Source organism: Sporosarcina saromensis, assembly GCF_033253735.1.
Classification (GTDB): domain Bacteria; phylum Bacillota; class Bacilli; order Bacillales_A; family Planococcaceae; genus Sporosarcina; species Sporosarcina saromensis.
On sequence record NZ_JAUBDI010000006.1, the window covers coordinates 1 to 57,671 of the forward strand.

Annotated in this window: 55 protein-coding genes (1 of these 55 running past the window's edge); 29 read left to right on the forward strand and 26 right to left on the reverse strand. The window is 42.5% G+C overall.

What is annotated here, in order from left to right; all coding sequences use genetic code 11:
• Window positions 1-169: 169 nt before the first annotated feature.
• Both QT711_RS08075 and QT711_RS08080 read right to left on the reverse strand, forming a co-directional pair.
• A complete protein-coding gene (locus QT711_RS08075; RefSeq protein ID WP_317943296.1) occupies window positions 170-844 on the reverse strand; it encodes a YjjG family noncanonical pyrimidine nucleotidase in 675 nt (224 codons plus the stop codon).
• Window positions 845-877: 33 nt separating this feature from the next.
• Window positions 878-1,660: a PAS domain-containing protein gene (locus QT711_RS08080; protein WP_317943298.1), complete on the reverse strand. Its 783-nt coding sequence runs from the start codon at window positions 1,658-1,660 to the stop codon at window positions 878-880.
• Window positions 1,661-1,982: 322 nt separating this feature from the next.
• On the opposite strand from QT711_RS08080, the gene QT711_RS08085 reads away from it, so the two are divergent.
• The gene (locus tag QT711_RS08085) at window positions 1,983-2,321 is read left to right on the forward strand and encodes a DUF378 domain-containing protein (protein WP_317943300.1); all 339 of its coding nucleotides are present in this window, start codon (window positions 1,983-1,985) and stop codon (window positions 2,319-2,321) included.
• Window positions 2,322-2,392: 71 nt separating this feature from the next.
• Here QT711_RS08085 and QT711_RS08090 read toward each other — a convergent pair whose 3' ends face one another.
• On the reverse strand, window positions 2,393-2,743 hold the full coding sequence (locus tag QT711_RS08090) for a carboxymuconolactone decarboxylase family protein (protein ID WP_317943302.1): 351 nt from the start codon (window positions 2,741-2,743) through the stop codon (window positions 2,393-2,395).
• 171 nt (window positions 2,744-2,914) lie between these two features.
• Window positions 2,915-3,523 carry a hypothetical protein gene (locus tag QT711_RS08095; RefSeq protein ID WP_317943304.1) on the reverse strand — a complete coding sequence of 203 codons (609 nt, stop codon included), beginning with the start codon at window positions 3,521-3,523 and terminating at the stop codon, window positions 2,915-2,917.
• Between the two features lie 393 nt (window positions 3,524-3,916).
• Here QT711_RS08095 and QT711_RS08100 point away from each other — a divergent pair, with 393 nt between their 5' ends.
• Window positions 3,917-6,043, forward strand: coding sequence for a methyl-accepting chemotaxis protein (locus tag QT711_RS08100; RefSeq protein ID WP_317943305.1), 2,127 nt, complete (start codon window positions 3,917-3,919; stop codon window positions 6,041-6,043).
• Window positions 6,044-6,097: 54 nt separating this feature from the next.
• Here the strand turns inward: QT711_RS08100 and QT711_RS08105 are convergent, their stop codons facing one another.
• Complete coding sequence (locus tag QT711_RS08105; RefSeq protein WP_317943307.1) at window positions 6,098-6,592, reverse strand: DUF1648 domain-containing protein; 495 nt, start codon at window positions 6,590-6,592, stop codon at window positions 6,098-6,100.
• A gap of 138 nt (window positions 6,593-6,730) precedes the next feature.
• Here QT711_RS08105 and QT711_RS08110 point away from each other — a divergent pair, with 138 nt between their 5' ends.
• From QT711_RS08110 to QT711_RS08125, 4 genes are all read left to right on the forward strand, one after another.
• Window positions 6,731-7,672 (forward strand): Gfo/Idh/MocA family protein, encoded by a 942-nt coding sequence (locus QT711_RS08110; RefSeq protein WP_317943308.1) that lies wholly within the window; start codon window positions 6,731-6,733, stop codon window positions 7,670-7,672.
• Window positions 7,673-7,861: 189 nt separating this feature from the next.
• Window positions 7,862-8,611 carry a methionine ABC transporter ATP-binding protein gene (locus QT711_RS08115; RefSeq protein ID WP_317943310.1) on the forward strand — a complete coding sequence of 250 codons (750 nt, stop codon included), beginning with the start codon at window positions 7,862-7,864 and terminating at the stop codon, window positions 8,609-8,611.
• Window positions 8,604-9,266: a methionine ABC transporter permease gene (locus tag QT711_RS08120; protein WP_317943312.1), complete on the forward strand. Its 663-nt coding sequence runs from the start codon at window positions 8,604-8,606 to the stop codon at window positions 9,264-9,266. The genes QT711_RS08115 and QT711_RS08120 overlap by 8 nt, the downstream gene beginning before the upstream one ends.
• 14 nt (window positions 9,267-9,280) lie before the next feature.
• On the forward strand, window positions 9,281-10,108 hold the full coding sequence (locus QT711_RS08125) for a MetQ/NlpA family ABC transporter substrate-binding protein (RefSeq protein ID WP_317943314.1): 828 nt from the start codon (window positions 9,281-9,283) through the stop codon (window positions 10,106-10,108).
• 502 nt (window positions 10,109-10,610) lie between these two features.
• Here the strand turns inward: QT711_RS08125 and QT711_RS08130 are convergent.
• A complete protein-coding gene (locus tag QT711_RS08130) occupies window positions 10,611-11,804 on the reverse strand; it encodes a coenzyme F420-0:L-glutamate ligase (protein ID WP_317943316.1) in 1,194 nt (397 codons plus the stop codon).
• A gap of 108 nt (window positions 11,805-11,912) precedes the next feature.
• Here QT711_RS08130 and QT711_RS08135 point away from each other — a divergent pair, with 108 nt between their 5' ends.
• Window positions 11,913-12,794 (forward strand): LysR family transcriptional regulator, encoded by an 882-nt coding sequence (locus QT711_RS08135; protein WP_317943318.1) that lies wholly within the window; start codon window positions 11,913-11,915, stop codon window positions 12,792-12,794.
• A 29-nt stretch (window positions 12,795-12,823) separates the two neighbouring features.
• Window positions 12,824-13,369 (forward strand): GNAT family N-acetyltransferase, encoded by a 546-nt coding sequence (locus QT711_RS08140; RefSeq protein ID WP_317943320.1) that lies wholly within the window; start codon window positions 12,824-12,826, stop codon window positions 13,367-13,369.
• A 71-nt stretch (window positions 13,370-13,440) separates the two neighbouring features.
• Here the strand turns inward: QT711_RS08140 and QT711_RS08145 are convergent, their stop codons facing one another.
• The 3 genes from QT711_RS08145 to QT711_RS08155 all read right to left on the reverse strand — a co-directional run bounded on the left by QT711_RS08145 (window position 13,441) and on the right by QT711_RS08155 (window position 17,421).
• Window positions 13,441-13,812: a cytochrome-c oxidase gene (locus tag QT711_RS08145; RefSeq protein WP_317943322.1), complete on the reverse strand. Its 372-nt coding sequence runs from the start codon at window positions 13,810-13,812 to the stop codon at window positions 13,441-13,443.
• A 136-nt stretch (window positions 13,813-13,948) separates the two neighbouring features.
• A complete protein-coding gene (locus QT711_RS08150; RefSeq protein WP_317943323.1) occupies window positions 13,949-15,622 on the reverse strand; it encodes a ribonuclease J in 1,674 nt (557 codons plus the stop codon).
• 128 nt (window positions 15,623-15,750) lie between these two features.
• A complete protein-coding gene (locus QT711_RS08155) occupies window positions 15,751-17,421 on the reverse strand; it encodes an ABC1 kinase family protein (protein ID WP_398295807.1) in 1,671 nt (556 codons plus the stop codon).
• A gap of 160 nt (window positions 17,422-17,581) precedes the next feature.
• On the opposite strand from QT711_RS08155, the gene QT711_RS08160 reads away from it, so the two are divergent.
• Both QT711_RS08160 and QT711_RS08165 read left to right on the forward strand, forming a co-directional pair.
• Complete coding sequence (locus QT711_RS08160) at window positions 17,582-17,896, forward strand: hypothetical protein (RefSeq protein WP_317943326.1); 315 nt, start codon at window positions 17,582-17,584, stop codon at window positions 17,894-17,896.
• A 19-nt stretch (window positions 17,897-17,915) separates the two neighbouring features.
• Window positions 17,916-18,392, forward strand: a complete 477-nt coding sequence (locus QT711_RS08165; protein ID WP_317943327.1) for a hypothetical protein — start codon at window positions 17,916-17,918, stop codon at window positions 18,390-18,392.
• Window positions 18,393-18,441: 49 nt separating this feature from the next.
• Here QT711_RS08165 and QT711_RS08170 read toward each other — a convergent pair whose 3' ends face one another.
• Together QT711_RS08170 and guaC are read right to left on the reverse strand one after the other, a co-directional pair.
• A complete protein-coding gene (locus QT711_RS08170) occupies window positions 18,442-20,367 on the reverse strand; it encodes a DUF2207 domain-containing protein (RefSeq protein ID WP_317943329.1) in 1,926 nt (641 codons plus the stop codon).
• A 125-nt stretch (window positions 20,368-20,492) separates the two neighbouring features.
• Entirely contained in the window at window positions 20,493-21,476 is a 984-nt protein-coding gene (gene guaC, locus QT711_RS08175; RefSeq protein WP_317943331.1) for a GMP reductase, read from the reverse strand.
• Window positions 21,477-21,684: 208 nt separating this feature from the next.
• Here guaC and QT711_RS08180 point away from each other — a divergent pair, with 208 nt between their 5' ends.
• Window positions 21,685-23,262: a sensor domain-containing diguanylate cyclase gene (locus QT711_RS08180; RefSeq protein WP_317943332.1), complete on the forward strand. Its 1,578-nt coding sequence runs from the start codon at window positions 21,685-21,687 to the stop codon at window positions 23,260-23,262.
• A 53-nt stretch (window positions 23,263-23,315) separates the two neighbouring features.
• Window positions 23,316-23,492 (forward strand): hypothetical protein, encoded by a 177-nt coding sequence (locus QT711_RS08185; RefSeq protein WP_317943334.1) that lies wholly within the window; start codon window positions 23,316-23,318, stop codon window positions 23,490-23,492.
• A 64-nt stretch (window positions 23,493-23,556) separates the two neighbouring features.
• Here the strand turns inward: QT711_RS08185 and QT711_RS08190 are convergent, their stop codons facing one another.
• The gene (locus tag QT711_RS08190; RefSeq protein ID WP_317943336.1) at window positions 23,557-24,516 is read right to left on the reverse strand and encodes a hypothetical protein; all 960 of its coding nucleotides are present in this window, start codon (window positions 24,514-24,516) and stop codon (window positions 23,557-23,559) included.
• Window positions 24,517-24,989: 473 nt separating this feature from the next.
• On the opposite strand from QT711_RS08190, the gene QT711_RS08195 reads away from it, so the two are divergent.
• The 3 genes from QT711_RS08195 (at window position 24,990) to QT711_RS08205 (ending at window position 28,136) form a co-directional block, all read left to right on the forward strand.
• The gene (locus QT711_RS08195) at window positions 24,990-25,547 is read left to right on the forward strand and encodes a GNAT family N-acetyltransferase (RefSeq protein ID WP_317943338.1); all 558 of its coding nucleotides are present in this window, start codon (window positions 24,990-24,992) and stop codon (window positions 25,545-25,547) included.
• 221 nt (window positions 25,548-25,768) lie between these two features.
• On the forward strand, window positions 25,769-26,524 hold the full coding sequence (locus tag QT711_RS08200; protein WP_317943541.1) for an ABC transporter ATP-binding protein: 756 nt from the start codon (window positions 25,769-25,771) through the stop codon (window positions 26,522-26,524).
• Window positions 26,517-28,136: a hypothetical protein gene (locus QT711_RS08205; RefSeq protein ID WP_317943340.1), complete on the forward strand. Its 1,620-nt coding sequence runs from the start codon at window positions 26,517-26,519 to the stop codon at window positions 28,134-28,136. The genes QT711_RS08200 and QT711_RS08205 overlap by 8 nt, the downstream gene beginning before the upstream one ends.
• A gap of 265 nt (window positions 28,137-28,401) precedes the next feature.
• On the opposite strand, the gene QT711_RS08210 is transcribed toward QT711_RS08205, so the two are convergent.
• Genes QT711_RS08210 through QT711_RS08225 form a run of 4 tightly spaced genes read right to left on the reverse strand, consistent with a single transcriptional unit; the run spans window position 28,402 to window position 31,867 of the window.
• Window positions 28,402-29,280 carry a metal ABC transporter permease gene (locus QT711_RS08210; protein WP_317943342.1) on the reverse strand — a complete coding sequence of 293 codons (879 nt, stop codon included), beginning with the start codon at window positions 29,278-29,280 and terminating at the stop codon, window positions 28,402-28,404.
• Complete coding sequence (locus QT711_RS08215; RefSeq protein WP_317943344.1) at window positions 29,277-30,194, reverse strand: metal ABC transporter permease; 918 nt, start codon at window positions 30,192-30,194, stop codon at window positions 29,277-29,279. Before QT711_RS08215 ends, QT711_RS08210 begins: the two co-directional genes overlap by 4 nt.
• Before the next feature lie 3 nt (window positions 30,195-30,197).
• A complete protein-coding gene (locus QT711_RS08220; protein WP_317943346.1) occupies window positions 30,198-30,926 on the reverse strand; it encodes a metal ABC transporter ATP-binding protein in 729 nt (242 codons plus the stop codon).
• Window positions 30,926-31,867, reverse strand: coding sequence for a metal ABC transporter solute-binding protein, Zn/Mn family (locus QT711_RS08225; protein ID WP_317943348.1), 942 nt, complete (start codon window positions 31,865-31,867; stop codon window positions 30,926-30,928). The genes QT711_RS08220 and QT711_RS08225 overlap by 1 nt, the downstream gene beginning before the upstream one ends.
• Before the next feature lie 725 nt (window positions 31,868-32,592).
• Between QT711_RS08225 and QT711_RS08230 the strand changes: the two genes are divergently transcribed.
• The 5 genes from QT711_RS08230 (at window position 32,593) to QT711_RS08250 (ending at window position 38,557) form a co-directional block, all read left to right on the forward strand.
• The gene (locus QT711_RS08230) at window positions 32,593-35,694 is read left to right on the forward strand and encodes a DEAD/DEAH box helicase (protein WP_398295853.1); all 3,102 of its coding nucleotides are present in this window, start codon (window positions 32,593-32,595) and stop codon (window positions 35,692-35,694) included.
• 11 nt (window positions 35,695-35,705) lie between these two features.
• Window positions 35,706-36,170, forward strand: a complete 465-nt coding sequence (locus tag QT711_RS08235; protein ID WP_317943352.1) for a hypothetical protein — start codon at window positions 35,706-35,708, stop codon at window positions 36,168-36,170.
• 22 nt (window positions 36,171-36,192) lie between these two features.
• On the forward strand, window positions 36,193-36,594 hold the full coding sequence (locus tag QT711_RS08240; protein ID WP_317943353.1) for a hypothetical protein: 402 nt from the start codon (window positions 36,193-36,195) through the stop codon (window positions 36,592-36,594).
• Window positions 36,595-36,931: 337 nt separating this feature from the next.
• Window positions 36,932-37,351: a MarR family winged helix-turn-helix transcriptional regulator gene (locus QT711_RS08245; protein ID WP_317943355.1), complete on the forward strand. Its 420-nt coding sequence runs from the start codon at window positions 36,932-36,934 to the stop codon at window positions 37,349-37,351.
• 12 nt (window positions 37,352-37,363) lie between these two features.
• Entirely contained in the window at window positions 37,364-38,557 is a 1,194-nt protein-coding gene (locus tag QT711_RS08250) for an MFS transporter (protein WP_317943357.1), read from the forward strand.
• Between the two features lie 37 nt (window positions 38,558-38,594).
• Here QT711_RS08250 and QT711_RS08255 read toward each other — a convergent pair whose 3' ends face one another.
• Both QT711_RS08255 and QT711_RS08260 read right to left on the reverse strand, forming a co-directional pair.
• Window positions 38,595-38,822: a hypothetical protein gene (locus tag QT711_RS08255; RefSeq protein ID WP_317943358.1), complete on the reverse strand. Its 228-nt coding sequence runs from the start codon at window positions 38,820-38,822 to the stop codon at window positions 38,595-38,597.
• Window positions 38,823-38,852: 30 nt separating this feature from the next.
• Window positions 38,853-39,224, reverse strand: a complete 372-nt coding sequence (locus QT711_RS08260; protein ID WP_317943359.1) for a VOC family protein — start codon at window positions 39,222-39,224, stop codon at window positions 38,853-38,855.
• 158 nt (window positions 39,225-39,382) lie between these two features.
• Here QT711_RS08260 and QT711_RS08265 point away from each other — a divergent pair, with 158 nt between their 5' ends.
• The 3 genes from QT711_RS08265 to QT711_RS08275 all read left to right on the forward strand — a co-directional run bounded on the left by QT711_RS08265 (window position 39,383) and on the right by QT711_RS08275 (window position 43,636).
• A complete protein-coding gene (locus QT711_RS08265) occupies window positions 39,383-42,442 on the forward strand; it encodes an efflux RND transporter permease subunit (RefSeq protein WP_317943361.1) in 3,060 nt (1,019 codons plus the stop codon).
• 131 nt (window positions 42,443-42,573) lie between these two features.
• On the forward strand, window positions 42,574-42,915 hold the full coding sequence (locus QT711_RS08270) for a thioredoxin family protein (protein ID WP_317943362.1): 342 nt from the start codon (window positions 42,574-42,576) through the stop codon (window positions 42,913-42,915).
• 112 nt (window positions 42,916-43,027) lie between these two features.
• The gene (locus tag QT711_RS08275) at window positions 43,028-43,636 is read left to right on the forward strand and encodes a class I SAM-dependent methyltransferase (protein ID WP_317943364.1); all 609 of its coding nucleotides are present in this window, start codon (window positions 43,028-43,030) and stop codon (window positions 43,634-43,636) included.
• 261 nt (window positions 43,637-43,897) lie between these two features.
• Here the strand turns inward: QT711_RS08275 and QT711_RS08280 are convergent, their stop codons facing one another.
• Together QT711_RS08280 and QT711_RS08285 are read right to left on the reverse strand one after the other, a co-directional pair.
• Window positions 43,898-45,835 carry a translation factor GTPase family protein gene (locus QT711_RS08280; RefSeq protein WP_317943366.1) on the reverse strand — a complete coding sequence of 646 codons (1,938 nt, stop codon included), beginning with the start codon at window positions 45,833-45,835 and terminating at the stop codon, window positions 43,898-43,900.
• Between the two features lie 13 nt (window positions 45,836-45,848).
• On the reverse strand, window positions 45,849-47,159 hold the full coding sequence (locus QT711_RS08285; RefSeq protein ID WP_317943368.1) for a uracil/xanthine transporter: 1,311 nt from the start codon (window positions 47,157-47,159) through the stop codon (window positions 45,849-45,851).
• Between the two features lie 504 nt (window positions 47,160-47,663).
• Between QT711_RS08285 and QT711_RS08290 the strand changes: the two genes are divergently transcribed.
• On the forward strand, window positions 47,664-48,887 hold the full coding sequence (locus tag QT711_RS08290) for an MFS transporter (protein WP_317943543.1): 1,224 nt from the start codon (window positions 47,664-47,666) through the stop codon (window positions 48,885-48,887).
• A gap of 93 nt (window positions 48,888-48,980) precedes the next feature.
• Here QT711_RS08290 and QT711_RS08295 read toward each other — a convergent pair whose 3' ends face one another.
• Entirely contained in the window at window positions 48,981-49,211 is a 231-nt protein-coding gene (locus tag QT711_RS08295) for a hypothetical protein (protein ID WP_317943370.1), read from the reverse strand.
• 78 nt (window positions 49,212-49,289) lie between these two features.
• Window positions 49,290-49,919 carry a CBS domain-containing protein gene (locus tag QT711_RS08300; RefSeq protein ID WP_317943371.1) on the reverse strand — a complete coding sequence of 210 codons (630 nt, stop codon included), beginning with the start codon at window positions 49,917-49,919 and terminating at the stop codon, window positions 49,290-49,292.
• Between the two features lie 178 nt (window positions 49,920-50,097).
• Between QT711_RS08300 and QT711_RS08305 the strand changes: the two genes are divergently transcribed.
• Together QT711_RS08305 and QT711_RS08310 are read left to right on the forward strand one after the other, a co-directional pair.
• Complete coding sequence (locus QT711_RS08305; RefSeq protein WP_317943373.1) at window positions 50,098-50,736, forward strand: LytTR family DNA-binding domain-containing protein; 639 nt, start codon at window positions 50,098-50,100, stop codon at window positions 50,734-50,736.
• A gap of 136 nt (window positions 50,737-50,872) precedes the next feature.
• A complete protein-coding gene (locus QT711_RS08310) occupies window positions 50,873-52,384 on the forward strand; it encodes a succinate CoA transferase (RefSeq protein WP_317943375.1) in 1,512 nt (503 codons plus the stop codon).
• An 89-nt stretch (window positions 52,385-52,473) separates the two neighbouring features.
• Here QT711_RS08310 and mgtE read toward each other — a convergent pair whose 3' ends face one another.
• Window positions 52,474-53,832, reverse strand: a complete 1,359-nt coding sequence (gene mgtE, locus QT711_RS08315) for a magnesium transporter (protein WP_317943376.1) — start codon at window positions 53,830-53,832, stop codon at window positions 52,474-52,476.
• A gap of 210 nt (window positions 53,833-54,042) precedes the next feature.
• On the opposite strand from mgtE, the gene QT711_RS08320 reads away from it, so the two are divergent.
• From QT711_RS08320 to QT711_RS08330, 3 genes are all read left to right on the forward strand, one after another.
• Window positions 54,043-54,858 (forward strand): transporter substrate-binding domain-containing protein, encoded by an 816-nt coding sequence (locus tag QT711_RS08320; RefSeq protein WP_317943377.1) that lies wholly within the window; start codon window positions 54,043-54,045, stop codon window positions 54,856-54,858.
• 70 nt (window positions 54,859-54,928) lie between these two features.
• Window positions 54,929-55,561, forward strand: a complete 633-nt coding sequence (locus QT711_RS08325; RefSeq protein WP_317943544.1) for an amino acid ABC transporter permease — start codon at window positions 54,929-54,931, stop codon at window positions 55,559-55,561.
• A 15-nt stretch (window positions 55,562-55,576) separates the two neighbouring features.
• Window positions 55,577-56,302 carry an amino acid ABC transporter ATP-binding protein gene (locus QT711_RS08330; protein ID WP_317943378.1) on the forward strand — a complete coding sequence of 242 codons (726 nt, stop codon included), beginning with the start codon at window positions 55,577-55,579 and terminating at the stop codon, window positions 56,300-56,302.
• 55 nt (window positions 56,303-56,357) lie between these two features.
• Here the strand turns inward: QT711_RS08330 and QT711_RS08335 are convergent, their stop codons facing one another.
• From QT711_RS08335 to QT711_RS08345, 3 genes are all read right to left on the reverse strand, one after another.
• Window positions 56,358-56,669 (reverse strand): type II toxin-antitoxin system RelE/ParE family toxin, encoded by a 312-nt coding sequence (locus tag QT711_RS08335; RefSeq protein WP_317943379.1) that lies wholly within the window; start codon window positions 56,667-56,669, stop codon window positions 56,358-56,360.
• Window positions 56,659-56,922, reverse strand: a complete 264-nt coding sequence (locus QT711_RS08340; protein WP_317943380.1) for a type II toxin-antitoxin system Phd/YefM family antitoxin — start codon at window positions 56,920-56,922, stop codon at window positions 56,659-56,661. Before QT711_RS08340 ends, QT711_RS08335 begins: the two co-directional genes overlap by 11 nt.
• 241 nt (window positions 56,923-57,163) lie before the next feature.
• Window positions 57,164-57,671 carry the 3' portion of a methyl-accepting chemotaxis protein gene (locus QT711_RS08345; protein WP_317943381.1) on the reverse strand. 1,187 nt of this gene lie beyond the right edge of the window, so only the last 508 of its 1,695 coding nucleotides appear in the window; its start codon lies off the right edge, out of view — the gene reads right to left on this strand; the stop codon is at window positions 57,164-57,166.

The following is a 57,671-nucleotide window of genomic DNA, read 5'->3' on the forward strand; positions in this document are numbered from 1 at the left end:
AGGGTTTACACTTTTCATGGCTTACTCCTTTTTGTAGTGTAAGGGAACTGATTTAGTCGTCGCTTCCTTACCTACATTAGGAGTTTTTTTGTCGTTCTTCAAGTCTTTTATTCTATTTTTTATTTAAATCATCTATTTTTTTACTGTGGTGCAACGCTAGTGGTCACCTTCAAAAAGTAAATTCATCCCAATGGTGGATTTCATATGTAGGCTTGGCAGTGGTGTTGTTCGTTTTTCGGTGTGGGTTGTACCAACAAGTATCGATGCCGAAATGATTGCCGCCAAGAATGTCTGATGAAAGGGAATCGCCGATCATGAGTACGCGGGATTTGTCTGTCAGTTGGAGCGCTTGAAAAACATGTTGAAAGATTTCTGCTTGTGGTTTTTGAAAGCCGATTTTTTCTGAAGTGAAAATGGCTTCAAACGTTTTGTTAAGTGGCGAAGCAGCTATACGGGCTAGCTGAACATCATTGAAACCGTTTGTGACAACAGCAACTCGGGCGTCACCTAATCTAGCAAGCATGTCCTCAACGCCTTCAATCACATGCACTTCTTTCCCAAGGTTATCGAGATACGCTTGTCCAAAAGCAGTTGCGTCCAATTCAATGCTGTGCTGAAGAAATAACCGTTTGAAACGCTCTGTCTTCAAGTCAGCTAGTGTTGTACGTCCTTGCTCCAAGTCTTCCCAAAGAACGGTACTGATTGCACGGTAACTGTCTCGGTAATCTGTTAAACCATTTGGAAAGCCATTTGCAGCAAATACATTCGTAAATGCAAACTTCTCCGTTTCTGCAAAATCCATTAACGTGTCATCCAAGTCAAATAAATAAACATCATATTTCATTCAAAACATCTCCCGACTACTAAAAACTGAAGCTTAGCCTCTTCTCTTATGAATACTCTTAATGGCGTGGTGTATGTTTGGATAGGTGACTAATCGCTCCGTTGATTCACCTAATGCAGTCAAAGATTGTGCGACGTTAGGTGAAACACCTGTTAGAGACAATTGGGTACCCATCAACTGCAGGACATTTCGAATAGGTTCGAACGTTGTGAGTGGTGATTTATCATCCCACCGAATGCCTGTAATGTCCAAAATAATGTGGTCCACTTGTGTCTCTTGCACAAACTCACTTAAACCAGTTGAAAGTATGGCTAAACGTTCTCTACTCATTTTACCAATTAAGGACACAGCCGCAATATCTTCTTGCACCATTAAGATGGGTAAGATTAACTGCTCAATCTCTCGATCCTTTTCTGTAATGAGATTTCTCTGGTTGCGCTCTAGCGTGACATTTGTTTGTGTACCGATGAAGAATAATTTCCCTTCTACTTCAAGGGGTTTGATCGACAACCGATTCCAAAACATTGAACCATCTTTTTTATAATTTTTTAATGTAATGGAGATTGGTTGCTTTTCCCGTAATGCGGTTCGAATCTTGTTAACTGCCTCTGGATCTGTATCCTTCCCTTGTAAAAACCTACAGTTTTGGCCAAGCGTTTCATCCATTGTATAACCTGTTAACGATTCAAATGTACGATTTGCAAAAATGATTGGATTGTCTTCTTGAGAGGGATCGGTGACGAGTGCAGCAACATGACTCCCATCGAGCATGGCTTCCAATAATTGAACTTGCATCGATGCAGATAAAGATTTCATCCCATTCACTTCCTGTCAGTATGACGTTGTATTGTTTTTCCAATCGTAGCATATAAAACCGTTACATGATACTTTTTAAAGTACTTTCAATTGCGACGGTGCTGTAATAAACAATCACTTTTATAAAAGCGAAACTCTCAAGTTATGGGAATAAACTTTACATGTATGAATAAGCGCTTTTAGCAGAAGATAAAAATGAATCCTTCTATCGTTCCTGTAACGGTTGACGTTTGCCCTTCTTCAGTTTGGAACAGCTGTTGGTGGATGCATGCGTTTAAGGAATGGGATTCACACTTTAATCTAAGCTAAGGAGGAATTATGCATGAGTGTACTTTCCAGGATTGCATTAACGCTAGTAATCATTGGCGCACTGAACTGGGGTTTAATTGGATTTTTTCAATTTGACTTAGTTGCTACATTGTTTGGCGGACAAGATGCAGCGTTGTCTCGGATTGTGTATGGACTCGTTGGGTTAAGTGGATTAGTCTGTCTCGGCTTGTTATTTAAGCCCAATGAAGAAGTGGATACAGTGTCGGATCGACATACCCGCTATTCAAACGCAAATTTAGGCACAGAGTTTGGGGAAGAACCGGACTTTAAAAAAGAGCGGGAAGCTGCAAAGAAAAAAGCAGTAAAACGTCAAATGGATGAACTCGATTAACATGTATGAAAAACAGCCACCCGTATAAGGTGGCTGTTTGCGTGTAGACAATTTAATTTGACGACCAACATTTACTCGGTAAAATCTTCGAGTGCATCTTGCCAAACAGTTACGCCTTGACTCATTGCCGAGCCACCGCCTAATGCTGCAGCAACTCCAATCGCTTCCATCATCTCTTCTTCTGTGCAATCGGCATCCAAGCAACCTTTTGTGTGATAGACAGTACAATATTCGTTATGCGCATACACACTAATGGCTAATGCAATGAGGTGTTTCTGTTTTTGCGACAAAGCGCCATCTTGGAAACAAGCTTCCGTAAATGCATTGAACGTACTCGCCACGTTCGGCAATTTCTCTGCAAATGTGCCCATTCCAACCTTGTATTCCTGCAAGACGACTTCTGTGTACGTTATTTCCTCCATATACATTCCTCCTGTTCGAGGGTAGTATTTGCATACCGAGGAAAGACATGCACTCGTATTGGAATTAATTTAAACAGTGCATTCATTTCAAAATGGCTTCAATCCAAAAACGCCCAGCTCATTTAAGCCCAATGCAATTGTCAGCTTCTTATTCATTTCAGCATGGCGCAATTACTGTTTTTTCTCTGCTTCCTTCTCTTTTTCCTTTTCCAACACTTTCTCCTTAAGTTGCTTCATCGTTTCCTCATATTCTTCATCGACTTGTGACGTAGATGGTAAGAAAGGCTCGGTATTATGATCAACTCGTTTACCGTACCGCAGCATTTCATAAATAATCATGCCGCTGTTCGGCTTTCCGTTAATCGTAGACATCGGAATGGCATCAAACAGTACGTAGTAAAAAGAATAGAAGATAAAGCGGTTCCAGAAAGTTTTCGTTTCTTCCATGAAACCATTTGCAAGTAAAGCATTAATGAGGAGCGCAATTGATAAATTCATCAGTATTGGGCCAGCAAAAATACAAATATAAGCAAAGTTACTTTGCCTTTTAATACCATCGTAAGAGAACCAGCTATACAAATGATAGTATTTTCGAATGTCGAACATGCCTAATGTAAAAATACGTGGTCCTGACCCAATGGTGATACGAGGGTTCACGACACCAAAAATCCAACTCACGAGTAAATAACCTGTTTCGCGTATGAAAACGACAACAGGCAATATAATGAATGCTGAAATGACGAGAGAAACAAGATCTGCGAATCCAAACAATTTCTTCACATCCCAACAAGTAGTTCCATTCAAAGCTTGAAACATACAATACCCGATTAAATCGTTCCTAACCGTAAAGTTATTCTTTGGATAGAATGGGAGCCTAGGTGAAAATGTGTAATCTGTTTATTGGTTTTCAACGATTTCAATAAACAGCATGATTGTCCTATTAACTACAATTTGAACGTAATTTTTGAAGGCCTAAGACATGGCCTCTACTTGTAAAAGTCAATTCAATTTAATTAGATAAGTAAAATTGTTTCACAGGCCTTACTCGATACGTTTATACATGAATATTCTTCACCTGTGAGCATTGTGTGACAAGGGACCTTGTCGCTTCCTTTTGTAGGAATAAGTATTTATAATTTAACAGTATTGATTATAGGAGGAAGGTAGTATTTTATGAAAAGAACAAAAAGTATCATTGTTAAACTTTCATTATTAATCATTAGTGTTTTTGTCATACTGTTTGTTTTATTCGCGAGTATCACGAGTTATGTTGTCCATAAAGAAACCGTTCGTAATGCTGAAGAAATTTCATTGGCGGATGCTGAACGGGTGGCATTGAGACTAAGTGAACAATTCCGCCAGACAGATGAATCGTTACATACGACAAAGCGCGTGTTGGAGTCGATGAACGCTTCTGAACAATTGACAGCAACAGATATTCTTGATGTGCTGCATGCGAATTTGGAAGGAAATCCGAATGCAATCGGCATGGCTGCAATCTTTGAGAAAGGCGTATTGTCAACGGATGATTTGTCTACTGAGCAACAGCAGTTGATTGATGCAGAAGGTAGATTCACCTCATACCTACTAAAAACAAAGACGGGAACAAATATTATTCCTGCTTCTGGTTATGAACAAGAAGGAGAAGGCGATTGGTACTTAGTTCCTAAAAGAGAGAAAATAGCATTTTTCCAAGAACCGATTACATACGAGGAAAATGGCAAGACATCCAGTTTCACGATGCTCTCTGTGCCTTTATTGGCAAAAGACGGGTCATTCATGGGTGTGTTAACAACGAGCATGTCCTTAGACTATTTCGAAGAGCTAACAAAAAAAATCGCACCTAAATCTGGTTATGCTGCGGTTATTACAGACAGCGGTACACTTTTGCAAAACAGCATTAAAAAAGAAATGAACGGTACGAATATGAAAGATGCCATTGATTGGCAGCCTGTGAAAGACCGTCTTACAAAAGGTGAATCGGTTGCAATGTACGTGGACTCCAAGAGTTTAGGTGAGCAGGCGTATAATTCCTTTGCGCCGATACACCTCGAAGGATTTGAAGAGACGTGGACTGTTCAAACCGTCATCCCACGATCTGAAGTGACGTCACTTTTCTCGGCAATTGTCAAAATCATTATTTGGGCAGGATTCGTGATGATGGTGTTGATGGGACTTGTTACTGCAGGATTCATTTATCGTCAAATCAAGCCCCTCACGACAATTCAACAATCGATGAAACGTGCTGCTTCAGGAGATTTAACTGAGTCGGTAGATGAAAACGGCTTGAAATTGGATGAAATCGGATCTGTCACGAAGTCGTATAATTTCATGTTGCGACAGACGAATGAAGCGCTGTCTGAAGTGCTACAAGCATCACACCAGTTATCTGATTCGTCAAAGCAAGTGAATCATGCATTTGAGGAAATTGTAGCATCGAGTGAAGAAGTTACCGTTGCGACGGAAGAAATTGCGCAGGGGGCTACGAAACAATCCGAAGATACTGAGGAAACAAGTATGCGAATTGGTGAGCTTGCGGATCGGATTAACAAAATTGCCGAGCTATCCGAAAATATTGATACGTTGTCTCGTCAAAGTATTGAGTCAACACAAGAAGGAATGGCGCAAGTTTCACGTTTGCGAACGGAGAATGGTGTTGCTAACGAATTGAATGCACAAGTTGAAACACAAATGCATATGTTGACAGATAAAATTGCTGGGATCAATAAAATTATTACATCCATTCAAGATATTACAGCGCAGACAAACTTACTTGCGCTCAATGCAAGCATAGAGGCTGCTCGTGCTGGCGAACATGGGAAAGGTTTTGCGGTCGTAGCAGAAGAGGTGCGAAAACTAGCTGAGCAATCCAATCGTGAAACAACGACTATTCAGCAAACCGTGCAGGAGATATTAGAGCAATCTAAAGTGACTGTAGATGTAGTTGGTAAAAATACGCAATCCATGGAAAATCAAAATGAATCGGTTGTAAGCACAGAGCAATCATTCATTCGCAATGCAGCGTTAACAGAGGAAATGAGCCAGGCGATTGAAGAACTTGCAGACAATCTACAAGAGATGATTGCGCAAAAGGAGAAGGCGATTGCGGCAATTCAAAATGTATCAGCCGTCTCCGAAGAAACCGCAGCATCTGCTGAGCAAGTAAGTGCGTCTTCGGTTGCACAACAACAGGAATTAGAAAGGGTAGCAGACTCTGTACAAAGCATGACCCAAATTGCTGTGAAATTGCAACAAGTCGTGGATCGGTTCACGTTAAAAGGAACGGATGAGCCAAACTAAAAAAGCTTAAAGTAACAAGCAGAGAGGGTCCTATAAGGGACCGACCTCTGCTTGTTATTTATTTTTCACAGAACGTACAATGAAGAAAGCCATTGAGCCAAAAAGAATACCGAGGTAGATCGGCAAGAAAGCAAATCCGAGAGACGATGCTTTGCCGAGAGCTACTTGAATGGATTGGAAACTAATATATGCAAAAAATAAAAGGGCTTCATTCTTAATGACGTTTAGCAGCATGCGTGAATTTTTGAATTGAAACTCGATGTTCGTCTCAGTCAAGTTTAGATAGTTATGCCACTCAGGATGTTTTTCTAGAAATGCTAAAAATACGGTTAATAAACATGAAATTATTGGAAGTAAAAGTAATTCCCATTTCGAACCCCACCGATCCACAACTCCAGCACTGTCATAATGAGCAGGCACTTCATCAGGCAATTGCCCCCAAACAATAAGTAAGTAACCAATCCAAGCGAGGAAAACAAGTGTCGCTACAAGGTCAAATAGCTTCTCAAATCTGGTTTTTGGAATGTTTAGCTTTGGGCGCTTGTTCAATGTTCGACCTCCTTTACTAGTAGTATTAATCCTAATTATACGATAAAGCAAGCCTACTCAGTTCATATGTGAAGAATTCATTCGCACTATGTCTTCTACTTTCTCTTATAGTACGATAGAAAGAAAGGGGGAATCAGCATGTTAAAGATCGGTATCATTGGTTTAGGGGCGATTGGTCAGCGTCTCCTTTCGCAATTCGAGGAACATCGTGCGGTATCCATTACAGCTGTATGTGATGTATCGGAAGTACTTGCCAAGCAAACGGCCGAAAGACTTGGAGATGTACAGTTTTACACAGATTATCAGCACTTAATTGCAGATGGAAATGTTGAGCTTGTTTATGTGGCGGTTCCTCCAAAATTGCATCATGCAATAGTGATGCATGCTCTGCAAGCCAAGAAACACGTGCTTTGTGAGAAGCCATTAGCCAATTCATTGGAAGAGGCAGAAGAGATGGCGCGAGCGGCGAAAGAAGCAGGTATTGTACACGCGATGAACTTCCCATTAAATTACGGCCAGGCCGCCACGAAATTTGCTGAACTACTAGGCGAAGGGTATATTGGCAAGTTGCGCCGGGTGCAGCTGACGATGAACTTTCCACAGTGGCCGCGTGCTTGGCAGCAAAATGACTGGGTTGGTGAGCGAGAGCAAGGCGGTTTTGTCCTTGAAGTCGGTGTGCACTACATCCAACAGATACTAAAATTGTTCGGTGAGATGAACAACATCCACAGTAAACTGGAATTCCCGGATAACCCAATTAGCTGCGAAACAGGTATTTTTGCAACTGCTGAATTGGTGGATGGTACTCCTGTTTTGATTGAGGGATTAAGTCGGATTTCTGGCAAAGAATCTATTGGATTTATTGCATACGGTTCCAAGGGTGTTCTCTCTATTGAAAATTGGGGGCTGTTACGTGGAGGGAAAACGGGAGAAGAACTAGAAGTACTTTCTCTAGAAGAAACAGTGCCAAGTCGGCTAATTGATGAGTTAGTGAAGGCGATTAATGGAGAGAAAGCGGAGATTTATGATTTTGAAGTCGGTTACCAAGCTCAAAAAATATTGGAATGTTTACGTGCGTAATGGTACTGTCAGATTGTATTTCTTGATAGTTAACACAGTTATAGGATAGATTAAAGGACTAGTACAGGAAAATCAATCTGTACTAGTCCTTTTCAGATTCTTTTATTTTCAATAATGACAATGCAGAATCCGTGCGTTATAATGAAAAGCGTTGTTATCACCCTTCGTCTCATGAAAGGGGATTTTTTTATGATTCATTTACACAATGTCAGCAAATCTTTTCATATGTTTCAAGCTGTTCAATCTGTTTCATTGACGATTGAAAAAGGGCAAGTACATGGTATTATCGGAGCGAGCGGTGCGGGGAAGTCGACCTTGCTACGGCTAATCAATTTGTTGGAAATCCCTGATGCAGGTGAAGTAGCCGTCAACGGTCAAAAGCTTACGCAGTTGAATGGGAAAGCGTTGCGAGAAGCGCGCAAGTCCATCGGGATGATTTTTCAGCACTTCAACTTAGTCGCGAATAAAACCATCTATGAAAATGTGGCGGTTTCATTAAGATTGGCAAAGTATCCGATGCGGCAACGTCGAGAACGGGTAATGGAATGTCTGCAATTTGTCGGGTTGGCTAGTTTCAAGGACAAGTATCCTGCGCAACTTAGTGGCGGTCAAAAACAGCGTGTTGCGATAGCCCGGGCATTGGCGAATTATCCACAAGTGTTGTTGTGTGACGAACCGACGTCTTCCCTTGATCCAAATACGACTGCTGAAATTCTTGGCGTGTTGAAGAATGTCAATGAAACATTTGGCGTGACAATTGTAATGGTCAGTCACGAAATGGACGTGATCAAGAGCATCTGTAACCATGTGACGGTGCTGGCGGATGGTAAAGTGTATGATTCACTTGCTATTGAACCTAAAGGAATTCGATTGATAGACGATAACCCGGAAAACTTTGTGAAGCAGCTGACAGAGGATGGTGAATGGGATCATGCCTGATATATTGCTTCAGTATCAAATGGAGATTTGGCAATCGATTAGAGAGACGTTTGCAATGGTTGGTGTGTCCATTTTAGCTGCTCTATTTGTCGGACTTCCAGTGGGCACGTTGCTGTTCTTTTGTAGAAGAGGACAAATCTTTGAGAATCAGCTCGTCTTTTCAGTCGTGAATTTACTTGTAAATATCATTCGCTCGTTCCCGTTTTTATTGTTAGTCGTGTTCTTAATTCCCTTTACGCGAATGGTAATTGGTACGGCAATCGGTACAGCTGCTGCCACGGTTCCATTATCCATCATTGCGATTGCACATTATGCACGTTTGGTTGAACAATCGTTGTTAGACGTGCCAAGAGGTGTGTTGGAAGCAGCAATTTCAATGGGGGCTTCTGTTCGGGATTTGGTGTTTCGGTTTCTGTTTGTAGAAGCTCGTTCTGGGCTTGTCCTCGGATTGACGACGTCCACAATCAGTTTCATTTCGTACTCAACGATCATGGGAGTGGTTGGAGGAGGGGGAATCGGAGACTTCGCCATTCGATACGGTTACCAACAATTCAAGACGGATTTAATGCTCTATATGATACTCATTATGGTCATCCTTGTGCAGTGTATCCAATTTACAGGAACAACTGTCGCACGATGGATTGACAAACGATAATAGGAGGAAATGACATGAAGAAATTAGTATTGCTTGCTGCAATGTTGATGTTGGTATTAGCAGCTTGTGGCAAGGAAAAAGATACGAATGAGGCACCAAAAACAGAAGGTACAGATGAAAAAGTGACATTGAAAGTCGCTTCATTAATTCCACCGATGACAGAAATTCTTGAGTTAGTGAAACCACAATTAGCTGAAGAAGGCATTGACCTCGAAATGGTCGTTCTTGGCGATAATGTGCAGCCGAACACTGCGTTAGCCGCTAAAGAAGTGGACGCGAACTTCTTCCAACACGTACCGTACATGGAAGAATTCAACCGTAACAACGATGCGAATCTCGTCCCGATTACACCAATTTATTTTGCAAATTACGGTGTGTATGCAAAAGACTATTCTTCCATGGATGAACTTCCTGAAGGTGCTGTCATCGCAATGGCAAATGACGTTTCGAATATAGATCGTTCTTTGGCGTTGTTAGCGCAACAAGGTGTCATTACGTTAAAAGAGAAAACGGATACCTATTATACAAAAGCGGACATTACGGACAATCCAAAAAACTATACGTTCGAAGAAGTAGATTTGCTGATGCTTGCCCGCATGTACGATGACGCAGATGCAGTCATTATGACACCTGCGTATGCTGCTCCACTCGGATTGACGCCGAAAAGTGATGCCCTTCTTACGGAAGGTGTTGAAAACGACTTCGCGATTACGTTAATTGCACGCGAAGATAATAAAGACTGGGAACCAATTCAAAAGTTGGCAAAAGCAATGACTAGTCCTGAAGTACGCAAGTTTCTAGAAGAGAATTATGATGAAACAGCCATTCCGGCGTTTGAATAAAAATTAAAAGAGGGCCATTCCATTTGTATGTACAAAATGGGTGGCTTTTTTCATTTGAAAAAGATTATAAGTTTCTCTAAAGATCTATTTTGTTTCGGTTACAGTGATAGAAAGACGCATGGAGATTGGTTCATACGCATATCTAATGGTGTTATTTAACGTGCTGGGTGAAATCCCTTCTTCCATATAAAATCCTGTGAATCTCTACTATATCCTCCTTGATAATATAGAAAAGTGCGGTATTTTTTACGGGCAGTAATCGATACTCAAAGTTTAGAGATTTTACAGGTTCATAAACACGTTGTGAATAAGGAAATTGCTTTCAGTGAATATAGTTCGTCGTGCTCTAAAAACCGTACAGCTGCATTTTATCCGCGCAAAGCTGTCCGTCGCACACCCAATCGTCCACTTGAGCCCATGAAACCCACACAAATCGCCAAAGCAAAAAGAAGCTGTCGCAGAAAATCAGTTGCTACTGACTTTCCGGACAGCTCCTACTCAATTACTTCGTATAGTTATCAAAATAGCCTTGAATGAACACGATTGGTGTTCCTTTATCACCACTACCTGATGTCAAATCGGAAAGAGAACCGATAAGGTCAGTCAGTTTACGAGGAGTTGTCCCTTGAGCTTCCATCGCACCTACAAGGTCTTCCTCTTTGTTTTGGATGAAATCATTAATCGCTTTCTTCAAATCGTCGCCACGGAGATCAGCGAAGTTGTTATCTGCCAAGTATTTCAGCTTGATTTCATTTGGCGTACCGTCAAGACCTGCTGTATAAGCTGGAGAAACGACTGGATCCGCAAGTTCCCAAATTTTACCTACAGGGTCTTTGAACGCGCCATCACCGTAAATCATAACTTCCACAGTTTTACCCGTTTTTTCTTGCAACATCGCTTGGATCTTGTCAACAACCGGTTGGCAGTTGTGCGGGAAAAGTTTGACGCTATCTTCTGTTGCTTTGTTTGAACCGAGTAAGCCATACGCTTCGTTATATCCACTGCCGTCAACAGATTCAGAAAGAATGTTGTCAAGGCTGTAGATTTTTTCGCCGCCATTTGCTTTTAGAATGCGCTTCGTTCTGAAACGTGTATGGATGTCACATGTAAGTACGTTGTTCGTATAATCTAAAATCGTTTTCGCATTATTGGAGAAGATGACTTCACATTCAACGCCATACTCTTCAATGATGGATTTATAGTAGTCGATGTAATCAACACCTGTAAATGTATGTTTATTGTAACCGAAGTGCTCGCGGAATTGTTGTTCATTCAACACATCTGTCCAAGGGTTAACGCCTTTTTCGTCAAGTGTATCAATATCTACTAAGTGATTGCCGACTTCATCGGATGGGTAGCTTAGCATTAAGACAATTTTCTTTGCTGCGCCTTTCGCGATTCCGCGCAGACAGATCGCAAAACGATTTCGGCTTAAGATTGGGAAAATGACACCAATTGTATCTTCGCCAAATTTCGATTGAACATCTTTTGCTATATGATCAATTGTTGCGTAATTTCCTTGAGCGCGTGCAACGATGGATTCAGTGACGGTCACGATATCTCTGTCATTAATTGTAATGCCTTCAACTTCTGAAGCTTTTAATACGCTGTCTACAACGATTTCTTCAATATTGTCCCCTTTATTGATAATTGGGCAACGAAGACCTCTGACAACCGTTCCAACTACTCTTTCCACATGAATCGCTCCTAACGCTTTTTTATTCACTAACTACTTGTACTATACGCTCTTTACATGGTATAAGTAAAATTAATACTTCTAATAATGGGTATAAGGGGTGCTTATATGGTAAGTAAACTGGATTTATATAGGGTTTTCAGTGTCGTTGGGAAAAATGAAAGCTTTTCAAAAGCCGCAAAAGCGCTATTTATGACGCAACCGGCAGTTAGTCAGGCGGTCATGCAGCTTGAGCGGGAATTGGAAACACGTCTATTTAACCGGACGCCAAAAGGTGTGACACCGACAACGGAAGGAAGCCTTCTGTTGGAGTATGTTAATTCTGCCATCAATTTAATCGAAATCGGTGAAGAAAAAATTGCGGAATTTAAAAACTTGACGACTGGCGAGCTGCGAATCGGAGTGGGCGATACGATTTCAAAGTATTTTTTATTGCCACAGCTGGAAGCATTCCGGAATCGTTACCCAAACATTAAACTGAAAATCGAGAATGGCACGACGGATGTACTGATTTCATTCCTCAAATCGGGTGAAGTGGATTTAGGAATTTGTAATTTACCTGTTAATGATGCCACGTTGGATGTACGGCCTTGTTTTGATATCCATGACACATTTGTGTATGGCGACAAATACCGTAAACTTCTTGCGAAACCGATCGACTTCCATGACCTTGCAAAGTTGCCCCTCATTTTTTTAGAGCCGAGTTCAAATTCTCGCAAATATGTCGAAGAATTTTTGTTTTCAAAAGGTGTGAAGATTGCACCTGAATTTGAATTGGGGTCACATGATCTCGTTGTAGAATTTGCGCGCATTAATATGGGAATTGCCTGTGTCACAAGGGAGTTTACGGAGGAGTATTTAGACAGAGGAATTCTACATGAAGTGCAGTTGAAAGAAGAAATACCTCATCGAAGTATCGGGGTCTGTTCATTAAAAAGTGTGCCCCTTTCACCCGCCTCTACTAAATTTGTGGAACTTGTGGTAAGTTGATAGGAAGCTAAATGGGAAGGGGTATGAAAATGTTTACACATCAAATTGACGAAGATACGGTGATACGTTTATTGGAAATTAGAGATGCTGATCGGTTATTTACGGTGACAGACATTTCAAAAGACAGTTTGCGAGAATGGCTTCCGTGGGTTGACTATACAACGTCGGTAGAAGATTCGAAGAACTTTATTGCCGGAACGATGCAGAAATTCGCGCGTAATGATGGTTTTGAGGCGGGCATTTGGTATAAAGGGGAACTGGCGGGTGTGGTCGGCCTGCACGGCATTAATTGGTCCAACAAGTCGACGTCGATTGGTTACTGGCTTGGACGAGGTTTTGAAGGCAAAGGACTTATGACAAAAGCTTGTGAAGCAGTCATTGCTTATTGTTTTACAGATTTACAGTTGAATCGTGTTGAAATTCGTACAGCTACAGAAAACTACAAGAGCATGGCCATTCCACAAAGGCTCGGCTTTACAAAAGAAGGCTGTCTGAAACAGGCGGAATGGCTGTCGGACAAGTTCGTCGATCATTATGTATTTGGCTTAGTCAAAGAAGATTGGCAAAATCGATAGAACAGCTCGCACATGCACGAACAGACGAAGGGAGAGTGTGCCATCATCTGTTCATGCTGTTCACTGAAAGACTACTTCCTGTCTAATCCTGTTAGGACATTCATGCCAAAGCAAAGAACACCTAGCACAGTCATTGCACCACCTGCAGTCGCCAACATGAACAATATCGGCGGGCCGCCCATAATCGCTGCCGCAATACTTATCATCATCACCGGCAAACCGATGTTATGAAGCCAAAAGTGCGCTTTTGCCAGCCTGGACTTTTCTAAACTAGGATATAGATGATAGAAAATCCCTGCTAACGCCAAAGATACCCAGCCGACCAAATTCAAGTGATCATGCACCGTCGCCATGTTAAATACATGCGTAAACGACATGAATAATCCGAACGAAATGCCAATCATGAAATAGACAACTGAAATCTTCAACAACGTTTTCCCCATTACCTCTCCCCCCTCTCTATTCACCAATCCCATCTATGTAGTATATGCAACACCAACTAGTTCAAATGGGGCATATTTTTGGTGCCAGTCCCCCAAACAATTCAAAATTGTTTTGGGGACTGGCACCATTTTTTGCTTAGATTTCGATGATGAAGGGGATGATCATCGGGCGTCTTTTTGTGCGCGTGTAGAGGAGTTTTTCAACCGATTTCCGGACGGCGTGCTTCAAATCGTTGCGACGGTACCGCGTAGAAGGTTTCGCTTCTTTGATGGTCGAAACGACAAGCTGGTTTACTTCTTTGTATAAGTCTTCCGCTTCACGTTCGTAGACAAATCCTCGAGAGATGGTGTCAGGAGCGGACAGCAATCGGTTATCTGCTTTGCTGAGTGAAATCACAATGATAAGCATGCCTTCTTCGGCGAGCACTTTGCGATCTCGCAAGACGACTTTTCCTACGTCACCGATGCCCAATCCATCTAAAAATACACTTCCTGCATCGACGCGCCTTGTCTGGCTAGCAACCCCGTTCTGAATATCGACGACATCACCGTTGTTTAAGATAAAAATATTTTTACCGTCCACACCGACCGATTCTGCTAACTTTTTGTGGAGTTGCAACATGCGATATTCACCATGAATCGGGATGAAGTATGTCGGTTTCATTAACGTAAGCATGAGTTTCAGTTCCTCTTGGAATGCGTGTCCTGAAACGTGCATGCCGGATGCGCTACCGGAACCATAAATGACTGTAGCACCGAGTTGAAACAAATTATCGACAATGCGTGAAACACTCTTTTCATTGCCTGGTATCGGACTGGACGCAAGAATGACTGTATCGCCAGGCAGGACGGACACTTGGCGGAATGTGTTCGTCGATAACCGGGAGAGGGCTGCCATAGGCTCTCCTTGGCTACCTGTACAAATGATGACGACCTTTTCGGGTTCCAACACATTCACTTGTTGTGCATCTATGAGCATCCCTTCAGGTAGGTGGACGTATCCAAGTTCCTCCGCAACGGAAACGACATTGACCATGCTTCGGCCAAGCAGCGCAACATGGCGATTCGTCATCTGTGCTGCGTCAATGATTTGCTGGATGCGGTGGACGTTTGATGCGAAAGTGGAGATGAAGATTTTCCCGGTTGCTTTCCGGAACGCGTCTGCGATGTTGTCTCCAACGACACGTTCGGACTGTGTAAATCCTGGTCTCTCGGCATTCGTGCTCTCTGACAATAAAAGCAGCACACCTTTTTTCCCGATGTCCGCCATTTTATGAAGATCCGCATATTCTTCATTAACTGGCGTCAAATCGAATTTAAAGTCACCGGTATGGACAACAATTCCTTCTGGAGTTTCGAATGCAATCCCGACACAGTCGGGTATACTATGACTGGCTCTGAAGAACGAGGTGCGAATGCTGCCTAGTTCAATCGCCTCGTCAGGGTGAATTAAGTTCAACTCCGTATCTCGAAGGAGGCCATGCTCTTTTAATTTTAACTCAATTAAACCAAGCGTCAGCCGTGTTGCATAAATCGGTACATTCAATTGCTTTAAGAAATATGGGATACCGCCAATGTGATCCTCGTGGCCATGCGTAACAACGAGTGCACGCACTTTGTCCTGATTTTCTAGTAAATACGAGATGTCTTGGATGATCAAGTCGACGCCTAGCAAATTTTCATCAGGAAACGAAGACCCACAATCAATGACAATCATATCCTCCCCATACTGCAACACATACATGTTCTTCCCAATCTCGTTAATGCCTCCTAAGGAAAAAACGGATAACTTACTTCCTGCATCATTCAATGGAACCCCTCCTATAAGATATGTACGATAAAAAACTATCCATAGGGTGCGCAAAAACGGCAAAAAAATACGGTGCCAGTCCCCGAAACAATTCCGAATTGTTTTGGGGACTGGCACCTGGAAAATGGTTACATTCTACCGGATTTGAAGATGGTGATGATGAGGTAGAGGAACATGAGAGAGGCGACGATGGAGCCGACTTCGATGATGGGGAAGCGCCATAGCATGTTCGTTTGGCCGGCGATGGATGCGCCGACGATGAGCCCTACCATGAGTATGCTGAATGATAAAAGGATGATACTAAATGAGAGTCGGTTGCTGATTCGATCGAGTCTGCGTAGGAAAATCTGTGCTTGTTGGACGTTAATATCCAATTGCAGCTTTCCTTTACGTACAGTTGTTGCGATGGCTTTGAAATCCTTTGGCAGTTGGGAGAGGATTTCAAGGTTCTCCACCGTTTCGTTCCACGACTTTTTCAATACGTTTCGTGGATCATAGCGTTCCATTACGAGCTTTTTGCCATACGGTTCAATCGCTTTCATAATACTCAACTCAGGATCCAACTTCGTAATGAGTCCTTCAAGCGTAAGAATGGCTTTTGATAAGATTGTTAATTCCATCGGTACTTGAATATGATGACGATAAGCGACTTTGAACAATTCCATAAAGATATTGCCTAAACTAATCTCGTTTAATGCGACCTCATAATAGCGACTTTGCAAATCTTCCACGTCGCGTGTAAATAATCGCATATCTGTGTCGTCTGTTAAGATGCCCATTGCAGTAAACGTTTTAATTAACCCTTTTGTATGCCCTTTCCGTAAATCAATGAGCAAAGAGGCAAAATGATACTTCATGTCATCCGAAATTCGGCCAACCATCCCGAAATCTAAATAAGAGACGACGTTGCCCGGTAGAATATGAATATTTCCAGGGTGTGGATCTCCGTGGAAAAATCCCTCTTCTAATATTTGATGGAACATGGAGTTAACAATGCGTCCGGCAATCAATTTCCGATCATAACCCGCTTCGTCCAACGAGGAAAAATGGTTTGCTTTAATGCCTGTAACCATTTCCATCGTTAACACTTTTTCTGTAGAGTACTCCCATAAGACATTTGGAATATAAACCGTTGTACAGTCTTCAAACTGCTTTCCAATTCGCTCACAATTTCTTCCTTCCACACGATAATCCAGCTCTTCCCGCATCGATCGTGAAAATTCATCAAACAAATCACAAAGTCTGTACGTGCTTGCCCATGTCGTATTCTCTTCTAAATACGATGCAATATCCCGTATAATGGATAGATCTTTTTCGACATTCGTTTCAATGTTTGGACGTTGAACTTTTACTGCAACTTGTTCTCCAGAATGGAGTTGAGCAACGTGCACTTGCCCGATGGATGCTGCAGCTAACGGCTCTTCATCAACATGCATGAAAAACTGGTCTAGCTGACCGTCCAGCTCCTCTTCCAAGATCGCTTTTATCGTTTCAAAAGGTACAGTGGAGACATGATCTTGCAATTTCTCAAGTTCCTTCGCAATTTCCTCCGGCACTAAATCTCGGCGTGAGCTCGCAACTTGTCCGAGTTTAATGAAAGTCGGTCCTAAATCTTGTAATGCATGACGGAGTTTAACCCCGACATCTTGCATGTTCATCCCGCCGGCATCCGCTTTAGATGACTTGCGAGAAGTGAGGCCGAGGCGGAATAACACATGGCTAAGCCCGTGACGTAAAAATGTGTTAATGATTTCTTGAAACCTTCGCGTATGCCGCATTTTTAGTTTATACACTGACATTCCTCTCCTCTTGCACACCATAATCTTTTTGTAATTCTTACATACCCTTTTCCTAGAAAGTTAGCCACGTAATTAGTGTTCTCAATAATTTACAAAATTGTTTGCGATTATTGTGTAAAACGATATACTAGTTAGTAGATTTGGAATTGGAGATGATTTCTTGAAACAGATAATTCGAGTCAAAGTGTATGACAACACTTCTACATTGGATGAGCAAAACCAAAAGATCTTACAAGTCGCGACGATGAACCTAGTGGCTATGACAAGTGCACTGTTCGTCGGTAGTAAAGGAGAAGGTGGGGAAGGCGTTGTGCTAAACCCCGTGGAGGATTGCTTTTGTGGCATTGAACTACTGTATCAGAAAGCGATTCCAGATGAACTTGCGGAGGAATGTCGTGCTTCACTAGAAAGAAGACTCGTAAACTTTTATAAGATGAGTGATCTGGATATGAAGGTGGAACTAACAGTCGAGTAACAATTCGAGGAGGTGTATCATGAAAGGATGGCAAAAGGTCGGCCTTATACTCTTTTTCCTTATTGCATTCAGCAGTTTTCTAGTCCGTTATGGAGCACAAGAAGAACCAGTCCGAACGTTCAAGATCTCGGATAATGTAACATTGGAAATTTATAAAGAAGACGCTAGTTATCTTCCTGTAGTAAAAGAAAAGAAATTCTTGACGACCAAGAAAACTACGCATTCCCCACTCTACCAAAATCATACAGGTGTCTACTTCGACTATAGCTTATTTACAATTGGAGGATTTGATTACATCCTAGGAGCTGTGCAAAATAGTGAGGTTGCGAAAGTGCGAGTAAAAACGTCCGCTGTCCAAGTGGAACATCGTGTAGAAGATGAATTTTTCATACTTGCTATACCGGATGATGGTGAACCAGGCATCGCCCATCCAACTGTCGAGCTGCAGCAAGGGGAAATCGTTGAGTATCCTTTCACGATTCAACGTACGAAATGAGAACAGCCATCTATCTAAATCTTCGCGATAGATGGCTGTTTGTATGCAATTAAAAGGCTCCGGCTCCACCTCCGCCACCAGATCCGCTGCTACTTCCAGATCCACCGCCAGAACTAGAAGATGACATGTGAGAGTAATAGACCCGATGTGTATAGTGGAACGATGTCAACATTTCTGTGAAACGGATCGTCAATGGTGGCAATGAAGCCAAGTTTTCAGGAATTGTTTTTTCATATTTCAACCGTAAAGGAACAAAGAGACGAAGGGCAATTGCATGCGCTTGCCATTTCTCTTCAGAGAGACCGTTTAAACGATCAAACGACCCAGATCGTATGGCTTTTTTGAACGCTTTCGCCGCCTTGTAATAAGGTGCAGCTTTCTTTTTTATATTCATGAGGGGTAACAGCAAGCCAGCCACAAAAAACAGAACTGAACTCATTGTGAACAAACTATAGAAGCCTTCCATGGAACGTTCCCAAGTCCATATGAAGCAAAATGCGAAAAATATGGGCAAAGCGGCACGCCAAGATAAATTAAACAATAATAACACGTACGCAAACCACAAAAGGATGGTCAACACGACAACGTCTTGTATGTCTGCGGTCGTCATCCATATGTTCAAGATGGCAACTACAATCCATAGAGGGATTCCGATGCGAACGAGCCATTTGCGTATTGGATTTAGGACACAATACTGTTTCACTTCAGGATCTTTCCGCCCGATTTCCTTCCATTTCTTAAATCGTTTCGTCAATCGTTTAGACATTTGTGCATATTCACTTTCCAACCGCCAATGTTGCTCGCGTTGTTGTTTTGACATGTAAGGGAACTGATCCAGTGAAAAACAGATGTCTCCTGCAGCATTCCGTTCGAATAACCAATCGATCAAGTCCTGTTCAAATTCACTTAACGTACTAAGTTGTTTCACTAACGTAAAGCGAAACGTGTAGTCTGGCGCATTCTCATCACTGCGATAGACCGCATTCGCAGGCACTTTTTCCATAATGACAATTCCTTTTTGCCGCAGTCTCAATAACGCAGCCGAAATGGCGTTCGGTTCAATTTTTCCTTTTCGTTCTATTAACCCTAAAAGAAACGGATCAATGTCTTCCAATTGTCGAAGCCGAGGCGTAGAGGTGAAAAGTCTGATTAACCGTCGAGGATATAAAATCGTGACAATGAATAATAGGATGGTGCTGAAAAATAAGATGATATTAATAAGTTCCACTGTAGGCATGGCAGACTCTTTTTTTTCTAGCCATTTTACATAAGCAGCTTCCTCTTCTTCAAACTCCGCTAACATCGCTTTTTCTTCATCATAAGGCGCATTTTGCAGAAAGGTTTCAGGGAAAAGAAAACGAATTTCCAATGTTTCATACGCTTCCAATAGGTCTGCTGCGTAGAGGAAACCGTAGTCCATCGATTTCTTCAACTCTCCTGCGGTACTATGCAAATACGCCTCCCCGGCTAACGTCGCATCTTTATCGCCGGATAAAATGAGACGTAAACGAACATTGTGCAAATCAGTCTCGTTCAACTCATCAAAAAAGCGCCAATACAATTGCCCCGTATCACTATATTTTTGTGCAGCTCCGCGAATCAAATACCGATAGAACACTTTCTTCTTTTCATTCTCAGAAGGTGTATGGATCTTAAATGTACGTCCTTCCCGCTCCACTTCCAACCGTGTAAAGGTACTGTTATCATATTGGGAAAGGTCCGTATCCATTGGTGCAAGATACCCTTCAAAGTATTTAACACCTTTATGATTGTCGTCACCGATTATTCGCGTGGTTCCGTTATACGTGCCCGAGAAATTGTATGTGTAAAGTTCTTCGACATATAAATCTCCGTTATCCATAACATACGCCTGAATTTGCACGTCATCTATCGAAAATGATTTGGCTTGTGCGTGATGAACAGGGAATGCAATAGATAAGAGTAGCATGCAAAGTAGAAAACGAAGACTTCGCAAAGGAACCCCTCCTCTCTGTGTTTTAACGATTCTATTACTTTACTCTACGAAGAAATCATTTTATAGTTTCATTGTTTTTTGAAATAAGAAAAAGGACCAGCAATGGGTAGCCAGTCCTTTTTATATTAATACACTTTATCGCCATTAAAAATGGAGTTTTTCACAACGACGTAGTCAACTTTACGAATCGCCTCTAACGTCGTGCCTCCTGCATACGAAATCGATGATTGTAGATCTTGCTGCATCTCTGTCAACGTATCTTGAAGCTTTCCTTTGTATTCTACATACATTTTCTTACCTTCGACGTTCTTCTTTTCACCTTTTTGGAACTCTGAAGCGGAACCAAAATACTCTTTGTACACATTGCCGTCCTTCTCAACCGTTTGGCCAGGTGACTCTTCGTGGCCGGCAAATAGTGATCCGATCATGACCATGGAAGCACCAAAACGTACAGATTTTGCAATGTCTCCGTTTGTACGAATCCCGCCGTCTGCAATGATCGGCTTTGTCGCTGCTCGCGCACACCAGCGGACTGCAGCAAGTTGCCATCCACCTGTACCGAAGCCTGTTTTAATTTTTGTAATGCATACTTTACCAGGTCCGATACCGACTTTCGTTGCATCAGCACCCGCATTTTCAAGTTCACGAACGGCTTCAGGTGTACCGACGTTACCAGCAATAACAAATGACTCAGGTAAATGCTTTTTAATATGTTGAATCATGCTGATGACCGCGTTTGAATGACCATGCGCAATATCGATTGTAATGTAATCTGGAACGAGTTGGTCTGCAGCCAGTTGCTCAACAAAACCATACTCCTCTTCTTTTACACCGACGCTGATTGAAGCAATCAACCCACGACCTTGCATGTCTTTAATGAAATCGACACGTTTTTCAGGATCGAAGCGATGCATAATATAAAAGTAACCGTTTTCAGCTAATTGCACTGCAATTTTTTCATCAATAATTGTTTGCATATTTGCAGGAACGACTGGAAGAACAAATTTATGTTTACCTAACGTGACAGACGTATCACACTCTGAACGACTTGTAACGATACATTTGGCAGGAATTAATTGAATATCTTCATAATCAAAAACTGTATCCATTTGTACACACTCCTAAAAGGCGAATATTAATCGCTTATTTATAATTAATGTTCGTACTTTAGTAATGTACAAGATATTTCAATAAACGTCAACCGTTTTAAAGGAAAATATACAAACTCTTGTCGCAAATCGTACTGCGTAGTAGGAAACTAAATGGTATCATGGAAAGAGTGTGTAAATTAATCATTGAAGGAGATAGGTTCTGTTTATGAGACTATCGTTAAAATACTTGATTCTTGGGGTTGCGATGTTGTCGTTGGTTCTTACATTAGTAAGTAGTATTACATCAGGCTATCGGGTCCAAAAGCAATCACTAATCGACAATACATTGGAGACGAATCGAGCGTATGCTGAAAAGCTCTCCAGTACGACAGAGTCTTATTTGGAAATGACACTGCAAACATTGGAAGTAAGTGCAAAAACGCTTGCGCCGCATATGCGGAAGGAAGAGGCGGATAGCTTTTTAATCCCGGAAGCTGATCGTGTGAAGAACCAGACGAATACGTTTAACTCCATTGCCATAGTTGAAAAGGGCGGGGAGATTTTGGCGACCTCTCCACAAACATTGGAGTTGAGGGGGAAAATGCTCACGTCTAAAGGCGGCATGCAAGCATTAGAAGCGCAAAAGCCTTTCATTTCTGAGCCGTACATCGCTTTGACAGGTCGATTAATCATTTTCATTTCTCATCCCGTGTTTGATGAAAATAATAATTATTTAGGGATAATTGGTGGCACAATTTACTTAAAAGAGGAGAATATTTTGCAAGAAGTGCTTGGTGAACATTTCTACCAAGATGGTTCGTATGTCTATGTGGTGGACAAAACGGGTCGAATCATTTATCACCAAGATAAAGAGCGTATAAATGATTTTGCGCCTGAAAACCCTGTCATTCAGGATGTGATAAAAGGGAATAGTGGAGCAATGCGCCTGACAAACTCAAAAGAGATTGATATGTTAGCCGGATATGCTTATCTTCCGAATGCAGAGTGGGGCATCGTAACGCAACGATCGACAGAAGCCACTTTAGTGCCCGTCAATAATATGATGAAAGAGATGATTGTCAAAGCATTGCCGTTTTTATTCATCTCCATCTTGATCATTTGGTATTTCTCAAAACAGATTGCGCTCCCACTCCAAAAGTTGGCCACTTACGCCGAGTCAAGTACGGAAAGCAATCAGGAAAAGAAAATCTCAACAATTCGAACGTGGTATTATGAAGCTATTCAATTAAAAAAAGCGTTACACTACAGTATGAATTTCTTCCAAGACAGAGTGAACTTCTATCTTCACCAATCGACGACCGATCCATTGACGAAGCTATGGAATCGTCGAGCAATGGATGAGTTCTTAAAAGAGCTGACTGACCAGGAAAAAGCTTACGCGGTTGTAATTTTGGATATTGACCGTTTCAAGCGTGTAAATGATACGTACGGACATGCGGTTGGTGATGATGTGTTAAAATTTCTAGCTAAGGTTATGCAAGATGTGACGAGGGAACAAGATCGTTGCTGCCGTTTTGGAGGCGAGGAATTTGTAATTGTCTTACCGGAAGCAACAGAAGAAATTGCATTCCAAGTAGCTGAAAGATTGCGTAAGAAAATGGAAAATACGGTCAGTCCTTGCGGTGAAGTCGTAACCGTCTCATTAGGAATTGCGACATCTCCGCATAATGGAACACATCCTAAAGTGATATTGGAAGCGGCGGATGAGAGCCTTTATGAAGCGAAGCGCTCGGGACGTAACCGTACAATAATTAGTCAAAATCACAAAAACGCCAATGCATAAAAATGATGCATGTTATGGTAAACTGAGCAAAAAGGTACAAGGAGGAGCCCGTCATGCAATATTCGAAACCGAAGATGGAAATGCTCGTTAAAAATACACCTGAACTGACGCAACGTCTGAAGCAAATTATGAAAGAGCACGACTTGGAAAAGAGTTTTGCACTTAAAGCTTTGTACCATGCCGAAGTGAAAGAGAGCGGCCGATTCATGAAAGACTATCAGCAGCTGTAATGATACGAATAAAAAGCACGTTATCCCGGAGTTTCTCCGTTGATAACGTGCTTTTTTTCAAAGGTTAGCGTACTGTACCGTTAAAGAGTAAGCCGCCTTTTAAGTCAATTACTTTCAAGTGGTTTGTGCGTTTAACAAAGATGGACTTGTAGTGTGGACGACCGTTTGCATCTTTTAGTAGAACGATGCGTTTATTGTAATTATCCTCAACAACTTGTAGGTTAAAGCTGTTCACATCGACAACAGAAGCAAGTGTTGCATACTCGGGAAGAGTGCTATTGCTTGAAGTTGCCGTTGTTTTTGCTGTCGCTTCCGCTTTTACTGCAGTTGCTTTTTCAGGTGCTGGTGAAGCGGTTGTGTTTGTTTCAGATGAAACGACACCGTAGAAGATTTGTCCGCCTCTTGTATCAATGACTTTCAAGCTGTTTGTGTTTTTAACAAAAATTGATTTGTATTGTAGGCGACCAAAGTCATCTGATAAAGTGATTACTCTTTTGTTTGTATTGTCTTCAACGACTTGAAGTTTGTAGTTGTCTACATTGACAACAGAAGCAAGCGTTGCATACTCAGGAAGTGCGCTAATCGCATCTGTTGCAGGTTTCTCTTCAGGTTGTGCCGGTTTTTCTGGAGTCGCATCTTCAGTTGAAATTGTACCGTAGAAAATTTGACCGCCACGGAAGTCAACAATTTTCAAGCTTTCTGTCGCTTTGACAAAGATGGATTTGTATTGACCTTGTCCATTTGCCTTGCTGAATACGATAATTCGTTTGTTCGTGTTGTCTTCAGTTACTTTAGCTGTTAAACCGTCCATGTTAATTTTTGATGCAACTGTAGCATACTCAGGAAGTTGCGTTAATGCTTCAGCTGCAATGTTCAATTGGTAATTCGATCCGTAGTTTGAGTAGGAAGATTCATATTTCGCTTGTGCTGCCTCTACTTTGTCCGGGTGAAGAACGTTTGCTGCTCCAATGCCACCAGTTGTTAATAGTACTGCGCTCAATGTAGTTGCGAAAAATTTGTTCATGTTTTTCCTCTCCTTTGTTTTGGTATGATTTCATCTTACGCTCCCTTTTTTAAAGAACTCTGTGAAAAAAATGAGAGATTGATAAGAATTCTCTCATCGTTTACTAAGGGAACTGTTACCATTGAAGGGTTATTTAGGATTTTATTAATTAAGTGTCGTCTTGTATTTCGATGCGAAGTAATTAGCTTGTGATACTTGTATAGATGTGAGTAGTATGGATCGTTAAGTTAGTAAACTTCTAACCGTAGTATAATAAATGTATAGAACGAGCAATTTTCTAATTACTGCACGTGTTTGGAATGGACGCAGGCGAAGGTATTCCGTTTTGTATAGTGTGAAGCGGACTAGTTTGCGGAAGTATGTCAACGTTTCTATGAAAGAGCTGGTCCTTGTTGCTTGTTTGCGATTCAAATGAAAACAATTACAATTATACTGCGCGGCGAAAAGGATGGCAGTGGTGAGGGGGAAGGAAGATGACGGGGAAGGTGTTTCCGAGGTTAGAAACGGAACGGTTAGTGTTGCGGGAAGTGAAGGAAGAGGATGCTGGAAGTGTGTTTCATTATCTTTCAGACCCTGAAGTGATGAAGTATTATGGCATGGTGCCGATGGTTGAAGTGCGTGAAGCGATAGAGGAGATTGATTGGTATCGTCGCATTTTTGACGAAGGGACGGGCATTCGTTGGGGGATTACGTTGAAAGGGACGGATGAAGTCATTGGAAGTTGCGGGTTCCTTGAGTATTCAAGTCGACATGCCCGGACGGAAGTGGGATTGGAGCTTTCCAAGGATTATTGGCGAAGTGGATTGATGACGGAAGCTTTGGCAGCTGTCATACAATATGGATTTACGCATCTAGACCTTATGCGGATGCAAGCGCTCATTGAACCAGAGAATATTGCTTCGCAGAAACTTTTTGAGAAGCTTGGTTTTCTGCAAGAGGGACTATTACGGAAATATGAGAGAACGAATGGATTGTTTGATGATGTGTATATGTATGCGTTGTTGAAAGATGAGTATGTTGTTGAAAGATGAAATATAAACAGTCGTATTCCGTTAGAGGGATGCGGCTGTTTGTGTGTTTATTGCTTCGACAACTGAAGTCTAATTCTTCTTCAATCACTTTGTGATAAAACCAATTAATTGTCAATAAAATGAAAGGTTAGGATCATTTCATGATAGAGTAGTAGTAAGAAACATGTGGGGGTGTTGGAGTGGTTTTGACAGATAAGGTGCTGAGTATAAGGGATTTAACGATGATGTATGGTACGCAACGTGTATTGAATGGGGTGAATTTAGATGTCGAGCGTGGACAGATCATCGGTTACATCGGTCCGAATGGGGCAGGGAAAAGTACGACGGTGAAAATTATGCTCGGATTGGTACAAGGTTATAGAGGGCAAGTAGAAATATTCGGGGAAGATATTGCTTCCGGGGATGTTGCTTATAAACGTCGAATCGGTTATGTGCCGGAGCAAGCAGACTTGTACGAGAACTTGACCGCAATGGAGTATTTGTTATTTACAGGGGAATTGTATGGGTTGGATCGCAAGAATGCGGAGGAAAAGGCGCAGAAGCTTATGGCGGAGTTTGAGCTAAGTGATGTTCTTCATTCACGGATTTCCTCATTTTCAAAAGGGATGAAACAAAAAGTACTCATTATTTCAAGTCTGCTGCATGATCCCGATTTGTTGTTTTTTGATGAACCGTTGAGTGGTTTGGATGCCAACAGTATGATGATTATCCGAGAAATGCTTGCTCAATTGGCGGAGCAAGGTAAAACTATTTTTTATTCCTCACATATTATGGACGTTGTCGAGAAAATCAGCAATCGTATTGTGTTGCTTGTTAACGGGGAAGTTGTGGCGGATGGCAGTTTTGAAGAGTTGCAGAAAATGAGTGAGAAGGGATCGCTTTCGGACATCTTTAATCAGCTAACCGGCTTCACAGATCATGCAAACCGTGCTGAACGGATTCTCGCAATAGTGGAAGGTGGGGAAGTAGGTGAATGAGTTTCGTACACTTGCCTTCATTTCCAAGTTCAACTGGTTGTTTCGTAAAATGGGGATAGATTATACGGCTATGGAAACAATTTTGCGCATGAAGTTGACGATGGATGGTAGAAGAGTGCCAACAATTTTCAATGAAGTGAAAAAGAAAAAGGAAGGCAATCAGTTTTTGAAATCCCTTTGGATATATGGCTTGTATGGTTTAATGTTGCTGCCTTTCTTATTCAATATTGAGCAATATATATTCCAAATGAGTGTGGTTTTCGGGATTACGATGTTTATACTCACAACGACGATGGTTTCGGATTTTTCAGTCGTATTGCTCGATGTACGTGATAGGACCGTCTTGCAAACAAAACCGATTAGTAGTCGAACGATCGCAGCTGCAAAGACGATTCACATTTTAATTTATATGTTTTTTGTAACGAGCGCCTTTATTGCAATTCCATTCATGGTCAGTTTATTTACGAATGGTATTGTTTTCACACTTATTTTCCTCATCGAGTTGCTATTCATGCTAATGTTCATCATTGTGTTCACATCTCTAGTGTATATTACGATCTTAAGATTTTTCGATGGAGAAAAACTGAAAGATATCATCAATTACGTGCAAATTTTATTAACAGTCGGCGTTGTTATTGGCTATCAACTTGTCATTCGTTCCTTTCAAATCATCGACTTTGAATTGACGTACTCGTTTAGTTGGTGGCATCTTTTGTTACCGCCGATGTGGTTTGGCGCACCATTTGATGTCTTGTTGAATAAAGACTTCAACGGGAGCGTGCTTTTATTAGCTGTAATGGCACTCCTAATTCCTATTCTCGCAATGATTGTTTACGTTCGAATGATACCTTCGTTTGAACGGAATATGGAAAAATTGATGAGCGCAACAAAAAGTAAGAAGCAAAAATCAGATAAACTGGATACGTTTTGGCTGAAGCTGTTGTGCCGAAATCGAGAAGAAAAAGTGTTTTTTCGATTTTCAGCATTAATGATGAAACAAGAGCGTGAATTTAAGTTGAAAGTGTACCCGGCATTAGGTTTTTCATTTATTCTACCGTTTATCTTCATATTCACAGAGTTACAAACACGGTCGCTCGCTGAAATTTCAAGAGGGAATATGTTCTTTTTAATTTATTTTTCAGCTTTGATGATTCCTGTTATTGTAAATATGCTTCGTTATTCAGCAAATTACAAAGGAAGCTGGATTTTCAAGGCGTCGCCCATTCGACATCCGAAGGCAGCATATAGCGGAACATTAAAGGCTTTCTTCGTAAAGCTGTATATACCTGTTTTTCTTCTCTTATCGATTATTTTTGTATCAATTTTTGGTGTTCGGATTGTTCCTCACCTGTTGGCAGTCCTGTTAGGAGCCTTTTTGCAAACTGTCATTACGTATAGAATGATGAGTACAGACCCCTTCCCGTTTATGAATTCGTCAGAGAAGGTTCAAAGTGAAAGCTCGTTACTGATGTTTTTATTGAATTTATTAGCGGTCTTGTTTGTTGTAGTGCATTTAATTGCAAATTCAATTACGGGTGGTATTTATTTTTACTTGGCTTTGTTAGTTGTTACAAATTTTATCGGTTGGCGAATGGTGTTTCGGCGAGGGTAAGTGCGTACTTTCATGCTGAGAAAATCGGTCGGGTTATGCGGCGATTGGGGAGAGTATGCGGCGTTTTGCAGGGTTATGCCGCGTTTGAGGAGTTTATGCGGCGATTGGGGAGAATATGCCGCGTTTGAGGAGTTTATGCGGCGTTTGAAGAGCGTATGCCGCGTTTGCGGAACTTATGCGGCGTTTTGAAGAATTATGCTGAGAATGACTAATTAAAAAAGAGGCGGCGCTAGCGATTTGCTAGTCGTTGCCTCTTTTGGTTCAGTTATTCTTTCGCCACTGTGAAAGGGCGGGCATAGCGGGAAAGCAAGCCGTGTTTCGGTGAGCCGATGAAGCTTGCGAGGAATAGAATTCCTGTTGCGAATGCCATGGAGCCTGATATGGATGTGTCGATCCAAAGGGCGATGTAGTAGCCGCTAATTGCAGACAAGACGCCAAACAATGCGCTTAAAACAAGCATGATGGAGAGGCGATCTGTCCATAAATAGGCAGCGGACGCAGGTGTAATGAGCATGGCGACAACCATGATTGCGCCGACCGCGTCAAAGGAAGCGACCGTTGTAATGGAAACGAGTGTCATGAACAAATAGTGCATGAACAGCACTGGAATTCCGATGCTGGCAGCGAGTGCCGCATCGAATGTTGTGATTTTCCATTCTTTGTAAAACGCCAAAATCATGATGAGCACGACAACAAGGACGATGAATAGTATGAACGTCGCTTGTGGAACTTCACCCAACAAAGGCAAAGTGATTGTGTTCCAAGGTACGAACGTAATCTCTCCCATAAGTGCGTGCTGTACGTCTAAATGCACATTTCCGACTTTCGTTGCAATTAAAATGACACCAACAGCAAATAGTGTTGTGAAAACGACACCGATGGAAGCGTCTTGCTGGACTCCGAGTGAATGGAGCCATTGCACTAAAACAGCTGTCAATAAACCAGCAATGATTGCACCGACAAGCATGTGCATACCGCTTAATTCACGTGTAATTAAATACGCTGTGACGATTCCGAGTAATACTGTATGGCTGATTGCGTCTGCCATCATGGCCATTCTTCTGAGAATAAGGAAAGTACCCATGATGCCACAGGAAAGACCGACTAATGAAGCGGTCAGGAGGATCCAACCTTCATAACTCATTGTAATTCCTCCTTCACTGTGTGCTCCACTGTTGCTTGATGGTATTTACGTTGCATTTTGAATTGAATCGCACGAATTAATAACCCGCGTTGTGCACCGAACACCATGGAAATAATGAAAATGCCAGCTGATGCAATGACGATGAATGGACCTGTTGGCCAGCCTTTGCCCATCGTACTAATTAACGTACCAACCATACCTGAACACCCTCCGAAAATCGCTGAGAGGATGAGCATTCGTTTAAAGGAATGCGTCCAGTAATGGGCACTGACGGCTGGTATGATTAGTAGAGCAGCCATCAGGATAACACCGACTGCTTGAATACCAATAACAATGACAAGTACGAGCATTGCCAAATAGACGCCGTTCATGAAACGGGTGGATAAGCCAAGCCCTTTTGCAAAATTAGGGTCAAACAAAAACAGTTTCCATTCTTTAAAGCCGACGATAACAACTACTATAAGAAGGATCGCGACAATTAGCATCGTATACACATCGGTACGGACCATGGATGCCGCTTGCCCAAATATGAAATTATCAAGTCCGGCTTGATTGCCTCCGCCATGTCGACTGACGACTGTAAGGAGCATGACGCCTAATCCGAAAAACACAGATAGGATAATGCCCATCGCTGCATCTTCCTTCACCCTACTGGACGAACGTATCCATTGAATGAGCCATGCACCAATAAAGGAACTGATTGCTGCACCAAGAATCATGACCGGCAAGTTCTTATACCCTAATAGCGAAAAGGCGATGACGACCCCGGGCAAAGCAGCATGGGATAACGCGTCACTCATAAGACTTTGGCGTTTCCAGTAAGCGAGACAACCAATCATACCGGATGCTGTTCCTAAAATTAATGTGCTGAAGAGAACCCATTGTGCGTTTGGTGATAAGAAAACGTCCAGCATGCTTTACGCCTCCTTCATCCAGCGTAACGATCCGCCATATGTTCGTTGTACCTGTTCTTTTGTAAATACGTCTTCCGTTTTCCCGTAATCAATGATTGTTTTATTTAACAGCATGACATGGTCAAAGTAATCTTCAACAGTTAATAAATCGTGGTGAACGACCATCACTGTTTTCCCATCGGCTTTTAGTTGTTTCAACGTTGCCATAATAGCAGTTTCAGTAGCAGCATCGACGCCGACAAGTGGTTCATCCATGAAATAGAGATCCGCATTTTGAACGAGCGCACGAGCCAAGAAAACACGTTGTTGCTGTCCACCAGACAACTGACTAATTTGTCGGTCAGCATAGTCTGCCATCCCCATTTTTTCCAACGACTGCATCGCTAAGTCTTTGTCTTTTTTATTGGGCCACTTAAACCAACCGATTTTTCCGTACAGTCCCATTAATACAACGTCCAATGCATTCGTCGGGAAATCCCAGTCGACCGATCCACGTTGCGGTACATAACCAACTTTTGTTTTCGTTTTAGCAAGCGTTGACCCGAAAAAAGATACATTTCCGGATAGCTTCGGATGCAATTCCAACATGACTTTTAATAACGTCGACTTACCAGCACCATTGGGCCCGACAATCCCCGTGAGCGAACCAGGTTTCACATCAAAATTCACATCATATAATACTTTGTTTTTTCTATATGAAGCCGATAAGTTATCGACCTTTAAGACAGACATTATTTAGCCTCCTCAGAAAGTGAATCAAAAATCGTTTTAACATTATGTTTGTACATACCAATATACGTTCCTTCTTCTGTTCCTGCGTCACCCATCGCATCTGAATAGAGTTCGCCACCTAGTTTAACACTCAGGCCTTTCTTTTCAGCACCTTGGATAACCGCTTTGATGGAGTTCTGATTAATACTACTCTCGACAAAAACAGCAGGAATTTTATAATCCATTAAAATGGAAATCGTGTCGTCAATATCAGAAATACCAATTTCATCTTCAGTACTGAGTCCTTGTAGTCCAACAACTGTCATGTCATAAGCACGACCAAAGTAACCAAACGCATCATGTGCTGTAACGAGTACACGTTTTTCATCAGGAATTTGTGTGAGTTTATCTTTAGATTCCGCTAATAAAGCATCTAATTCAGCAAAGTATTTTTCTTTATTCGCATCAAACTCTTCTGCATGGTCAGGTGCGAATTTCTTTAATTCTTCAGTAGCTGTATCTAATGAAATTTTCCACAAATCGATATCAAACCATACGTGTGGATCAATTGCACCGTCTTCATCTTGTAGAAGCTGCTCTTTAGGAATGGACTCTGAAATTCCATTAACAGGTTTCTTAGTACCAATCTTCTCAAAGGCTTCAATCATATTTCCTTCTAAATTTAAACCGCTATATAGCACGATATCGCTACTCTGCAGTTTTGCAATATCGCCTTGTGTCGCTTTATACAAGTGTGGGTCAACGCCTGGTCCCATCAAGCTTTCCACAACGACATGCTCGCCGCCGATAATTGACATTGGTTCAGCAATTTGTGCAATTGTCGTAACGATGTGCACTTTGCCATTCTTGTCTACATCAGATTTCGTCTCTGCACATGCCCCTAACAGCAACAATGACGAGAGTAGAGTATACAAGAACAATTGGGTAAATCTCTTTTTCATTTCTCATTTCCTCCTAAAAGTAGATATCTATCAATTTCGAGTGTTTCCCTCGTGCAACAAAATGTGTAAAAAAAATCAAAATCCCTATATCCTATTTAAAAAAATGCCATCGCACATAAAACGTAATTGCATTTACTATATGTTCGTTATGTAGTCTTGGTGATAAGTTGAACGACTACGGCGGTTAATTTGCTAATGTTATTTTAAGAAACGAGTGAAAGTTTCTCGAGGGAAACTTTATCCGTTACTTAAAGATAATAAACATTAATAGGGTTGTCAATAGCTTTGCACAATAATTTGCATTTGCCTGTTAGAAGGCGCAAGTCCGCACTTTGTCGAAGCCATGAGCGCATCTATTTGTTATTTACCTCCATGTACCTGCAGTATAAACATAGACGACAAGTAACGATTTAGCGGTTTGCGCGACTGACACCATCTTTACTATGTGGATAGTAGTTTGCGGTTTTTTACAATTTATACGTAGTTGACAATTAATTTACTGAATTATTCTAAATCGATAGTCAAGGATTGCGTTGAGAACCGTTTAAGTTGTGATACGTCAGCTGATTATTGCGATACGACCGTTTTACGTTGAGATGCGAGGAAGCTGAGCATTTTCTATCGTGAAGAGTTGGGAAAAGAACGCGTATTCGGTATAATGAAAGCAAAGGACAGGGAGGGGAAGTAACGTGCTCACAGCTATTTCACGGAAGCAAATCGAGGAGATGTGTGGAACTGCCTCATTGAAGCGAGGAGAAGCGTATAACCGTGCAGGTAAGGTGAAGATTGAACAGATGGATTCTGTGCAATGCGAAGCGGTTGTGGCAGGTACTGAAAACTTCCATGTCACTGTTCGTTATGATGAAACAGGTAGTTTAGAAACAACATGTAGTTGTCCGACGCTGCCTTTTTATCCGCATAAATGTCAGCATATCGCAGCTGTTTTGTTAGCGATCATTGAACAAACAACTGATGACGGGGCCTTATCTGACGGGTTTCTCTCTCTTTTTAATGAACGCCCGAGGTCAAGTGGCCATCAGCTTCATTTTGAAAATCGAAAAGTTTTATCGCTCACGTTCACTGTACAACCTGTGCCTGTAGGGAGAGGGAAGGATATGCTTGCCATTGCAATCCAGGTCGATGGGCATGCGATAAAAAATGTTGGGCAATTTTTGAAATATGTACATGAAGGACGAAGTGTGCAACTGTCTGCAAACTGTTTTTATGATCCTCGTAGTCACTGTTTTACACGGGAAGCGGATGGCATTTTACAGCAACTCATTCAAGGAAAACAACAATCTATTGAACTTGTTAAGGGCAGTGACCTAGGAACAGTTACCATTTCACCAACGACTTGGGACAAGCTCGTTCCCCTCTTGCAAAGTACGTCTTGCGTTAACGGGCTGCCGTTCATCGAAGGGAATTTACCAATCCAATTTTCATTTGGAAAAAGAGAAGGGAAGGGACATTTCCTAAAAATTGAAGGGTTGCAAGAAGTCCAGGTTTTCCAACAATATCGAACCGTCATGTACGCTAATCGCCTCTATTTAGTCCAAGACGAAGACTGCAAACGTTTGGCAGATCTGCAACAAATGGTGCAATCATCGGGTACGAACAACATTCCGATTGCAAATGAACAAATCGGCTTTTTTCTCGAAAAGGTCGTTCCTGGCTTGCGGAAAATCGGCGAAGTGTATCTTGATGAAACGGTAAAAGACGAGCTTGTGCAATCGCCGTTACAAGCAAAGTTGTATGTGGATCGAGTCCATAATCGCCTGCTTGCGAGTTTGGAATTTCACTATGATCATCTTGTCATCAATCCGTTAGTTGACCAGCAATTACCGGCTGGTTCAATGCTCGTTCGTGATTTTGAAAAAGAGAAAACGATTCTTCAGCTAATGGATGAGGGAGCATTTGCGCAAACAGATGAAGGGTATTGGTTGCAAAACGAGGAATTGGAATATGAATTTCTGCATCGTATTCTTCCAAAACTTCAAAAGCTTGTCCGCGTGTATGCGACAACAGCCATTCGAAACCGAGTGTTCAGAGGGAACGCCCGTCCGCGCATCCGCGTGAAGACGCAGGAAGAGCGGACAAATTGGCTAGAATTTAAATTTACAATGGATGGTATACCGGACAACCAAATTCGAGGCATTTTAGAAGCGTTGGAGGAAAAAAGGAAATATTATCGTCTGAAGGATGGCGCATTGCTGTCGTTGGAAACAAAGGAATTTGAAGAGATTCAACGTTTTCTGAATGAAGTGCCTGGCGACTTGGATGCGTTGGAAAAAGGGTTAACCGTTCCAGTCGTTCAAGGGCTTCGCTTTTTGGATGCGGCAGAAGACGATGAAATGATTACGATGGAAGAATCGGCTCGCCGATTCTTTGAGCGTCTCCGTGAACCAGCGAGCTTGGAAATTGACGTACCCCAACAGTTGGCGTCCGTTTTACGCGATTACCAAAAAGAAGGGTTTAAATGGCTGAAGACGCTTGCTAGTTATGGGCTCGGGGGTGTACTTGCGGATGATATGGGGCTTGGCAAAACGTTGCAAAGCATTGCGTTCATTGTGTCGGAGCTAGCGGTCATTCGTAAAGGAAGTACACCGGTACTGATCGTTTGTCCGTCTTCTGTCACGTATAACTGGTTAAGTGAATTGGCAAAATTTGCGCCGGACATACAGGCATGTGTACTCGATGGATCGAAGAAGGAGCGGGTTATGCGCCAACGTGAAATAGGCGGTCAAGATGTGGTAATCACTTCTTATCCGTTACTTCGTCGTGATGTTCAGTGGTTTGAGAAACAGCATTTCCATGCGGTGTTCTTTGACGAGGCGCAGGCGTTTAAAAATCCGTATACACAGACAGCGCGGGCAGTGAAAAAAATAGTGGCCGATCATCGGTTTGCGTTGACGGGCACACCAATCGAGAATTCATTGGAAGAGTTATGGGCGATATTTCACGTTGTGTTTCCGGAATTGTTCATGGGGTTACGGGAATATAGTGAACTTTCACAGAAAACAATCGCACGGCGTATCCGACCGTTTCTGTTACGTCGAATGAAAGAAGATGTGCTCATTGAACTTCCGGGGAAAATCGAGTCAATGGCATCCTCGGAACTGTTACCGGAACAGAAAGAGCTGTATGCGGCCTATTTAGCAAAGTTGCGGCATGATACGTTGAAGCATTTGGATAAGGATACAATACGGAAGAATAAAATTCGTATATTGGCTGGTCTCACGCGGTTGCGTCAAATCTGTTGCCACCCGGCATTGTTTGTAGACGGTTATGAAGGTAGCTCAGCAAAGTTTGAGCAGTTGAAGCAATTGATTGAAGAGTCGAAGCGAGCGGGGAGAAGGGTATTGATTTTCTCGCAATTTACGAAGATGCTTGGAATTATTGGCAGAGATTTAGCGATGAATGGGACGCCATTTTTTTATCTGGACGGCGAGACACCTGCAGACGAACGGTTGGCATTCTGCAACCGATTTAATGCAGGGGAGCGGGACTTGTTTTTAATTTCTTTGAAAGCCGGTGGAACGGGGCTAAACTTGACGGGAGCCGACACGGTCATTTTATATGATTTGTGGTGGAATCCTGCAGTTGAGGAACAAGCGGCGGATCGTGCGCACCGTATCGGCCAGCAGCAAGTTGTACAAGTGATTAAACTTGTTGCACGTGGAACAATTGATGAGAAGATGAATGAGCTGCAAGAGAAGAAGCGGAATTTGATAGGAGAAGTGATTGACGCTGATGATTCGGCGATAAATGCGTTGACGGAAGAGGATATTCGGGAACTATTGCGGATAGATGAGGGTCATATTGTATAAGAGTTATTTTAATGGATGAAACTGACAGGGAAGGAGTGATTGAAATGAAAGCGTTAAAAGTGTTGTTTGGCGCAGTTGTCATCGTTGTCGCAATTGGATTTGCAGTCTATCATTTTGGCACGAAATTTATTGCTGACGAAGTGATGGGCCAAGTGGCAGCGGAACTAGATGCCAGCGGTGAACTGGAAAACATCAAACGTGAAATCCAAAATGATCCTCAGTTACGCGCATTCATTGAAGAAGGGAAAAACGCAGATCCAACGAAACTTCCTTTCCAGACAAAAGAGGAAGCGACCCGCGTTTTGCTGAAAAAGTTTGACCTCAGTGAAATTAACGACATCCAAATTCAAGCAAGGCAAGGCATGACACCCGAAGAACAGCAGGCACTTTTTAATAAAATCGAAAGCAAACTCACCGAAGAAGAAATGCTTGCGTTAAAGGCGCTAGCGTATAAGGAATTGTTTAGTGAACGATGACGTCATGTAAGGGGTGCATGGTATGATGAAGACAAGTATAGGGAATATCGTATTGTTTGTAATTAGTACGTGGTTCGCTATTTTTCTTTTCATGTTCACGGTGTTTTTCCGGCTGCTTATTACAGCAGATATTCCAATTGCCTATAGTGAGGGAGAAGCAAAATTCTATATCGTGTTACTTGTTTTGACGACCCTTATGCTATTGTCCATGATTGTTTTCTCGAAGAACTCTATTAAACCCGTCACGTTGACAATAGGAACTATTATGTTACTGTTTTTGGTAAGTGTCATAAGGACTTATTATACTGTTGATGCTGAATATATAGACGTGTTAATAGAATGGAGTTTCTTTGTTGTTTTTATCGTTCCGACAGCTTTAGGGGTTGTGCTTATGAGAAGAAAAAGGAATCTAAGCACCACTTAGAGAGCTGTTTATTAATCAAAAAATCCGCGCCAGTCGAGAAGTGGACTGACGCGGGTTTTTAGCTGTCGTTTGCAACTGAAATTTTCTGCGAAGGTAGGAGTTATCGATTGAGTTCACAACGTATTCGATTGAATAGCTCGAGTTATCGATTGAATACACGAAGTTATCAATCGTATAACAAAAGATATCACCCAAAAGTGACCTTTTACCTGCGTCATAGGCAGAAATAAAGTTGCGTAGTAAAACTAAAACCTTGTCCCTTGACAAAAAATAGGAAACGTTCTAAACTTAAATTAGTTAATTAACCTAACTAACTAAAAAGAAAGAGGTCATCACAATGACGATCCACCAAGAATTCATTAGCCAGTATGCCAAAATCTATCGTCCGCTTTTGAATGAGCTTAACGCTGAACTTGGGCAATTTGGTTTGTCGCATTCACAATGGACGATTATGAAGTTGCTTAAAAGTGAAGGGGCGATGACGCCAGCTGAAATTGCGATTCGGCAGCGAGTGGAGAAGCCGAGCATTACAAAAATCTTACAACGGTTGGCTGAGTTGGACTATATAGAAGTGACGCCAGGGAAGGACAAGCGTGAGAAGTGGATTCGTTTGACGGATTCTGGTGAAGCTATTTTTTTGAAAGTTACAGAACAATTAAATCGGTTGTATGAGAATTTGTTGCAAGGTGCATCGATAGAGGATTTGCAAACTGCGATTCGTCTCATGGAACGTGTGTATGAAAATTTATCAAAATAAGAGGGTGGACATATGGATGAACAACAGCAAAATTTATGGACGAAGGACTTTATTTTCATATCGGTTATCAATTTCTTTTTAATGCTCGTGATGTACTTGCTCATTGTGACCATTGCGCCGTTTGCAGTGAATGAATATGGGGCTTCCACAAGTATGGCGGGTCTTGTATCAGGGATTTTCATCATCGGGACGTTGATTGCGCGGATTGCAACGGGGCGTATTATTGGGAAAGTCGGAAGTAAGAAGATTCTATTCATCGGCCTTGTCGTGTCTTCCTTTGCGACGGCTTTTTATTTTGCGGCAGGGACGATGCCATTATTGCTTGCAAATCGTCTTTTTCACGGGATGGGACTTGGCATTGCGTCGACGGCTACGGGTACGATGGTGGCGCAAATTATTCCACAATCCCGAAGAGGAGAAGGAATTGGTTATTTCAGTATGAGTACGGTTTTAGCGACAGCAGTCGGACCGTTTCTTGGCATTTATATGAGCCAACATTTTGAGTTTACGATTCTTTTCATGCTTTGCCTTGCTTTAGCAATCGTTGGATTAATCCTGTTTTTCTTTGTAAATGGCAATGAAAAAGTAGTTGAACCTGTTGTGGAAGACACTATAAAAAGAAGCTTTACTGTATCAAATTACATCGAAGTGAAAGCTTTACCGATTGCGTTCATTACATTGCTTGCAGGGATTGCGTATTCAGGTGTCCTGTCGTTCCTTTCGTTTTACGCGATTGAAGTGCATGTTGTGAAAGCGGCAAGTTTCTTCTTCCTTGTATATGCAGTTGTCGTCTTGTTATCAAGACCGTTTTCAGGTCGTTTATTGGATGAAAAAGGTGCGAACGTCATTGTGTATCCAGCTTTACTCATTTTTGCTGTCGGGATGTTTGTATTAAGTGGGGTCCATAGTGGTGTCATGTTACTTGTGGCGGGTGCGTTAATTGGACTTGGTTTCGGGAACTTTCAATCATGTGCACAGGCAATTGCACTAAAAGGAATTCCAGTAGAACGAATTGGTGTGGCAACGTCAACATTTTATATTTTCCTAGATTTTGGATTTGGATTCGGCCCGTACTTTTTAGGGAATATCGCCACAACAATGGGTTACAGCTATATGTATTTGTTACTAATGGGTGTTGTCGTAGTCGCGTTCATTGCATTCGCTTTGTTAGTAGGACGAAAAAACGCGTTGCCTGAAACTGTATAAGGAAGTGGAGAGGGTGTGCCTTTCTCCACTTTTTTACTTACCTAACGATTTTCCGTAGTTCTTCATTTCTACGTTCACGCTCATCCGCTTCCACTAAATCATATTTCTTCAGCAAGTGAAATACCTCATTGAGCGTGTCTTGTTCGACTGTTCCGTCTAGAAAGCGCATCCCGTCTTCATAGATCTTTTTTGGAATGAAAGCCTGCTGTTCGTTTAATTTGCGCACTACGTCTTCCACCGAATGATCAATCGTACATCTGCCCATGCGAACACCTCCTAATCATGTATTCCTCTATCAAACTTGTACTTCGCTCATTAATGCATGCGTATTGCCTTCCGTATCTTCAAAAAACACCATCCACGTCTCGGTTTGGCCCATTTTAGCGACCATATGTGGCTCATCGATAAAGACGACACCTTTCGCTTTGAAGAATTCATAGGCTTCTTTAATATGTTCCACGTGAAAATAAAACACCGAACTGGCGTGAGCAAAGTCTTCTTTCTCTGGCAAACTTACTAACAAGCGCAAGCCATTGCAATCGAAAAAAGCCATCGAGTCGGTTTGGAATAAAAGCTCCAGCCCTAGTAGCTCCTTGTAAAAATTGACCGAGCGTTCAAGATCTTTTACAGGTACACTGACTTGTCCGATTTTTGTAATGTTCCCCAATTCCTATCCCTCCAACATATTTCAGATTAATCAAAGTATATCACTTTCCTTTAAATTCTCCTAACTACATCGCAAGGCTGAGATAAAATGCGGCTGGGGATTGTTATACATAATGGGAATCGTTGCTATGCTAATGGTAGTGTGAAAGGGGTGTAGTCGTGAAAGGTATAGAATTTATTATTAAGAAAAAGGTGTTAATCGGTTTACTGACAGTGTTGATTGTTGCATTGGGGTGTTTCGCTGTCATCAAGTTAGACAAGGAGCTTATGCCATCAGTTGGTATGGACGGTGCATATGTATCCGTCGACGCAGGGGATATGGCGGCTATTGATGTGGAACGTTTCATCACAACGCCGTTAGAACAAAAGCTTCAAGCAATCGATGGCGTTGAAGAGGTGAAGTCAACTACGACGATCGGGAGTAGTGCTGTCGATGTAATCGTCGCACGGGGCCGTGGAGAAGAATTATTCAAGGAAATTGAACGTGCTGCAAATTCGATACAGACACAACATCCAGCGATTCGTGAAGTCGTGTCCGGTCAATACGGTGTGCGGCAAGGATATGAATTTTACATGGATATTTCCGGCGGTGACATAGAAGAGATGACCACCTTTGCAAAGGAAGTACTTGAACCGAGGCTAGAAGCGTTGAAAGAAGTTCGAGATGTTCATTTGTCAGGTGTGCTGGAACAAGAAGTGACCGTTAAGTTAAAACGTGATGAACTTGTAAAGAACGGTTTAGACAGCACACAAGTAATGGGTTTCATTGCGCAAGCGAATTCCGAAACGACAATCGGGGAGTTGCACAATGGGCAAGCAACATCCATATTGCGATGGACGACGAAATTGGAAGATTTGCAATCTGTAAAGCAAATTGAAATTCCTACAGCTAGTGGATCTGTCCCGTTAGAGGAAATCGCCACTGTTTCACTTGCTCCAATGGAAAGCTCTGCGTTTGTTTGGAAAAACGGGACGAAAGATTTAGTGTTTGTGCAAGTAGGGCGTGCCAATCGTGTTAATCAAATCGATATGGCGAATGCAGTCCGAGCAGAAATCCAACAAATGAGAGATGAAGGACTAATCGATGGGTTCACGTTGAATGAAATGGTCGCACAGGCAGACTTTGTGGAAGAATCCATTAACGGCGTAACTGGGAACATTCTTATCGGTAGTATCGTAGCAATCGCCATCTTACTGTTATTCCTTCGCAATGTGCGAGCGACGTTGATCATTGGTGTAGCAATTCCAACGTCAGTGCTGCTCACATTTTTAACCGTATATGGTTTAGGATATAGTCTGAATTTATTAACCCTCATCGGGCTCGGCCTTGGCATTGGGATGATGGTTGACTCTTCAATTGTCATCTTGGAATCAATCTACCGGCAAAGGGAATTAGGACTTAATCCTTTGGATGCTGCTCTCGTTGGAACAAAAGAAGTAGCGGGCGCTGTAATTGCTTCCATGCTAACGACCATTGTTGTGTTCTTACCAATCGGTTTTATCGGTGGGGACCTTGGTCAATTCATGATTATTTTATCCATTGTCGTTGCCATTACATTAATGAGCTCAGTTGTTATTGGCTTTACATTAATTCCAGCATTATCTGAGAAATTTTTACGTTATCGAAAAACGGTGGACCCGAAGAAAAGAGGAAAAGTTGTTTCTCGTTATAGTGCGATGATTGCATGGATCGTTCAGAAGCGTCGACGAAGTGCATCCGTTATCGTCTTATTTATCGCCCTATTCGTCGGTTCCTTGTTTTTGGTGAATAAAATACCGATGTCCGTTATGCCGGATATGTTCAATCGGTATAGTGAAGTCCTTGTCGAACTTGAACAAGGTGTTGATGCACACGAGAAAGAACAACTTTCTATATTAATGAATGACAAGCTCGCTCGTATTAAAGATGTGGAGTCCAATTATGTACTGGATAGTGGCAGCTACTTAGTAGCGATTATCAACATGACGAAAGGGAACGCCATTCAGCAAGAACAAAAAGTTGTAAATGAAGAAATTATGAGGTCGTTACGCGAACTACAACAGACGAAACCGATTAAATCGGTACAAAGTATGACGGATGGTGCTAGTGGTTCTCCTGTACAAGTGCTCATTAAAGGGGAAGATTTTGATGAGTTGCGTTCACTGAGCAAGGAGTTTGCGAACAAACTGAAGACAGTCGATGGTGTAGTAGGTGTAACCAATTCGATGGAACGAACGACTGAGCAAAAACAGATTGTCGTAAACCAACAGGCAATGGACGAGGCAGGATTGACGCAAGCTTCCGTAAAGCATTTCGTTGAAGAAACATTTATGAATAGGCCGGTTGGAGATGTTGTGATTCAAGGCAAGACGGTTCCTCTTACGGTTAGTTGGGCGGCCATAACGGATACAGAAGAAACCCTGCTGAATGCGATGATTCCGACACCCAATGTAGACAAAGCGTTGTCTACATTCATTCAATTAGAAACAGTTCAAACACCAAATGTCATCACGCATGACGCGGGCGAGCGATATGTCGTCGTTTCTGCAGACATGGAAGGTCGTGATTTGGGAGCTATCAATCGAGACGTGCAAAAAATCATTGACGAATTTACTGTGCCGACAGGATATGCAATCGACGTGGCCGGCGATATTGAACAACAACAACAATTACTACTGGAAATGATTTTTGTGCTAGCGATTGCCTTGTTCCTCGTCTATTTTGTCATGGCGGTTCAATTCAACCATCTTGGCCACCCAATACTCGTTATGTCCGTTATTCCGATGGCGATTATCGGAGTGATTGTTGGTTTGTATATTACACAAATGGAACTGAATCTGTTGTCTGGCATGGGAATCATTATGCTCATCGGTATCGTCTTGAACAACGCAATTCTATTGATTGACCGAACGAACCAATTACGCAGCGAAGGGATGCGTCTAGAAGAAGCGCTCGTAGAGGCGGGGAGACATAGAATCCGACCGATTTTCATGACAACACTTACGACGGTCGGTGGGATGTTGCCGTTAGCATTGGCTTCTGGAGTCTCCGGGAATTATCAAGCACCTTTGGCAACCGTGTTGATTTCCGGTTTGCTGTTTGCAACGTTCATCACGCTATTGCTGATACCGGCTGTCTATCGTTTGTTCTCAAAATCGGATAAAGTACGTGAATCGTTAAAAGCAAGAAGGCGTGTGGCAATTCGAAAGCCGAAACTTGAAATGTCCGGTTCAAAATAATCATGAAAAAGGACGCCTTTGACGCAACCTCTTGTTGATTGCAATCAATCAAGATAAAGTGAGACTAGAGAATTCCGAATAGTTAGGGATGCCTCTACGTTAGCAAGCTCTACTTTAAGGGGGAAAACGAAATGTCATTCGTACAAACAGTTACTAAAGATGATTTCCAAAAAGAAGTGTTAGAATGTGAACTACCAGTATTCGTCGATTTCTTCACAGATGAGTGCGGTCCATGCCAAGCATTCGAACCAGTTCTTGAAGACGTTGCTGAGGAATTAGAAGGTAAAATAAAGTTCGTAAAACATTGGGTAACATACGAAGACTACGAAGCGAAATCAAATCCAGTGCAAATTAAATACGATATTAGTGCTTTTCCTTCTTTATATTTGTTCAATAAAGGGGAAGTCGTTAAAACCTATATCGGTTATTTGAATCGTCAAGACTTCCTTGATTTCTTGGCAGAAGTTCTGTAAGACAATCCACACGGTTTTCCTTGTTCACATTGGGAAAACCGTGTTTTTTTATGCTTGTTTTTCGCACATCTACTCACGTACAATAGAGCAACAACAGAACGGAGGAATACCGGTGACAGAGAAAACATGCGACAATTTACTCCGCATAAAAACAGCAGGTACATTGGAGTTATTGAACCAATCCCCTCATTATAATCGCTATGAAGCAACGCCCTATGAAGCTTTAGACGAACTCTTTACCGAGTATACAATACAATCGACAGACGGATTTGTCGATTTTGGCTGTGGAAAAGCAATAGTTTCCTTTTACGTCCATCATCACTTTCAAGCATCCGTAACCGGCATCGAGATGAATGGCCAACTGTACCAGGATGCTATTGAAAACCTCGTCCACTATCGACGAAAAAACAAACGAAGTGGCGGTTCAATCCGTTTTGAACGCTGCTACGCAGAAGCCTATGACATAAGTGCGACTGAAAATCGCTTCTACTTTTTCAATCCATTTTCCATTCAAATCTTTATGAAAGTAATCGGAAATATTCTGCTGTCAGCTGAGCGGAATGAACGAGGCGTCGATGTCATTCTGTATTACCCGACAAGCGAATACGTCCAGTTCATTGAACACCAAACCCCGTTTACGTTATGGAAGGAAGTACGCGTCCGTCAACTGTATGAGAAGAACGAAAACGAACGCTTTTTAATCTATCGGTTAGGAGAATGAATCGCGTATAGCGGTTCGCTCCGGGCTCGAAGCAGTTCTTCTCGTGCCAAAAGCGTTACGTCCCGCGCCCACACCCGATCGCCCCAAACGAAGCACTCTTTCATTTTTGTACTTCTATCAATCACTTTCTCGCATCTATCGATCATTTCACGAGTTCTATCAATCACTTTCACAATTCTATCAACCATTTTAGCGCTTTAGACCGACACACACTCTCCGCGTTCTCACCTAAAAAAAGAAGCCTCCGAGGAGACTTCCTTTTTACAACAAGTGCATTGCTGCTTCTGCCTCATCCCACGGCACAGGGTAGCCTTTGCCTTTCGCGCAAAAAATTGAGGTTGACGTATATTCAGGATCGGCGTCTTTGTTATACCCGATCGCTTCAATGACTTCTTCCGTATTATGACACTCGTCATACCCGCCAAATTGTAGCGTCAACGCGCCTTTTCCGTTTGTGAAGGAGGCGAACGTCGTGCTGTAGTTCATGAACGTTGCAACAGGAACGCGCCCAGTAATGACGGTTTTCGCACCGATCATCTCAGGCGGTTCAAAACTGCCTGACGCTTGCTGGATATCTGAAAGGATGCGACCAATATGCTCCGTATCCACTTTAATCTTCACATCATAATACGGCTCAAGCAGAATGTTATCGGCCTTTTCGAGTCCTTGACGAAGCGCGCGGAATGTCGCTTCTCTAAAATCCCCGCCAGACGTATGTTCATGGTGACCTCTACCTGTCAGCAAAGTAAATGTCACATCCGTTAACGCCGAGCCGGTCAATAAACCGTGATGTGGCCGTTCAAACAAATGACTTCGTACTAAATTCTGATGCCCGATGGATAAATCATTTGCATGACAAGCATTCACAAAAGCAATGCCGCTATTTCGCATCCCGGGCTCCATTTTCAGATGGACTTCTGCGTAATGCTTCAACGGCTCGAAATGCCCGTAACCCGTAACCGTTGAACGGATCGTCTCTTTGTACAAGATTTTCGGGTCACCGAAAGAAACATCGAATTGGAAGCGATCCATGACAATTTGCTTCAGCACTTCAAGTTGAATGACGCCCATTACATGCACGTGGATTTCTTGAACGTGCTCATCCCAACCCACATGTAGCGAAGGGTCCTCTGCATCAAGCATCATAAAGCTACGAAGTACTTCTTTTACATGGATTGAAGAATCGAAAATCACCTTTGCCTTCAACGTTGGTAGTAAGTCGAACGTCGATTTCTCCGTCAGTGCACCAATTGGATTTCCTGCAGCTGCTTCGGATATCCCCATCACCGCAACAATCTCGCCTGCTTGTGCTGAATCTCTCGAGTCATATTTCGTGCCATTGTAAGAGCGAATTTGCGTAACCTTCTCGACCGTATCTCCATACGTCACTTCATCGCGGACGCGCAACTCGCCTTGCAAAACCTTTACAAACGTGATCCGATGCCCGTTCTCATCATGCCTGATTTTGTAGACACGTGCTGCAAATTCATCGTTATTCGCGTACATCGTCGTTGAAAGTCGATCGAAGCGTTCGAGAAACTCCATCACGCCAATATCCTTCAATGCTGATCCCAATCCATAGGGAAAGACTTCACAGTCGCGAATCATCCGTGTCAATGCATCCAGCCAAACATCAAAATCATATGCACCTTCCATATAGCGTTCAAGCAATGCTTCATCGCGTTCCGCAATAAATTCTATGAGTGTTTCCGTCATGTCGTCTGCTGTCAGTTCAGCTACATCGAAAATGTTGTCAGATAAACTGCCTTTCATTTCATTCACAACTGCGGCTACATCGACACTTTCACGGTCAATTTTATTCAAAAAGAAGAACGTTGGCACACGATGTTTTTGCAACAGTTGCCACACCGTTTCCGTATGCCCCTCGACGCCATCTGCTGCACTAATGATGATAATTGCATAATCCATCACTTGGATGGCGCGTTCCATCTCAGGAGAGAAATCGACGTGCCCTGGCGTATCGATAAGGGTATACGTCGTCCCATTGAACGAGAAGTTCGCTTGGTCTGCAAACACCGTAATGCCACGAGTTCGCTCGATTGCATGACTATCAAGGAACGCATCTTGATGATCGACACGACCCCGTTTTCGAATGCTTTGTGTATGAAAAAGAAGTTGTTCCGAAAATGTTGTTTTACCCGCATCGACGTGCGCCACAACTCCGATTGTTTTGTACATAGTGCACCTCAATTTATTTCTTTATTGCCAAGCGAGGAATTCGCGGGCCGAACCAATAGAACAATTCCAGGATGAGTACCGCCAGTATGCCCATTAGTAAGCCGTTGGAGAGCAACGGTTGCAGGAGCTCAGGGAGTTCAGAAAAGACTTCTATTGGCATCATCATAATCGATAAGCCGACTAAACTCGGCAATGCAACTCGGTATATTGTCTTCGGATCAAACGAAAGCCCCTCGACATTACGCAAAGCTGAGCGGAATAACTGCAAGTACGCGACGAACAAAACCGTATTGCCCACGCTTGGTGGAATTGTCGAGAAAAATGCGGTCAAGTCGGGCATGAGACCAAGGAAAACGAACAATGCCGATCCTATGAAAAACGGTGCCCGCTCACGAATACCTGTCGATTGCAGAAACCCTAACGATGACGCGTATGGTGCGTAAGGTACGAGTCCAAGCATCCCTGCGATTATCGTGAAGATACCTGTGATGAAAAAGGAAGAACGGTATTGAAACCGCGTCGTCTCCTTCTCAAAGATATCCTCCGCACCTTTTAACGTAGCGACTGAATTCGTCGTATTTAACAGCCCGGTCACCGTCACCGTAATAACTATGCCCCATTCAAGCGTCGGATTTCCCAACGGAAACCAAGAGCGGAATGGCGTTGTGTGAATCGCCTCGACAGTTTCTCCAGGGAACAGCAGCGCGGCGGCGCACCAACCGACCACCATACCAATCAGTAGATTCATACTGCTTAAAATACGGTTCCCTTTCACATGAACGAGGATCGTGAACGCGGCTAAAGTGAATGAAAAGATCGTCATGCGTAAATCAATGACGTCCCCTGTACTAAGTCCAACCATGCCTTTTAAGAAAATCGAGATTAATTGATTGGCTAACAGTAAGAGAAAGACGAACATGACGGCAGGTGTGAACCACTTTTTCAATATCTCTGCAATGCCGAGCAACCCGAAAACCGCAACGAGCGCTCCGGAAAGCATCGCTCCAACAGCAATACTTCCTCCAACAGCCGTCAGCTCAAGTCCCATTGCACTCGCCGTACTCGCTAAACTTAAAATGACGCCCCACCATAAACCAGATTGCCCTTCCATTAAAGCAAGCCGATGACCGATGAAGCCTTGTAAAATACACGCAACGCCCGTCACAATAAAGGAGCGCTGAATGGCAGAAACAATTTCAACCTGATCCATTTCAAACGCTGCGCCGACCGATATCGGAATGACTACCGTATTGGCAAACAGAAAAAACAACCACTGAAACCCTGCCAACATCGTCACCGACAACCGCATTTTCTTCGCCTCCACCCAATCTCCCCCATCCGACCAACGAACCTAATTTACGCGCAACTATAACATAAAATGGAGGGAAAAGGAAGATGATGGCGGTGTGATGGTGAGGGGGTGTGGGCGGCAACACAACGTAAGCGGATTGCAAGACAACATAATCGTCTTGTATCACAACATAAAGCGGTCGTATCGCAATTCTCGGTCCGCATCACAACATAACCGGATCGCAACACAACGTAAGCGTTTCGTATCACAACATAAAGCAGTCGCATCGCAATGCTCGGTCCGCATCACAACATAACCGGTTCGCAACACAACGTAAGTGTTTCGTAACACAACACAAAGCGGTCGCATCGCAACGCTCGCGCCGTAACACAACGCCCACCCCTCTATGTTAACGAATAGTAATAATTTGCAAGTTTCACTACTGTTTCTGTGAGAATAATTGTACACTTACTAGTAAGAGAGAAAGGGGTGGGTTGAGTGAAAAAGAGGAAGTATACGAAAACGGAAAATAGCTGGATGTTTTACGACTGGGGGAACTCTGCGTATTCAATCATTATTACGACGGCTATATTCCCGATATTCTTTAAATCTGTTGCAACGGACGCGGGCATTGAGGCGAATATGTCCACTGCTTATTTAGGGTATACGGTGGCAATCGCAACATTCATTTTGGCGATGATTGGGCCGATTTTAGGGACGATTGCGGATTACAGAGGATTGAAGAAGAAATTTTTCTTCGCATTTTTCTTTATTGGATCAGCTTCTACCGTGTCGCTAGCTTTTGTACCAGAAGGTTCCTGGTTGCCGTTATTAATTATTTATGTAATTACATCTATCGGTTTCCATGGGGCAAATATTTTCTATGATGCCTTTTTAGTTGACGTTACATCAGAAGAGAAGATGAATGAAGTATCTGCACGTGGATTCGGATTAGGGTACATCGGTAGTGTCATTCCATTCGTCATTAGTATCGCGATTATTATATTGTCGGAAAAAGGTGTGATCCCTCTTCCGATGGCTATTGCTACTAAACTGGCATTTGTCATTACAGGGATATGGTGGTTTACATTCACCATTCCAATGTTGAGAAATGTAGTACAAGTGTATGCGATTGAGCGTGAACCGAATATAATTGCAGGGAGTTTTAGACGTTTAGGCAATACATTTAAGGAAATTAGGAAACATCGTACAGTCTTTATTTTCCTCCTCGCTTATTTCTTTTATATTGATGGCGTAGGAACAATTATTAGCATGTCCACTGCATATGGGTCAGATTTAGGTATTGGGGCGACAGATTTATTAATTGTTTTATTGGTGACGCAAATAGTGGCTGCACCATTTTCCATTATTTACGGGAAGTTGGCACATAAGTTTTCAATAAAAGCGATGTTGTATGTTGGGATTATTGTGTATATCGCCATTTGTATTTACGCGTTTTTCTTATCGACAACGCTAGATTTCTGGATTCTCGCTATGCTCGTTGCAACTTCGCAAGGGGGTATTCAAGCACTAAGCCGATCTTATTTTGCACAACTCGTACCAAAAGAGAAATCGAACGAGTTCTTCGGGTTTTATCACATTTTTGGTAAGTTTGCGTCTGTAATGGGACCGTTATTAGTAGGGGTTACAGCACAAATGACGGGAAGTTCCGCATACGGGGTATTCAGTCTCGTTATCCTGTTCATCATCGGTGGACTATTACTTCGAATGGTACCTAAACCAGAGAGTCAACTGGTTTAAGGTAGAAATTAATAGTCTTGATAGGTTGGGACGAAATTTCGTTGGTTCAAGCGCTTTAAGCAACGGTTTTGTCCCAACCACATATGTAATTTATTAATGTACTTCCTTATCCGTAAAACGTAATACATTTGTTGCTACAGACAGTACGTCCTCATCATTAAAAATGATATAAGCTTTTCCTCCACTATATTTTTCATTTTCAAATTCACCAAGTACTTTTACATAACCTTTTTCAAAAAAATAAATTCGTTCCTGATCGTGCTCATCAACGGCAGTTAAGTCATTGATGAGAAAGGCGATTCGTGGTTTCTGATAAAATTGCATTGCATTCTCTCCTGCGTTTTATTCACGATATTAACCTAAAAAAACTGCTTCCGAGTCAATCGGAAACAGTCTTCTCCATTACTTAGAACCAATTCGGTGCATTTGCAAAATACGGAAGCCGTTCTTTTCTAGTTTGTCGCGCATTTTTTTCATCTCTTCATCGGATTTTCCGTCTTCTAACGTGAGGACGACCCTTCTTGCGAGTGCTGACCCGTTATCCAATGTCAGCATCCCTTCAATATTTTCATCTTTTAACGTTGTTGTCAGTTTGCGGATCATTCCACGTGCTTCCGTTGACGCGAGGGTGATATTGATGCCACCAGTTTTTAATCCAAACGCATCTTCTAGTACACTTTCAATCTTGTTATGTGTAATGATGCCGAGTAATTTCCCGTTCTCCACAACGCTAATGAATGGCAATGCTTTAATCTTCAACAATGCGCTTAAGAAAGAAGCATCTTCGGCAAGATAGATGTCTTGGTGTTTCAGCAAATGGTTGATAGAATGGGAGTCGTCCCCTTTTTCTTCATACAGGTACGACAACAGGTCGACTTTATAAATCATCCCTTTGTAGTTGTCTTCATCATCTACCGCAGGGATGCAACGAAAACCCGTTTCGTTAATTTTAGCGAGCGTTTCAGCTACGCTTTGATCGGCCTTTACGGTTGCTACTGCTAATCTTTCTACGATTAAATCTCGAATGTGCATTGTAACTCCCCCTCATTAACTGGAATTTCAGTGTTGTTATAATATTTTGTATTGAATTGACTTTCATTATAATGGAAAAGTTAATAGAAGTACATGAAAACTTCTTCTAGAAACGTTTACGTACAAAAATGTGTTTATTTGGATAGTAGTTATTCATCAAAAAGGAGTAGTATTCGTTATGTTAAATCTAGATTCTCTATTAAATGTCGTTGGAGAATTGTTTGCAGATGAAATTTCAATTGTCGTGTCGAACACGAAAGAATATATGTATTACCGTCCGAGCAAGCGGATTGATTTGAAAATCAAGCCGGGTGATCCCGTAAAAGAAGGTACGATTGCGCACAAAGCGTTGTCGGAAGGGCAGAAAGTATCCGAATTTATTCACCGTGATGTATTTGGGGTGCCTTATCACGGCATGGCGGTTCCATTTTATGACGATGGGGTACTCGATGGTTGTGTCGTTGCCATTTACCCTGCATATACGGAAGGGAAGTCAGTCGTCACCGTAAAAACAATGGACGGATGGATACCGATTCCGTTCTCCGAAGTGAAATACATGGAAGTCCGAGATCGCAAAACAGTTGTTGTGTCTGATCGTATAACTGGTACCCATAAAAATTCGTTACAAAACTTCGAGTTTGTACTGCCGCATGAGCAGTTCATTCGATGTCATCGGTCTTTCATTGTAAATGTCAATCATATCTCGGCAATTTACCCAGATACGCATTCGACGTTCATGCTATCAATGAACGACGGGACGAAAATTCCAGTTAGTCAGTCCTACTCGAGCTACTTTCGAAAGCTATTAGGTTTCTAGTAATCGAAAATCTTCTGCTTTAACCATTGCATGAACCGTTCCAATCAAAAATCTTCTGTTGTATTCAATAAACCCCCTTTCATGCTGCTGGATGCGATACGATTATCTAAAAGTTATGAAAAGGGGTAGTTGTTGAATGGGTACAGATATGAATCGCATCAGGATTGAAAAGCTAAGAGATGTCGTCGTGTCTCCTGAAGAGGCTGCGTCTTGGATTAAAGACGGTATGACGCTAGGTCTAAGTGGCTTCACACGTGCGGGCGACGCGAAAGCGGTTCCAATTGCGCTCGTGAAACGTGCAGAAACTGAGAAATTCAAAGTGAATGTATTTACTGGCGCTTCATTAGGCTCAGATATCGATAAATTGTTCGCGGAAGCTGGCATCATCAATAAGCGATTGCCGTTCCAGGCAGAAAAAGCGATGCGTAACGAGATTAATAACGGCGGTCTCCTGTTCGTCGATCATCATTTATCACATACAGCTGAATGGATTCGTACGGGTGTAACGGACTCGATTGACTTTGCGATTTTGGAAGCGGTTTCAGTTACAGAGGATGGTATGATCATTCCTTCAACGTCTGTCGGGAACTCTTACTCGTTTGCGAAGCACGCAAAAAATATTATTATTGAAATAAATACAGCACATACGACGCAATGGGAAGGTGTGCATGACCTTTACGACCCGGGCGTACAAGGTGAACGTTATCCGATTCCGCTCACAAAAGTGGATGATCGTATCGGTACAATTGGTATCCCAATCGATGTCGCTAAGGTAAAGGGGATCGTATTTACGCACCAACAAGATTCTGCCTCTACCATTACACAACCGGATCATGACACGGAAGTGATGGCCGAGCATTTACTGTCCTTCCTACGCTCAGAAGTGGAAGTAGGGAGATTAACGAATCATTTGGCGCCTCTTCAATCAGGCATCGGCTCGCAAGCGAATGCTGTGCTTCACGGTTTATTGAATTCGGAATTCGAAGACCTCGAAGTGTATTCGGAAGTGTTGCAAGACGCCGTTTTTGACTTAATTGACGCAGGGAAAATCCGATCCGCGTCTTGTGCATCGATTACATTGTCGCAGGAGAAAATGGAAAAGGTGTTCAATAACTTAGACCGGTATCGTGATAAATTAATTATGCGACCACAAGAAATTTCCAACCATCCGGAAATTATTCGTCGTCTCGGTTTAATTTCAATTAATACAGCATTGGAACTCGATATTTATGGCAATGTCAATTCGACACATGTCACGGGTACAAAAATGATGAACGGGATTGGCGGTTCAGGTGACTTTGCCAGAAATGCCCGCCTAGCAATTTTCGTCACGAAATCGGTTGCCAAAAACGGTGATATTTCCAGTGTCGTTCCTTTTGTCTCACACGTAGACCATACCGAGCATGATGTCGACGTAATTGTCACGGAACATGGCTATGCAGACTTACGCGGACTTGCGCCAAGGGAACGCGTCGGACTTATCATCGGTAACTGTGCACACCCGATGTACCGCGAACAGTTATGGGCCTACTACCATGAAGCATTGGAGAGAGGCGGCCACACGCCACACGTTCTTGAAAAAGCGTTCGCATGGCACACAAACCTCCAACAACACGGCACAATGCTTCAAAAAGTAGAAACTCGATAAAAATACAAGGAATTCCGGAAAACCGGAAAAATGGGGACAGGCACCTGCACAATTCCGCTAATTCGGAATTGTGTCGGTGCCTGTCCTTTTTACATGAGTTTTTCGATGAAGAGGGTGGCGATGCCGAAATAGATGAGTAGGGATAGGATGTCATTAATCGTCGTAATGAGGGGGCCTGATGCGACGGCCGGGTCGACGTTGAATCGGTTTAGGATTAACGGAATGATTGTACCGGCGAGTGTGCCGATGATTAATGTTGCGATAAGTGATGCGCCGACGACGAGTCCGAGTGTGAAGCTGCCTTGCCAAATGTAGGCGATGATGGAAATGACGGCACCGCAAATAATACCGAGCATGATGCCGACGAGGAGCTCCCGGAGTATGAGCTTGACGGTCTTTTTCGTAGTCAGCTCCTCTTTCACAAGCCCGCGTACGACGACGGCGAGTGATTGGGTGCCGGTATTGCCGGTCATTCCTGCAATCATCGGCATGAAAAAGGCAAGTGCGACGACTGCTTCAAGTGTCGCTTCGAATTTAGCGATGATACTGCCGGAAACAAGTCCGATAAAGAGCAGTAGCACAAGCCATGGTAATCGTTTATAAGTTGCGACGAACGGTTTTGTATGGAAGTCGATTTCCTTCCCTGAAGCGAAAAGCATTTCAATGTCCTCGTTTGCTTCGCGCATGACAATGTCAAGTACGTCGTCAGCAGTGATGATACCGACAAGAATCCCCTCATCGTTGACGACGGGGACAGATAGAAAATCGTGGCTGCCGATCATCTTTGCAACTTCACTCTGTTTCGTCAATTCGTGGACTTTATATATATCTGTTGTCATTACATCGGCAATCGAACAGGGCAAATCGCATAACAGCAAATCGCGGTACGAAGCAACGCCAATCAAACGCTTCTGATCATCAATGACATAGACATAATTCAAGAAATCAGCGTATTTCTTGAAATGCTTCAACTTGGCAATCGTCTTTTCTACTGAATAGGACTGGTGAACCCAAACGTATTGGTCAATCATTGCCCGTCCTGCGGATTTCTTCGGATACTTCATCTTTTTCCGGATTGCTTTCTTTCCTTCAGCTCGCATTTCAGCGATTAACCGCTCCACTTCCTTTTCAGGCAAGTCCGTTAGTAACAATGCCACATCATCACTTTTCATAACATCCAACAGTTCCGTAGCGCGCAAAGGGCCGATGATTTTTAATACTTCAAGTTGCGCAGTTTTTGATAAGTTTTCAAGCAGTGCAACGAGTTCATCGATGTGCAACCATTCTAAAAACAGGGGCTTGCGTTTTTTCGGGAGTGCTCTGTAATGCATGGCTAGTTCATAAGGGGAAAGCTCCTGAATGATTTTTTTTAACGTATCCGGTTGTCCTTCTTTTACTGTATGGATGATTGCTCGTAAAATTTGTTCTTCGTTTTTTGCACGTTCCATAAGGATAAAAGTCACCGCCTTTTACATACAAATCAAGAATTTCACATACAATTAACAACTTGCTTTCTCCTTATTCCCTAGATTCCTAGATACAAACGAAATAAGATTCTTTTAGAAAAATTATGTTTATTGAAGAAAAAGCAGGGTAAGTGAGTTAGTGAGCCAAAAAAAAGTTGGGGTGAAAGCCGGCTGGGAAAGGGAGTTTGTTAGATGGGAAAATTGAAAACGCTATTATTCTTACTAATGGCAACGATGCTCGTGTTGGCAGCATGTGGGGAGGACAAGAATAATGCTGCAGGTGACAATGAATACGGGCTTGTGAAGAAAGGAAAATTGACTTACGCGGCAAGTGGTGTATATAAGCCGTTCAACTTTGAAGAGAATGGTGAATTGACGGGTTTTGATATGGAAATCGGGGCAGCAATTGCTGAAAAGATGGGGCTTGAACCGAATCCGGTGACCAACCCATTCGAAACGATTCTTCAAGGACTCGTGGCCAATAAATACGACGCGATTATCGGGTCGATGGCTTATACGAAGGAACGTGCCAAACAAGCGGCATTTACGGAACCCTACTACTATTCAGGTGGCATGATCTGGGTCGCGAAAGATAATAACGATATCAAATCACCAGAGGATTTGAAGGGAAAGAAGATCGGTGTTGTCTCTCAATCTACGTATGAAGAGCCTGCAAAGACGTTATCCGATGACATCCAATACTACGCAAGTGATGTTGTCGCGTTGCAAGATTTGACGATTGAAAACCGTTTAGATGCAGTCATTACAGCAGATATCGTTGGTTTTGAGGCAATCGACAATGGATTTGCGATTAAGGAAGTTGGAAATCCGCTGTGGGTAGAACAACCATCGATTGCGGTGAAGAAGGATAACGAAAAGCTCCGTGACGCGATTGACAAAGCGCTTCAAGAAATTATCGATGACGGTACTTATGATGAAATCTCGAAAAAGTGGTTCGATCGCAATCTATTGGACATCGATTTGGAAGATGCGGAGTTGTTAGAATGAGTGTGGATTCTGGTAGAGGAAGAGGGAATGCCGAGTGCCTGACATATTTGTAAGATTAACTGATGTGTTCATGAGTACGTATGAAGGTTTCTTAAAAGCGGTACTCGTTACGTTGGAAATTACAGCTGTTGCGGTTGTGTTGGGTACGCTGTTTGGGATCGTCTTTGCGTTAATGAAGATTTCGAAGTCTAAAATCTTGCAGACGATTGCCAATTTGTATATTACGATAATCCGTGGTACGCCGCTGATTGTGCAGATCATGTTTTTATATTTCGGGATTACGTCAATTGTCGTTCTGTCGAATTTCTGGGCGGGAGCAATTGCGCTAGGGGTTCATAATGGTGCGTACATTGCCGAGATTTTCAGAGGTGCCATTCAAGGCATCGATCGCGGGCAACGTGAAGCAAGTCTCGCACTTGGTATGAATCGGACACAAGCGATGCGGCGGATCATTTTTCCGCAAGCGTTGCGTCGCGCAATTCCACCGCTCGGAAACCAATTCATCATTACATTGAAAGATTCGTCGTTAGTGTATTTGATCGGGGTTTCCGAACTGTTCGGACGGGCTAACAGGGCTGCCGCTTCTAATTTCATGCAGTTTGAGACATTCCTTGTTGTCGGTATGTACTATCTTGTCCTCGTCCTCATTTTCACATGGCTATTGCGATTGTACGAGAACAAGTTGAATGTGGATGGATCGTAATGGGGAGGAATTCAGATGATTAAAACGACGGATTTGCATAAGTCTTTTGATAGATTGGAAGTGTTGAAGGGAATCGATGTGGACATTCAACGAGGAGAAGTGGTCGTCCTCGTTGGGGTCAGCGGTTCCGGGAAAAGTACGTTGCTCCGCTGCTTGAATTTCCTTGAAGTGGCGGAAACAGGGACGATAACGATTGACGGCCGTGCAATTGATAGGAAGAAGGATGATTTGTCAAAAGTGCGTGCAGAAGTCGGGATGGTATTCCAGCATTTTAATTTGTTCCCGCATAAGACGGTACTTGAGAATATTATGGAAGCGCCGTTAATTGTTAAAAATGAAAGTAAGGCAAAAGCGAAGCAACTGGCGCTTGAGTTGCTGGAAAAAGTCGGGCTGTCCGACAAGGCGAATGTCTATCCGAGCAAATTATCCGGTGGACAGAAGCAACGTGTTGCTATCGCACGGGCACTTGCGATGGAGCCAAAGGCACTTCTATTTGATGAACCGACGTCCGCACTCGATCCAGAATTGGTCGGGGAAGTGCTTCAGGTAATGAAAGACCTTGCAGACGAAGGCATGACAATGGTCGTCGTGACGCATGAGATGAAATTTGCCAAAGAAGTCGCTGACCGGATTATTATGCTCGATGAAGGACGAATCATTGAAGATGCCGATCCTGATACGTTCTTTAATCGTTCCACAAATGAGCGAACGAAACAGTTTTTAGAGATGGTGAATGTGTAAACGAACAGAATGACAAAAGCAGCTTCCTATTTAAAGAGGGGAGGCTGCTTTTCATTCATAAAAATTCGTTGTAGTTTCTTCGTGAATAAAGTATTCGCATCACAATGACTCTCTTATCTTTTTCAATAACAGTATAAAAGATGCTATAGCTTCCCACAACTAGCTTCCTGTAGCCTTTTAGTTGAAGTAGTTCTTCCTTAACAAGACTGTACGCATATGGAAAGTCTTGTAGGCCAAGTATTAAACTTTCAATTCTGTTAAGCAAATCAATGGCTGCTTTATTTGCAACGAGTTCACTGGAGATATAATAATAAATAGCGTCTAAATCAGCAGTAGCTTTCTTTGTGATTTTTACATCATAGCGCATGCTTATTTCTCAACTTGGAGAATACATTTTCCGCGCATTGTAGAGGCTCTCCGTTTTGAATTTCTATCTCGGCCTCTAAAAGTTTTTGATGTACGCCAATCCGATTGAGTTGTTGTTCATACGTATCCATGCTCATGATGACTAGATCACCATATCCGTTTTTTGTAATGAATACAGGTTCTTGAATGGAGTGACATAGTTCAGAAATCTCCGTTGTATTTCGTAAGTCTTTAATGGGTCTGATTTCAGGCATAGGTTCCCATCCTTTCTTGTGGTATTGTGACATAATTATAGCATATATATGTACGTCATTATGAATTGTTCGGTGATAAAAGTAACAAACCAGCTTCCTATTACATGAGAGGAGGCTACTTTTCAATTAATAACGCCGCCAGTGAAGTATTCATAATTATTACAAAAATAGGAAACCGCATGCAAACGAGTGAGAAAAACACTCTTTGCATGCGGTTTATACGTTTTGCTATCGTAGTTCGTTACAACTTAAATTGACGTACCAAACTGTTAAGCTCTTCCGATAGTTTAGCGAGTTGGGCTGAGCTGTTTGCTACTTCTTCCATTGAGCTTGCAGATTGTTGAACAGAAGCGGAAGTTTGTTCCACGCCAGCGGCTGATTCTTCAGAAACCGCAGCGATTTCGTCTATGGTTGTATTAATAACAGTTGTGCTTCCGACGATTTCATTCAAGTTGTGACCGACCGACTTAATGTTGGCGTCCATCTCAGAAACGGCTGCACGAATTTGATTGAACGTCTCTTCTGTCGACTTAATCTGTTCTGTCCCTTGTTCAACTTCTTTATAGCCCTCGGCAAGTCCGCTCGATACGCTTCTTGTTTCACCTTGAATGCGATCGACAATACTTGAAATGTCGGTTACCGAGTGGGAGACTTGCTCCGCTAAACTCCGTACTTCATCCGCAACGACTGCGAATCCACGTCCGTGTTCACCAGCTCTTGCTGCCTCGATGGCTGCATTTAATGCTAGC

Coding starts and splice junctions, on each gene's coding strand:
- QT711_RS08075 (WP_317943296.1), bottom strand. CDS start 844: ATGAAATATGATGTTTATTTATTTGACTTGGATGACACGTTAATGGAT.
- QT711_RS08080 (WP_317943298.1), bottom strand. CDS start 1,660: ATGAAATCTTTATCTGCATCGATGCAAGTTCAATTATTGGAAGCCATG.
- QT711_RS08085 (WP_317943300.1), top strand. CDS start 1,983: ATGAGTGTACTTTCCAGGATTGCATTAACGCTAGTAATCATTGGCGCA.
- QT711_RS08090 (WP_317943302.1), bottom strand. CDS start 2,743: ATGGAGGAAATAACGTACACAGAAGTCGTCTTGCAGGAATACAAGGTT.
- QT711_RS08100 (WP_317943305.1), top strand. CDS start 3,917: ATGAAAAGAACAAAAAGTATCATTGTTAAACTTTCATTATTAATCATT.
- QT711_RS08110 (WP_317943308.1), top strand. CDS start 6,731: ATGTTAAAGATCGGTATCATTGGTTTAGGGGCGATTGGTCAGCGTCTC.
- QT711_RS08115 (WP_317943310.1), top strand. CDS start 7,862: ATGATTCATTTACACAATGTCAGCAAATCTTTTCATATGTTTCAAGCT.
- QT711_RS08120 (WP_317943312.1), top strand. CDS start 8,604: ATGCCTGATATATTGCTTCAGTATCAAATGGAGATTTGGCAATCGATT.
- QT711_RS08125 (WP_317943314.1), top strand. CDS start 9,281: ATGAAGAAATTAGTATTGCTTGCTGCAATGTTGATGTTGGTATTAGCA.
- QT711_RS08135 (WP_317943318.1), top strand. CDS start 11,913: ATGGTAAGTAAACTGGATTTATATAGGGTTTTCAGTGTCGTTGGGAAA.
- QT711_RS08140 (WP_317943320.1), top strand. CDS start 12,824: ATGTTTACACATCAAATTGACGAAGATACGGTGATACGTTTATTGGAA.
- QT711_RS08145 (WP_317943322.1), bottom strand. CDS start 13,812: ATGGGGAAAACGTTGTTGAAGATTTCAGTTGTCTATTTCATGATTGGC.
- QT711_RS08155 (WP_398295807.1), bottom strand. CDS start 17,421: ATGTCAGTGTATAAACTAAAAATGCGGCATACGCGAAGGTTTCAAGAA.
- QT711_RS08165 (WP_317943327.1), top strand. CDS start 17,916: ATGAAAGGATGGCAAAAGGTCGGCCTTATACTCTTTTTCCTTATTGCA.
- guaC (WP_317943331.1), bottom strand. CDS start 21,476: ATGGATACAGTTTTTGATTATGAAGATATTCAATTAATTCCTGCCAAA.
- QT711_RS08180 (WP_317943332.1), top strand. CDS start 21,685: ATGAGACTATCGTTAAAATACTTGATTCTTGGGGTTGCGATGTTGTCG.
- QT711_RS08185 (WP_317943334.1), top strand. CDS start 23,316: ATGCAATATTCGAAACCGAAGATGGAAATGCTCGTTAAAAATACACCT.
- QT711_RS08190 (WP_317943336.1), bottom strand. CDS start 24,516: ATGAACAAATTTTTCGCAACTACATTGAGCGCAGTACTATTAACAACT.
- QT711_RS08195 (WP_317943338.1), top strand. CDS start 24,990: ATGACGGGGAAGGTGTTTCCGAGGTTAGAAACGGAACGGTTAGTGTTG.
- QT711_RS08200 (WP_317943541.1), top strand. CDS start 25,769: ATGATGTATGGTACGCAACGTGTATTGAATGGGGTGAATTTAGATGTC.
- QT711_RS08210 (WP_317943342.1), bottom strand. CDS start 29,280: ATGAGTTATGAAGGTTGGATCCTCCTGACCGCTTCATTAGTCGGTCTT.
- QT711_RS08215 (WP_317943344.1), bottom strand. CDS start 30,194: ATGCTGGACGTTTTCTTATCACCAAACGCACAATGGGTTCTCTTCAGC.
- QT711_RS08220 (WP_317943346.1), bottom strand. CDS start 30,926: ATGTCTGTCTTAAAGGTCGATAACTTATCGGCTTCATATAGAAAAAAC.
- QT711_RS08225 (WP_317943348.1), bottom strand. CDS start 31,867: ATGAAAAAGAGATTTACCCAATTGTTCTTGTATACTCTACTCTCGTCA.
- QT711_RS08230 (WP_398295853.1), top strand. CDS start 32,593: ATGTGTGGAACTGCCTCATTGAAGCGAGGAGAAGCGTATAACCGTGCA.
- QT711_RS08235 (WP_317943352.1), top strand. CDS start 35,706: ATGGATGAAACTGACAGGGAAGGAGTGATTGAAATGAAAGCGTTAAAA.
- QT711_RS08240 (WP_317943353.1), top strand. CDS start 36,193: ATGATGAAGACAAGTATAGGGAATATCGTATTGTTTGTAATTAGTACG.
- QT711_RS08245 (WP_317943355.1), top strand. CDS start 36,932: ATGACGATCCACCAAGAATTCATTAGCCAGTATGCCAAAATCTATCGT.
- QT711_RS08250 (WP_317943357.1), top strand. CDS start 37,364: ATGGATGAACAACAGCAAAATTTATGGACGAAGGACTTTATTTTCATA.
- QT711_RS08255 (WP_317943358.1), bottom strand. CDS start 38,822: ATGGGCAGATGTACGATTGATCATTCGGTGGAAGACGTAGTGCGCAAA.
- QT711_RS08270 (WP_317943362.1), top strand. CDS start 42,574: ATGTCATTCGTACAAACAGTTACTAAAGATGATTTCCAAAAAGAAGTG.
- QT711_RS08280 (WP_317943366.1), bottom strand. CDS start 45,835: ATGTACAAAACAATCGGAGTTGTGGCGCACGTCGATGCGGGTAAAACA.
- QT711_RS08290 (WP_317943543.1), top strand. CDS start 47,664: ATGTTTTACGACTGGGGGAACTCTGCGTATTCAATCATTATTACGACG.
- QT711_RS08295 (WP_317943370.1), bottom strand. CDS start 49,211: ATGCAATTTTATCAGAAACCACGAATCGCCTTTCTCATCAATGACTTA.
- QT711_RS08300 (WP_317943371.1), bottom strand. CDS start 49,919: ATGCACATTCGAGATTTAATCGTAGAAAGATTAGCAGTAGCAACCGTA.
- QT711_RS08305 (WP_317943373.1), top strand. CDS start 50,098: ATGTTAAATCTAGATTCTCTATTAAATGTCGTTGGAGAATTGTTTGCA.
- QT711_RS08310 (WP_317943375.1), top strand. CDS start 50,873: ATGGGTACAGATATGAATCGCATCAGGATTGAAAAGCTAAGAGATGTC.
- mgtE (WP_317943376.1), bottom strand. CDS start 53,832: ATGGAACGTGCAAAAAACGAAGAACAAATTTTACGAGCAATCATCCAT.
- QT711_RS08320 (WP_317943377.1), top strand. CDS start 54,043: ATGGGAAAATTGAAAACGCTATTATTCTTACTAATGGCAACGATGCTC.
- QT711_RS08325 (WP_317943544.1), top strand. CDS start 54,929: ATGAGTACGTATGAAGGTTTCTTAAAAGCGGTACTCGTTACGTTGGAA.
- QT711_RS08330 (WP_317943378.1), top strand. CDS start 55,577: ATGATTAAAACGACGGATTTGCATAAGTCTTTTGATAGATTGGAAGTG.
- QT711_RS08335 (WP_317943379.1), bottom strand. CDS start 56,669: ATGCGCTATGATGTAAAAATCACAAAGAAAGCTACTGCTGATTTAGAC.
- QT711_RS08340 (WP_317943380.1), bottom strand. CDS start 56,922: ATGCCTGAAATCAGACCCATTAAAGACTTACGAAATACAACGGAGATT.